Origin of the sequence: Defluviitalea phaphyphila (assembly GCF_001466305.1) — a bacterium.
In the GTDB taxonomy this organism is placed as follows: domain Bacteria; phylum Bacillota; class Clostridia; order Lachnospirales; family Defluviitaleaceae; genus Defluviitalea_A; species Defluviitalea_A phaphyphila.
In genome coordinates, this window is sequence record NZ_JWID01000018.1 from 1 (window position 1) to 57,671 (window position 57,671).

The following is a 57,671-nucleotide window of genomic DNA, read 5'->3' on the forward strand; positions in this document are numbered from 1 at the left end:
GCACCTAAATCATACATGATTTCTCACTATGGTTGTCAATTATTTTTTTATATTTTTTTATCTGTTGCATTTAATTTTACAACGAACCGCTTTTTTTCAATAATATTTATAAATTCTTTGTTATTTTTTGTATGACTAAGGGTGTCCACAATACTTTCTGTTACTTCTAAAGGAGTTAATTTACCCATAGCTTTTCTAATCCTATAAACCACTTCTAATTCATTCTGAGAAAGTAGAAGCTCTTCTTTCCTTGTTCCTGATTTATAAATATCAATAGCTGGGAAAATTCTTTTTTCTGAAAGTCTTCTATCTAAAACTAATTCCATATTACCCGTTCCTTTAAATTCTTCAAATATTACTTCATCCATTTTGCTCCCTGTTTCTACCAAAGCAGTAGCCAATATAGTAAGACTTCCTCCTTCTTTTATATTTCTTGCAGCACCAAAGAATTTTTTAGGCATATGAAGAGCAACTGGGTCTAGTCCTCCTGATAAAGTTCTTCCACTAGGAGGAATTGTAAGATTATATGCTCTTGCCAAACGGGTAATACTATCTAATAAAATAATTAAATCTTTCTTTTGTTCTACTAGTCTTTTAGCTCTTTCTAAGACCATTTCTGCAACTCTTTTGTGATGTTCTGGCTGCTCATCAAATGTTGAATATACTACTTCTACATTTTTACCACTAATAGACTGTTTCATGTCTGTTACTTCTTCTGGTCTTTCATCTATTAAAAGCACAATGAGTCTAGCTTCTGGATAATTTTTAGTTATGGCATTGGCAATCTTTTTTAAAAGAACTGTTTTCCCTGCTTTAGGAGGAGCTACTATCATTCCTCTTTGCCCTTTACCAATTGGTGCTATAAGGTCAATAAGTCTAGTAGATAATTCCAATTGAGTTGATTCTAATTGAAATTTTTCTTTTGGATATATGGGAGTTAAATCTTCAAAATTAGGTCTTTTTGCGGCTATCTCAGGATTATCTCCATTTACTTCTTTTACATATAAAAGAGCACTAAATTTTTCTCCTTCTTTAGGAATACGAATATTCCCTTTAATTAAGTCTCCTGTTTTTAAATTAAACCTTCTTATTTGAGAAGGTGATACATATATATCTTTAGCTCCTGGAAGATAATTTTCAGAGCGTAAAAAGCCATATCCATCTGCTAAAACTTCTAAAACCCCTTCTTCTACTATTCCACTATCTAATTGCTCTATTCCAACAGGGATTTTAGGGTCTTCTATTTTAGACTCTTCTTTAGATTCTTTAGATAAATTATGTTCATTAATTAAATCTATTAATTCTTTTTTCTTATATTTTGTTACGCTTTTTATGCCTAACTTTTTAGCTATTTCTCTTAATTCCACAAGAGTTTTATTATTTAAATCGCTATGCATATTTTACCACCTTTATTGTTTTACAATTTTGGAATTATTAATTTCATACCTTCTTCTAAATCTGTTTCACTTTTTAAATTATTATAATTCATAATAGTTTCATAATACTTTCCTACTCCATAAAATTTTTGGCTTATCTTCCATAAAGTATCGCCTTTTTGAACAGTATAATAAATTATATCTTGTGATAAATTTTCTTCTTGATTTGTTTCTTCTTGAGAAAAATTTTCTTCCTGATTTATTGCTTCTTGGGAGGATTCATCAGATATTTGATTTGATTCTATATAGGACTCTTCAGAGTTTACCGTTAATTTTTCTATTTCTTCTTTAAGCTCCTGATTTTCTAACTTTAGATTTTCATTTTCTTCTTCTAATTTAATAATCTCATTATTTAATTCTTCTATTCTCTGATTAATTTTATCATTTTTTAATATAGAATTAAAGATAATTAATATTATTCCTATAATTATTATAGCTCCTACTCCTAAAATAGTTGCACTTATAATTTTTTCTTTTACTATATATCTTTTATTTTTTCTCCTTCTTGAATTAATAGAATAAAAACTTTCTAACTCTTCTTCTGTCAATTTTTGTTCTTTTTTAAGAGGATTAGTACTTTCTAGGATAACTTTTAACTCTTCTTGTTTTCTTCTTTCTTCTTCTTCTTCAAAATAATCTTTTTCTTCAAAATAATCTTTTTCTTCTTCATTATTAACCAAAGTTTTATTATCCATAAAATACATCTCCTTATTTATTTCGACATATAATATATAGTAAAATATACCATTATTTATACATAATGTCCACTATAAAAACAAATTCATAATTATATTATAATTTAAAATATATTTTTTATTAAGAGCTTTTTATAATTTAATCCTCTTAAAATATAAAATCTTTTTAATATACAACAATAAGGGCGAATTATTCGCCCTTTTTATTAAAAATATATTTAAAATGCTATCACAAGTCCTCCTTCATCAGCATAAGTAGAGCTTAATCCTCCCATCTCTACTATAATTATATCCTTAAATTTATATCTTTTTAATATTTCTTCTTTGAATTTTAAAGCTCTATCTAAACAATTACAGTGTGCTATACCTAATACCTTTTCTTCTAAATTTTTTCCTTCTTCTCCTATAATATCTATAAATTTATTAAAAGCTTTTTTATATCCTCTAACCTTTTGAACTAATCTAATAGTACCTTCATCTGTTGAACCCATAATAGGTTTTATAGATAATACAGATGCTATTTTGGCTATAATAGGATTAAGTCGTCCTGCTTTGGCTAAATGCTCTAAATTTTCTAATAGAAAAAAAGTTTTCATTTCTTTAATATATTTATTAACTTTTTTTATAATTTCTGCTTCTTCTATATTTATTTTTGCAAGTTCATGAATTCTTAAACTAACAAGTGTTTCTCCAATTGAAGCGCTAAATGAATCAAAAACATGAATAAATTTATCCCCTACTTCATCTAAAAACATATTTTTTGCTAATATAGCACTATTATATGTGCCACTTAAAGCAGATGATAAAGTAACAACAAATATATTATCATTTCCTTCATATCTTTTCATAAATTCCTCTGGCGAAGGACATGCACTTTTTGGAGGATTTTTGCATTTTTTCATATCTTTTATATAAGCTTTAACATCTAATTTTTCATCATCTACATACTTTTTGTCTTCTAATTGAAGAGTTAAAGGAGCAATTTCAATATTCATTTCTTCCTTCATTTCTTTCGTTAAATCACAACTACTATCAGCAATAATTTTTATCCCCATTTCAAGCCTCCTGTATTTATTATAATATTATAATATTAATATAGTTATTCTAATTATGCAAGTATACTCATTTTATAAAATTATTATGTACATGATAAAGTTTTTAATACTTCTTATTATAATTTTAATATCTATTATTTAAAAATTTTTCTACTTCCTCAGCCGGTACTGGCTTACTCCAATAATATCCTTGTCCTATATCACATTTAAGTTTTAATAATTCTTCTAGTTGATCTTTATTTTCTATCCCTTCTGCAATTGTTTTTAAATTTAAACTATGAGCCATAGAAATAATAGCATTTACAATAGCCTTATCATCTTCATCTTTAGTAATATCTCTAATAAATGATAAATCTATCTTTAAATAATTTAGCGGAAATTTTTTAAGATAGCTAAGTGAAGAATACCCTGTCCCAAAGTCATCTATAGAAATCGAAAAACCTAAATCTTTCATATTTCTTAAAATTTCATAACTCGAACTAATATCTTCCATAAAAGTGGACTCTGTAATTTCAAATGTAAGCATTTCTGCATTTAAATCATAATCTAAAATAATTCTCATAATTTCTTGAAATAAGCTTTTATCTCTAAATTGAACTGGAGAAAGATTAATAGCAACTGGAACTGTTAAAAATCCTTTATTAATCCATTCTCTAATTTGTTTACATACTATTTTTATAACTTGAATCCCTACTTCTTTTATTAATCCAGTTTCTTCTAAGATAGGTATGAATAAATTTGGAGATATCATTCCTTGTTTTTCGTCATATAATCATATTAATGCTTCAAATCCTTGCAACCTTTTATCTGCCAAATTAAAATAAGGTTGATAAAATACAGTAAATTTATTTTGTTTAAAAGCTTTTAATAACTTATTTTCCATAATTAGAAAATTTTTAGCATCTAAATTCATATGCTTCCCATAAAACATGTATTTAAAAGAAGGATTTCTTTTTGCTTGGGATAAAGCTATTTCTGCATTAGATAAAAGCTGTTTCATATTCATACCATCATTGGGGTAAATAGAGATCCCTATAGACATAGCTAATATAACTTCTTGTTTTTCAATTTTAATAGGTTTTTCCGTTGATTTTAAAATTTTCTCTATATAAATAAATATATCTTCTAACTTTTTAATATCTTTTAATATAATGCCAAATTCATCTCCACCAATACGACTTACTATATTTTCTTCCCCTACTATTTTACATAAACGATTTCCTATAACCTTAAGAACCATATCACCAAATTCTGTACCAAAAGTTTCATTAACAAAAATAAATTTTTTTATATCTATAATAACTAAAGCTAATATCTTTTTTTCTAATTCTGCACTATCTATTTCTTGAGTTATTTTTCTACAAAACTGCGTTCTATTGGGAAGACCTGTCATAATATCATAATGATATAAATAGTTTAACTTATCCTCTAATTTTTTATTCTCTGTAATATCTTTTCCAGTAGAAACAAAATATATAATTTCTCCATTTTCATCTCTTATAGGAGAAATACTTTGATCTAGATAAAATATCTCTCCGTCTTTTTTTCTATTCAAAATAATATTTCTATAGGGTTGTCCACTCGAAATAGTATCCCATAAAACTTTATAAAATTCCTTATTATATTTGTCTGATTTCCAAATAGCAGGGGTTTTCCCTAAAATCTCATCTGTTTTGTATCCTGTTATTCTTTCCACAGATTCATTAGCATATTCAATTATTCCATTTTTATTAGTTATTAAAAACCAATCTACTGCTTGACCTACTGCCATCATAAACTTTTTTATATCTGATGTTATTTTGTTTGTAAAATGACTCATATTTCCCCTCCGTCATGTTAATAAAACAAATAAAACAAATTATATATTATGATTTTAACATGACTTAGATAAAAAACAAACTTTTTTTGTTTTTTATCTATAAAAAATGTGTACCAAAGGTACACTTATTGCGATGCTTTTTCTAAGGCTCTCCTAACTGCTTCTTTCCAATTAGCTGTACTCACAGTTGCTCCTGAAATTGTATCTACATCATAAGTTTGTTCTCTAATCATTTCATTAGCCATATCGATACGATATTGTTTTAAATTAGGATATGTTTTTCCGTCTATTTCTTCTCCTGTCCATTCATCATAATTAACTTCATTCCCTGAACTATCTAATCTTCTTAAAGTAACTTCTACTATTTTTCCTCCTGATATAGTGACAGTTGCATCTTCACTCCCATATTCCCAAGGATCTCCAGTAGCTGTATATGTTCCATCTTCCCAAGGACCCATTGTTTGAGGTTCTTCCACCGTATCCATATTATCTTCATCATCATTATCAGATATAGTACTCCCCTCATTCTGAGTAACATTATCATTTTCTTGATTGCTTTCTTCATTATTATTAGCACATCCAAATAAAGATAATTTCATTATTATTATAGCTATTATAAAACTTATATATTTTTTCATACTATCTTCCTTTCCTATGACTTTTATATATTTATTTTAATCAAATATTAGTATTTTATTCTTCAATATAAATTGTATTTTTTTAACAATATAAAAAATCATCAAAATCTCTAATACTTATTTTAAATTAGGATTTTGATGATTTTCCATTTATAATTCTAAACGTTGTTTATAATCAATTATCAATCTTTCATACTCTTTATTCATCAAACTAGAAGTTAATAAAAAATCAGCTGTTGCTCTATTATTAGCTACTGGAATATCATATAATACAGCAATTCTTAAAAGAGCTTTTACATCTGGGTCATGAGGTTGTGCAGATAATGGATCCCAATAAAAAATCATAAAATCTATTTCTCCCTCTACAATTCTAGCTCCTATTTGTTGGTCTCCTCCTAAAGGCCCACTATTAAATGTAATAACAGAAAGTCCTGTTTCTTTTTCCACCATACTTCCAGTGGTTCCTGTTCCATATAAAATATGTTTACTTAACATTTCTTTATTTTCCTTAACCCAATGTAATAAATCCACTTTTCTATTGTCATGGGCAATCAATGCTATCTTTTTTCGTTTATCCATTTTTATTCTTTTATCAGCCATATTTTCAACTCCTTTAATTTATTTAGTATAATATTATTGCTATATTAATCATTTTACATATAAATCTATTAATATAGCAACAAAATTCTTAAAATTTATTGATTTAAATTTTCTGCAATGTACAAAATTATAAAAGACTATGAAAAATAAATTTTTTATGGTATAATTTATCAAGTAATTTATTTTATAATATATAAAATTTTTAGGAGTGTGATTTATTTTGGAACCTGGTGAGATGTGGCAGGTTTTTGCTCTGCTGATTCTTTTATTCTTTTCTGGCTTTTTTTCTGCTTCTGAAACTGCCTTAACTTCTTTAAGCAAAATAAGATTAAGACATATGATGGAGGAAAAAATTAAAGGAGCAGATACTATTAATAATTTAATAGAAAACCCCAGTAAACTATTAGGTTCTATTTTAGTAGGAAATAATATCGTTAATATTGGAGCTTCTGCCCTAGCAACTTCTCTAGCTATGAGCATTTGGGGAAATGCAGGGGTAGGTATAGCTACAGGAATTATGACTATTCTTGTTTTAATTTTTGGAGAAATAACTCCAAAATCGCTTGCAGTACAGAATGCTGAAAAAATAGCTTTAAAAATATCTAAAATAATAAAAACTATAACTATTATTTTAGGTCCTATAGTCAATATTCTTATGCATATTACTAACTTCATAATTAGATTATTGGGCGGAAATCCTGAAAAACAAACTCATTTTATAACAGAAGAAGAACTAAAAACAATAGTAGATGTAAGCCATGAAGAAGGGGTTTTAGAAGGCGAAGAAAAGAAAATGATTTATAATGTTTTTGAATTTGGTGAATCCCAGGCTAAAGATGTAATGACTCCAAGAACTGATATGGTCGCTATTGATGTTAATTCTTCTTATGATCAAATTATTTCTTTGTTTAAAAAAGAACATTTTTCAAGAATGCCTGTATATGAAGATAATACTGATAATATAATTGGTATTTTATATATTAAAGATTTGTTTTTCTTTGATGGTAATAAAGAAAAATTTAATTTAAAAGAAATACTTAGAGAACCTTTTTTTACTTATGAATTTAAAGGAATAGCTGAATTATTTACAGAAATGAGAAATAATAGAATTCCTATGGCCATTGTTTTAGATGAATATGGAGGAACAGCAGGAATAGTGACAATGGAAGATTTAGTAGAAGAAATAGTAGGCGATATAGAAGATGAATATGATGATGAAGATGAGGAAATAGAACGAATTAATGAAAATGAATTTATTGTTGATGGAAGTGCAAGAATTGACTTAATTAATAAAATACTAAATATTAATATAGAATCTGAAGATTTTGATTCAATAGGTGGTTTCGTAATAGGAAGACTTGGACGGTTTCCTGAAAAAGGTGAAACTGTAGAATATACGAATATAAAATTTATTGTAGAAAGTACTGATAAAAATAGAATTGAAAAATTAAGAATTTTAACTTAAATATAAAAAATATTTTTTATTATAAGTTTTTGCATATATTTTTCTCTATTAGGAAATACTTAAAATGATTAAGTATTTTTAAGGAGGAAAATAAAAATGATTGCAAAAATTGACAGAGATGGATGTATTGCTTGTGGAACTTGCCCTTCAGTATGTCCTGAAGTATTTCGTATGGCTGATGATGGTTTAGCTGAAGTTTATGTGGACAAAGTTCCTGAAAATGCAAAAGACTCAGCAATAGAAGCAATGGAAGAATGTCCTGTTTCTGTTATTACTGTAGAAGAATAAAGATGGATTTTTCCATCTTTATTTTTTTATTTCATACTTAAAGTTTCATTTCTAAACCTCTTATTCTTATTTATTTTGTTCTATAAAAATCCCTAATAAAATAAAATATAAAAGATATAATAAAAAGTCATTAGGGAGGAAAAATATTTTGCGAAAATTAATCTTTAGTATAATCTTTATATTTTTAATCTTATTTATCACCATCCCTAATAATCCTAATATAGCAAGAAAAGAAACTTTTGAAGATACTCCTTTAGTATGCATTTTATCCTCTAAAACAATAGACGTAGGAAATTTCCCTTATTTAAATGTTAAAGGTGGTCTTAAATATACAAGACCCCTATCCCTATGGCAAACTGGAGAAGATGTAATGCAAATAAAAAAATCTCTCAAAAAAATAGGATATAATATTAGAACAACCTCCTACATATTTGATCAAAATATGAAAGATGTAATTTTAAAATTTCAATACGACCAAGGAATAAAAGTAGATGGTGTTATAGGACAAGAAACTATTAATACAATAAATAAAATATTAATAGAAAATGGAATGACTCCTCCTATTATACAAACAATAGTGTCTAACCCCCCTACTAATGGTTACTGGATTACAATTAATAAATCTTCTAACACCTTAACACTTTTAAAAGGTAATCAAATAATAGAAAAATTTCCTGTAGCAACAGGTAAAAATCCCAAACTTACTCCAGAAGGAAAATTAATAATTCAAAATAAAATCATAAATCCTGCTTGGAAAAATATTGAAGGAGGAGTTCCTCAAAATCCTTTAGGATATCGATGGATGGGACTTAATATAGATGATGGATATCTCTATGGAATTCATGGAACAAATAATGAAGGAAGCATTGGATATTTTGTTTCAAATGGCTGTATAAGAATGAAAAATTCCGATGTGGAAAAAATATTTAATATTGTAAAACAAGGGACCCCCGTATGGATTGGAACTCAAGAAAAACTTGCTAACTGGGGATATGTAATCAAGTAAAAAATCTTTTTTAAAATAAAAGTTTTATACTAAACTTATTTTCTAAACTAAATATATTTTTTAATTATTTCTTTTTATGTATTAATTTGTTTTTAATTCAATATTATTATATTGACAATTATTATCATTGATAATATACTACAATCGAACAAGGTTTTTATTTTCAATTGATAATAATTATTATTACAAGGAGGAACCCTTATGTGTCTATCCAATGCCCGTCCTGGTCAATTTATAGAAATTATATCTATCCCGGACCCTGATGTTAAAGCTCAAGCTATTCGTTTTGGTATTTATGAAGGTGCTAAGGTCAAATGTTCTGAGGTTATTAATTCAGGGCCTGTTATTTTACAAAATCGTATGCAAGAAATCGCAGTTGGACATAATTTAGCAAAAAAAATCAAAATTAAACTAGTTTCTTAATCATTATAGGAGGATTACTATGAGCTCTGATCACTCAACTAACATGCCATTTGACCTAAAAAGTCATTCAGATAAAATTAAATTAGTTTTAGTCGGAAACCCTAATGTTGGTAAATCTGTATTTTTCAATGCTTTAACAGGTATATATGTAGATGTATCTAATTTTCCAGGTACAACAGTAGATATAAGTCATGGAATATATAATGAATATATAGTTTTTGATACTCCTGGAGTATATGGGGTGTCATCTTTTAATGATGAAGAAAGAGTAGCTAGAGATGTAATACTTAGTGGAGATATTATTTTAAACGTAGTAGATGCTGTACATATGGAAAGAGATTTATTCCTTACTCAGCAATTAATAGATATGGGTAAAAAAGTAATCGTAGCTCTTAATATGATGGATGATGTAAAACGAAATGGTCTTAAAATAGATATAGAAAAATTATCCGAAATGCTAGGAGTTCCTATTATACCAACTGTAGCAGTACATAAGATAGGTTTAGATGAAGTAAAAAATAAAATAAATACTGCTTGCACAGGTAATCCTATTAGTGGAATTCGGGAAAAACTAAAGGAAGTGATGCCTTTGGTATCAAATCCTTCTGAAGCCTTACTTGTACTAGAAGAAGATGAAAATATAATAGCAAGAAATAATATACAAAAAGATTATAATCTTAGGGAAAAAATTTATCATCAAAGACGTGAAAGAGTTAATGAAATAGTAGATAAAGTAGTAACTCAAACAAGCCAAGGAGCTTCTTTTAAAACTCGTTTAAGTCAAATGATGTTAAAACCCCTTACTGGTATTCCTATATTAATATTCACCCTTTTTATTATGTATGAATTTTTAGGAGTTTTCATAGCTCAGACTGTTGTAGGTTTTACAGAAGAAATTATTATGGGAACTTATTATAATAATTTTATAGTTAGTATATTTGAACCCTTGTTAAAAGGGCATAATTTCTTAGAAAAATTCTTAATAGGAGAATTTGGAATTTTAACTATGGTTCCTATTTATATCTTAGGACTTCTTTTACCTTTAGTTATAGGATTTTATTTTCTGCTATCTATATTAGAAGATTCTGGATATCTTCCTCGAATTGCAACTTTAGTAGATAAATCCTTAACTAAATTAGGTTTAAACGGAAGAGCTATTATTCCTATTATCTTAGGTTTTGGATGCGTCACTATGGCAACCATTACAACCAGACTTTTAGGATCTAAAAGAGAAAGATTTATAGCGACTATGCTTTTAGGACTAGCCATTCCCTGTTCTGCTCAATTAGGAGTAATTGTAGGTATGACCAGCTCTATTGGAATTTCTTATTTCTTAGTTTATGTTTTAACCATAGTTTTAGTATTCATTATTACAGGAACTATTTTAAATAAAATTTTACCTGGAGAATCTACGGACTTACTTATTGATATCCCTCCTCTTAGAATACCAAGAATAAAAAATATTTTATCTAAAACTTACACTAAAACTATAATGTTTTTAAAAGAGGCTTCTCCTCTTTTTGTAATAGGAGCTGTACTTATAACTTTTATGGAGCATTTTAATATATTAGTAGGAATTCAAAATATTATAGCACCATTAACAGAAGGATTTTTACAATTGCCAAAAGAAGTAGCAACAGCCTTTATAATGGGTATTATTAGAAGGGATTTTGGAGCTGCTGGACTTTTTAGTTTAGCAGAACAAGGACTGCTAAATGATGCACAAATTTTAGTTTCTTTAGTTGTAATCACCCTTTTTGTTCCATGTATAGCTGCCATATTAGTTATATTTAAAGAAAGAGATTGGAAAGAATCAGCTCTTATTTGGTTTGGAAGTATATTTATATCATTTTTAGTTGGAGGTATTTTATCGTTTATTCTAATATAGTTAGGGGTGAGTTTATGAAATGCCCTACTTGTGGAAATGAAGTAGATATTAAAATAAATTCTCGTTGTCCTAGGTGCAATACTATAGTTAATTATCCATATAAAAAATGTGAAGATTGTAAAGGTTGTTCTTTTTTCAAAAAATGTCCTAAAGATAATTTAAAATCAAAATAAATAATTGTATTTTTTAATAACCATCTTGAAAAATAGATGGTATTTTTTATTACATTTCACTACAATTTTATTACATTTTTAACATTAATGTATTTTTTTATGTTATAATTGTATCATCTTAAAGATATATTTTAAAAAAGGTTTGGTGAATCTGCTTTGCAATATTTAATTAATTTAATATCATTTAAAGTTTATAGGGAAAAATTAATATCTCATAGTGATATTCGTAAAATGAGATATGCTATGACAGTTATTGCCCATGAATTTACCAAAACATTTCTTCTTTTCATTATTTTTTCTTTACTTGGTTATTTTAAATTGTTTTTATTTTCATTTTGTGTCTTAATATTTATACGACCTTTTTCAGGGGGCTTACATTTTAAAAGTCCTTCTGTTTGCTTTTTAGTATCCTTGATTTTCTTTCTGATGACAGTTATTATACTACCCCATATTTTTATACCAAACTTTTTTATTTCCTTGATAATAGGAGGTATAAGTATATTATTAATCTTCTTAAATTCTCCAAAACCATCGCCCCTACGTCCTATTATCAATCCAAAAAGAAGACAAAATTTTAAATATGTATCTACCGTATTTTCTTTGATTTTGCTAATTATTTTACTTACATTTATACATAATTCCACATTTTTAGCTTGTGGAATATATACTTTGTTTCTTCAATCTTTACAATTATTAGGGAAGGGGGATGTATTATGATAAAGAGAAAAATCTTAACACCTGTTCTACTTTCTCTTGCAAATTTCTTTGTACTCGCTGCTTACACAACTAAATTGTATGTTTGCTTCTACATGTGGGGAGAACCTAAATGCCCAAAAGATTTATTAAAATAATATCTTAAAGGCTATATATGGATTTTCTAAGGAAAGCTCTATGGTTCCATTATATTTATCAACTATGGTCTTAACATTATATAGACCATAACCATAGTGCTTTCCTTCCTTAGTGGAAAAACCCTTTTTAAAAATAGAATTAAGATATTTAGCTGGAATAGGTTTCCCCGTATTTTTCACCTCGATTAAGTTTTGATTACCCAAAGTTCCTAGAGTTACTATAACCTCTTTAGGAACTTTTTCTAAATCTTCTACTGCTTCTATAGCATTATCTAATAAATTTCCTAAAACTTCTACTAACTCATATTTTTCTAACTTATATTCTGGTATTTTATTTACTATATTAAGTTTAAAATCAATTTTTTTATCTTCAGCCAAAATTTTTTTACTATAAATAATAGCACTTAAAACAGGGTCACTAATATTTAAAATTTTATCTAATTTTTTGAAATCTTTAATTAATCCTTGTAAATATTTATTTATTTCTTCCATAGCTTTTTCTGAATTTTCTATTTCTGTAATACCATAAATAGAATTTAAATGATTAGAATAATCATGTTGTTTTCTCCTAGTTTCTTCCATGAGTTTTTTTACATAAGGTATATATTTTTCATTAACAAAAATCTGTTCCTCTTGTGTTCTTAATATAATAGTTTGATAAAAAATATAAACATTTATGGATATCCATAGAAATAATCCTATTAATTTTATAGGATTATTATTAAACTCCACATTATTATTCATATACCAAATATATAAAAAACCCATAATTAAAGAAATACTATTTAAAAATATTATACCTAAAATTCTATATTCTTTATTTAATATTTTTTTTATATTATTTACAATTCTGTACTTTTTTATTATAATACAGCATATAATTATAATACTATTAATAAATAATCCATTAATAAATGTATAATAACTATCTTTTAAAAATATTATTAAAATATATGTAACGATCATTTGAATTCCCATGACAACTCCAAAAGCTATAAGAAATATAAAAAACATCTTTTTAAAAGGAACTTTAAATAATTTATTTCCTAAAATAAATGTTACAAAATATATTATTATAAAACTATTAGATAATTCATATCGATTTAATATAAACACTAAAAAAGATATTATAAAAATCAATATTAATTTTTTTAAAAAATTTTTATTAAATTTTTCATTTAAACTTTCACATATTGTTAAAAAACCTATTATTTCCATTATAGATAGTATAATTGCTTCATACAACTTCATTATTGTTCACCTCTTTTCTATCTATAACATTTATAAATTTATTTTTATATTTATTACTTATATAAGCTGGGATTTTATAATTGTAAAAATATACAGTCCAAGCATTTCGACCCTTTTTTTTAATCTCTTTTATGTACTCAACATTAATAATATAAGACTTATGAGTTTGCATAAATAAATCTTTTGATAGCATATTTAAAACTTTTTTCATACTTAAATTATTTATTTCATAAACTTCATTTTGAGTATGTATTAAACAATTTCGGCCTTGGGATTCTATAAATATTATTTCATCTTCATAAATTGATAAAATAAAACTTTTTAATTTAAATTTTATCTTTTTTCTTTCTGTCTTATTATTTTTTACTTCTTTTTTTATAGCTCTTATTAATTTTTCAGTTACTTCTAATATATCTTTTTTTTCATAGGGTTTTTCTATAAAATCATAACAATGAATTTTTTTAAAAGCTTTTAATTGAAAATATACATGACTAGTAATAAAAACTATATAACTAAATTCATATCTATCAATTTGTCTAATTTTTTCTGCAAGTTCTATTCCAGAAATATCTGGAAGTTCTATATCTAAAAAAAATAAATCAATATCCTGATTTCTTAATATTTCTATAGCTTTTTTCCCAGTTTCTGCTTCATATATATTTATTTCATAAGTAATTTCTTTTAAAATATTTATTACTCTTTTCCTTTCATGGAAGTTATCTTCTACTAATAAAATTTGTATCATAAAATTCCTCCATGACAAATAGTTGTATTTTATATCATTATTTTACCATCAATTCAATATAAATACAAGTTTTTTCAAAAAAATAGTATTTTAATTATAAAAATACCATATAAGATAGTAAATAGAATTCACTATCTTATATGGTATTCATATATTATTTTAATTTATTTTTTCCTTATATGTCTTTAATTTATTATAATGACCTTCTTCTTCTTTTATTAAATTTTGTAAAACTTCTTTTGCTTTGGATTTTGCATGTTCTAAAAGACTTTTGTAATATTCTATAGTAATTTTTTCTGTATTAATACCCATATCAATAGCTTCTTCTAAAGAATTTGGTATTTCTTCTCTCCCATCAAACCCTTTAGTCTTTGCATAACTTTTAAAAAATAAATCCACAGTTTCTTCAAAGAGATAGTCTTCTTTATTATCTGTATTAATATCATCGTACCATTTAGTAAATATTTTTTTATGTTTTACTTCATCTTCTGCTAAAGAAAGAAGTCCTTCTTTAATTTCCCCTTTAGCTTTTTCTGCTAATTTTTTATAAAACTTTTCTCCTTCTTCTTCCATACTAATTGCAAATTTTAATATTTCTTTAGCATCATATTTAGGCTCTCCCATAATATCACTCCTATCTTATTTAATAATAAATATTTTAAAGGGCAGTCAATGGACTGCCCTAAATATTATTGTTCTTCAAATTGGTCTTTACCTACCCCACAAAGAGGACAAACCCAATCATCTGGAATATCTTCAAATGCTGTTCCTGCTGCTATTCCGTTATCTGGGTCTCCTTCTGCTGGGTCATATACATATCCACATACTAAACATACCCATTTACTCATATTAATTTCTCCTTTCATATTCATATATATGTATAATACTATACATATCTCTTATAAATACAATATCATTTTATTTGAATTTTGTCAAATGTCTATTACTTAATAATTATTTTCTTCTTTTCTGGTACTCCATTATATACTAATCCTTTTTTACTATCTACTGTTATTATAGTACCATTCCTAATTAAATCTACTGCATTGCTACATCCTATTATAACTGGAATATCTAAAGCTCTACCAACAATAGCTGCATGATTATTCTCTCCCTCTTCTCCATTTTCGACTATAATAGCTGAGGCTTTTTTCATATAGGGGAGAAACTCATTATCAGTATTATAAGTAACTAATATATTCCCTTTTTTAAAATATTTTTCAGCTTCATCTACTACTTTAATTACACTAGCAGTACCTGATACAGTTTGTTGTCCTATACCTTTTCCCTTTACTAATACATTTCCTACAATATGTACTTTTAAAATATTTGTGGTTCCAGATATCCCTACAGGAACTCCTGCTGTAATTACTATTATATCTCCTTTCTTAGCTATCCCAGTTTCAACTGATTTTTGTATAGCTTGAGCAAAAATCTCATCCGTTGTAGATTTTATATTTGTTTTTACTGGTACACATCCCCAAACTAAACTTAATTTTCTCCATACTTGTTCATCTGGAGTACATCCTAATATAGGAGAAGATGGGCGAAATTTAGATACCATTTTTGCTGTACTGCCTGATCTAGTTACAGTTACAATACATGCTGCATTTAACTGTGTTGCAGTTGTACACGTAGCATGACTTATAGCATTAGTTATATTAGTTTGAATAGAATTTTGAACTTCACTCATATTTTTCATATAATCAATAGAATTTTCTGTTCTTTCAGCAATAGTAGCCATTGTTTTTACACTTTCTATAGGATATGACCCCTTTGCTGTTTCTCCAGAAAGCATTATAGCATCTGTCCCGTCAAAGATTGCATTAGCGACATCATTAGCTTCAGCTCTTGTAGGTCTTGGATTTCTAACCATGGAATCTAGCATCTGTGTAGCTGTTATTACAGGCTTCCCTTTTTGATTAGCTTTTTTAATTAGCATTTTTTGTATAAGAGGGACTTCTTCTGTTGGAATTTCAACTCCTAAATCTCCTCTTGCTACCATTATTCCATCAGACACTTCTAAAATTTCATCTATATTATTTACTCCATCTCTATTTTCTATCTTGGCAATAATATCTATATTACTTCCATCATTTTCTTCCAATATTTTTCTGATTTTAATAATATCATTGGCTGAACGAATAAAAGAAGCTGCTATGTAGTCAAATCCCATTTTTATGCCAAATTTAATGTCTTCTATATCCTTTTCTGTTAAAGAAGGAAGATTTACATATACATCTGGAATATTAACTCCTTTTTTAGAACTTAAAGGTCCACCATTTATTACTTCACATTCAACTTCTGTATCTGTTAAATTTTTCACTCTAAGTTCTATTAGACCATCATCTAAAAGTACCCTGCTTCCCCTATTAAGATCAAAAGGAAGATTCTTATATGTTACACTTACTCTTTTTTCATCTCCTTGTACGTCTTCTGTTGTAAGCACAAAGGTTTGTCCTTGTTTTAAAAAGATTTGTTCTTTACTAAAATCTTTAATGCGAATTTCAGGTCCTTTTGTGTCTAACATTAAAGCTATAGGAATCCCTAACTCTTCTCTAGCTTGGATAAGATTTTTAATAATCTTTCCATGGGATTCATAGGTTCCATGGGAAAAGTTAATTCTAGCTGCATTCATGCCATATTTAATTAATTCTTTTATAGTTTTTATATCTCCAGACGCTGGTCCTAATGTACATACAATCTTTGTCTTTCTCATTTTTACTCTCCTATATTGATAAAATTTTAGATACTGAATACATTTTCTCATCTATTGTTTTAGTCATGTTTAATGCTTCGTTAATATCATAATCTACATATTGACCATTTTTATAAGCTACAATTCGATTACTTTTTCCTTCATAAAGAAGTTCAACTGCCTTAGCTCCCATCATAGATGCATGTAATCTATCAATCGCCGATGGGCTTCCTCCTCTTTGAAGATATCCTAAAATTGTTGCTCTTGTTTCTATTCCTGTTACTTCTTCTATTTTTTTAGCTAATTTTTCTGACCCACCAACTCCTTCTGCTACAATAATGAGATAGTGTCTTTTCCCTTTTTGTTTATTTTCTAATATTTCTCTTATAATTTCTTCATCAGTTGGTCTTTCTTTTTCAGGAATAAGAATTAATTCTGCCCCATTAGTTATTCCACTCCAAAGAGCAATATACCCTGCATTTCTTCCCATAACCTCTACAACACTACATCTTTCATGGGAAGTTGAAGTATCTCTTATTTTATTAATAGCAGTCATAGCTGTATTTACAGCTGTATCAAATCCAATAGTATAATCAGTACAAGCAATATCAAGGTCTATAGTTCCTGGAATTCCTATGGTGTTAATCCCTAAAGCTGCTAATTTTTCTGCTCCTTTAAAGGAACCATCTCCTCCAATAACTACTAAACCATCTATACCAAATACTTTGCACATTTGTGCCCCTCTCTTTTGTCCTTCTTCTTTAATAAATTCAGGGCATCTTGCAGTTTTAAGCATAGTTCCCCCTCTTTGAATTATATCTGATACACTTCTTTCATTCATTTCAAAGATATCACCATGAATAAGACCATTATATCCTTTTCTTATCCCCATTACTTTAATACCCTTTGAAATTGCAGCCCTAACAACAGCACGAATAGCTGCATTCATTCCAGGAGCGTCCCCTCCACTAGTTAATACTCCTATGGTTTTTACTTCTTTGCCCATAGTACTTACCTCCTTAATCATTTTATATATAAATAAATCTATTATATAGATTTTAATATAACAGCCCCTCCATTATAAAATCCTTATTAATTGTAATAAAATTATTTTTGTATTGCAACTAAAAATATATATTTCTATTTATTTTTAATTACAACATTTTTATCTCCTAACATATTTTTTAAATTAGAAATTAACTCTTTTTCTGGATAAATCCATAAATTTTTTGTCGCTTTCATAGTTTTTTTCAAAGCTTCAACATGAATAATTACCGGAATATCTCCTTTATAAATTTCTAAAATAGGTTTTATTTTTTCTACTACTTCTATTCCTCCCTTTGAACTAGGAATTTTTAAATAAAGTTTTGTATTTTGTTTATTTTTAATATATTTCATATTTTCAAATGGAATAATATCTTCACATATTAATTTTCCATCCTCATCTTCTCTTAAAGAAACTCTTCCTTTTATGTATACAACTTCATCTTCTTTTATTAGATTAATATATTTTTCATAAATCTTAGGAAATACTATTACTTCAACACTTCCATATAAATCTTCTAATGTGATAAATGCCATTATTTGATTATTTCTAGTAGATTTTATACTTTTGTGGACTATCATTCCACCTATAATTACTATCTGCCCATCAACTATCTTCTGAATATCTTCTGAATCTGTTTTTATAAAATCTAAACTTTTAGCACTAGTATTTTTATCTAAATCCTCTTTATACTCCTCTAAAGGATGTCCACTCAAATACATTCCAAGAACTTCTTTTTCCATTGATAAAAGTATGTTATTAGGATATTCCTCTATATCAGGAAGTGTATCTTTTTTATTTATACTTTTATCTCCAAAATCAAATAAATCAATCTGACCTTCTACTATTTTCTTCCTTTTACTAATTATATTATCTGAAATCTGTTTATAAACTGAAAGATATTGCTTTCTTTTCCCTCCTAAAGAATCAAATGCTCCTGCTTTAATTAAACTTTCAATACTTCTTTTATTTAAATAAGAACTATCCATTCTTTCAAAAAAATCTGTTAAACTAATAAATTTACCATTTTCATTTCTTTCTTTTACTATAGCTGAAATCATAGTTTTCCCTACATTTTTTATAGCAGCAAGACCATATCGTATTTTACCATTAGAGACAGAAAAAGAAGCAAAACTTTCATTTATATCTGGAGAAATTATGTCTATCCCCATTTTTTTACATGCATGAATATATTCTTTTATCTTATCTGTGTTATCCATTACAGAAGTCATAAGAGCAGCCATAAATTCCACTGGATAATGGGTTTTAAGCCATGCTGTTTGATATGCAACCACTGCATATGCGGCTGCATGGGACTTATTAAATGCATATTTTGCAAAATCCGTCATTTCATCGAATATTTTTTCAGCAATTTTAACTGGGACCCCTCTATTTACACAGCCAGGAATTTCTTTACCATTTCCATATATAAAATTTTTCCTTTCTTCTGCCATTACATCTGCCTTTTTCTTAGACATAGCTCTTCTAACTAAATCACTTCTACCTAAACTATATCCCGCTAACTCTCTTACTATTTGCATAACTTGTTCTTGATATACTATACATCCATAAGTTGTACTTAAAATAGGCTCTAGGGCAGGAAAAGTATATTCTATCTCATTAGGATTTCTTTTTCCTTTTATATATTTAGGAATAAAATCCATAGGACCTGGACGATAAAGAGAAATTCCCGCTATAATATCTTCTATATTTCTAGGTTGAAGTTCTTTTATAAAATTCTTCATTCCAGTACTTTCTAATTGAAATACTCCTTCCGTATTAGCAGAAGAAATTAAATCATATACTTTTGGATCATTAAAATCTATATTATCTATATCTATTTTTATACCATAATTAGCTTCTACTTGTTCTATAGCATTACGAATAACAGTTAAAGTTCTAAGCCCTAAAAAATCCATCTTCAAAAGACCTAATTCTTCTAAAGTAGTCATTGTAAATTGAGTGTTTATATTGCCGTCACTAGCACTTAAAGGAACATATTCTACTACAGGTTCTTTTGATATTACTACTCCTGCGGCATGAGTGGAAGAATGTCTTGGCAACCCTTCTAATCTTTTTGACATATCTATAAGATAATTAACCTTTTCATCATTTTCATATAAATTTCTAAGTTCATGATTGATTTCTAACGCCCTATCAATGGTAATTCCTAATTCTGAAGGTATCATTTTTGCTACTTTATCCACTTCTGCATAAGGCATGTTAAGAGCTCTCCCCACATCTCTTATAACTGCTCGTGCGGACATAGTTCCAAAAGTGATAATTTGTGCTACTCTATCTTCTCCATATTTTCGTATAACATAGTCTATTACTTCTTGCCTTCTTTCATAACAAAAATCAATATCTATATCTGGCATACTAACTCTTTCTGGATTTAAAAATCTCTCAAAAAGTAATTGATATTTAATCGGATCAATATTTGTAATTTGAAGACAATAAGCTACCATACTTCCTGCTGCAGACCCTCTTCCTGGCCCTACCATTATTCCATTGTCCTTAGCATATTTTATAAAGTCCCATACTATAAGAAAATAATCTACATATCCCATTTGTTCAATAATTGATAATTCATATTCAAGTCTTTCTTTAAGTTCATCTTTATAATTAGGATACCTTAATTTTAATCCTTCAAAGCATAACTTTCTTAAATATTCACTAGAAGTATAGCCTTCTGGGACATCATATTTGGGAAGTTTTAAATCATGAAATGTAAATTCTACATTGCATCTTTTAGCTATTTTATATGTATTTTCTAAAGCTTCTTTAGCATAAGGAAATCTATCTAACATTTCTTCTGGAGATTTTAAATAAAACTCTCCTCCTGGATAAATCATTCTATCTTCATCATTTATAGTTTTCCCTGTTTGAATACAAAGTAGTATTTCATGAGCTTTTGCGTCTTCTTTATAAGTATAATGAATATCATTAGTAACAACTAAAGGTATTCCTATTTCTTGACTCATTCTAATTAAATACTGATTTACTTCCCCTTGTTCTCTTATACCATGATCTTGAAGTTCAAGATAAAAATTATTTTTTCCTAATATTTTTTCATATTTAAGAGCAACTTCCACAGCTTTTTCATAAGAAACTTCCATAATTGTTTTAGCTACTGGCCCTGCTAAACAAGCACTAAGTCCAATTAGTCCCTTAGAATATCTTTCTAAAAGTTCTAAATCTATTCTAGGTTTATGATAGAATCCTTCTATAAAGCCATAAGAAACTAATTTAACTAAATTTTTATATCCTTCCATATTTTCTGCTAAAAGTACAAGATGAAAATAATTTGCATCTTCTTTTTCCTTATCAAAACGACTTCTAGGTGCTACATATACTTCACACCCTATAATTGGTTTTATCCCTTGTTTTTTAGCTTCTTTATAAAAATCAATAACCCCATACATTGAACCATGGTCAGTTATTGCTATACTATCCATCCCTAATTCTTTAGTTCTCGCAATTAATTCTTTAATTTTACATGAACCATCTAAAAGACTATATTCCGTATGAACATGAAGATGAGTAAAGGGAATTTTATTTAAGGCGGTTGTATCCATACTATACACCCTTTCATAAACTACATATCATTGTTTTTATTATAACATAATTGATATGTGTTTACCTTACTTATATGGAATAAAGTAAATATAAAAAATCAATAAAAAAAGCCTTTTAAAAAGGCACTTTTTATAATAGATTTAACATAAAACAAAAATGACATATACTTCCTCCTAATACGAATATATGAAATATCTCATGAAATCCAAAAAACTTTAAGTTTATTTTAGGTCTTTTAGTTCCATATATTATTCCACCTATGGTATAAAAAATTCCACCTAATATTAAATAAACTAACCCTCTATAATTAACTGCTTTAACTAAAGGTACAAAAGCTACTATCACAATCCACCCCATTATTATATAAGATAATGTAGATAACCATCTTGGAGCGTTAAACCAAAATATTTTTAAAAATATTCCTATCAAGGCAATAATCCATATAAATATAAATAAACTCCAGCCCAAAATTCCTCTCAAGGCAACTAAACATACTGGCGTATATGTTCCTGCAATTAATACATATATCATCATATGATCTATTTTTTGTAATATTTCTGTTTTTCTTTTTGATAGATTAAGAGCATGATAAAGAGTACTTGCTGTATATAGCAAAATTAAGCTAATCCCAAATATACTAAAGGATACTATATGCCATGTTGTTCCTTTTGACATGGAATAATATAACAAAAATCCTAATCCTATTATAGAAAGAATGTCTCCTATTAGATGAGTTAACACATTTACAGGTTCTTTTATTTTTTTTAACATACAATCACTCCTAACATAGTATTTAATACTACTTATTATATTTGTAATAATTATATTATATATTTTTTAAAAATTCAATATATATTTTTATTATTTTGATATATGAATGTTTTTATTATTATATGAATATATTTATATTATATATTTTTATATTAATAAATATTCTTTGCTACAATGACATATGATATAATAGTATTAAAATTAATAAAATAGGAGAGATGCCAATGAATTTTAATAAAGATATAATAAAAGAACTTATTGAAGAATTTAATAATTTGAATGTTATAGAATTATTAGATATTCCAAAAATTGATTTATATATGGATCAAGTAACTACTTTTTTTGATGATCAACTAGAATCATGGAAAGTAAATAAGAAAGATAAAATTCTTACAAAAACAATGATTAATAACTATACTAAAGCTGGTATCCTTTTTCCTCCTATAAAAAAGAAATATTCTAATAAACATATGATTTTACTTATATTAATTTATCATTTAAAACAAATTTTATCCCTTGATGATATTCATACTTTATTATCTCCTGTTATTGAAGAAAATATGTTAAATGAATCTAAGAATTTTTCTTCTCTTTATTCTATATATGAACAATTTCTTAATATTCAAAAGGAGGAAATTAAAAATTTTGTTGAAAACTTCTCTAATAAAATAGATTCTCTTTATGATAAAAATGATTTTAAAAACGATAATGAATACTATTTACTATTTATTACTATTGTTAATTTAATTATAAGTTCTAATATCCAAAGGATTTTTGCAGAAAAATTAATTGATAAATTTAAAGAATTGCAAATAAATAAGGAATAATAAAAAGATGCCATAAAACTGGCATCTTTTTATTATTCCTCAGGAGAAGTTAAAAACTTTTCTAACACATCAATCGCTTCTTTTTCATCTTCACCTTCTGCCCTGATTGTTAATTCTTGTCCTTTTAATGCTCCTAAAGACATCATTCCCATTATGCTCTTTGCATTCACTTGCTTATCTTCCATTAATACATGAATATTACTTTTATACTGACTAGCTATCTGTACAAATAAAGCTGCTGGCCTTGCCTCTAATCCTGTTTCCATATTTACTTTAACTGTTTTTTCAATCATATTGATCCTCCTTTTTGCTCTCTTAATTGATCTGCAATCCTACTTATTTTTCTAAGTCTATGGTTGACTCCCGATTTTCCAACGGGGGGGTCTAACATAGCTCCTAATTCTTTTAAACTAGCTTCAGCATATTGTACCCTAAATCTAGCTACATCTTCTAAAGCTTTTGGAAGACTACTAAGCCCCATATATTTATCAATAACTTTAATATCTTCTATTTGTTTTATTGCTGCAGAAACAGTCTTTTTTAAATTGGCTGTCTCACAGTTAACTATACGGTTTACATTATTTCGCATTTCTTTTATAATACGAACATTTTCTAAATCCATTAATGCTATATGAGCTCCCATAATATTAAGAAGATCTACTATTTGAGACCCTTCTTTTAAATAAACTACATAATATTTCTTTCTTTTTACAATCTTTGCATCCATTTCAAATAAATTGATTAGTTGTTTTAAATCTTCACTATGATTAATATTTTGATTTACAAATTCTAAGTGATATGTTTTTTCAGGGTCACTTAAAGACCCTGCTCCTAAAAAAGCTCCTCTTATATATGCCCTTTTACAACAAGTGCTTTGTACAATTAAAGGATATATCCCTTGCCTTTTTATAATTTGTCCATTTTTTTCTAAAATAAGACCTGTTGCCTGTAGAACTTTTTTTGCATCTTTGGTTTTATTAATAAAAAGAACATATATTTTATTTTTTTTAAATTTAGTATTCTTTCTTATCAATACTTCTGTATTTATATTAAAAGTTTTCTTAATTAATGTAAAGTATTTTCTTGCAACTGCTGCATTTTCTGTTTGAAATTTTATTGATATTTTATTTTCTTTATTTATAAGAACTTCTCCACACATATTAATTAAAGCGGCAATCTCTGCTATCTTACAATGTCTCGTATTATCTAGGTGCCTAGCTAATTCATTCTTAACTTGTGAAGAAAATGACAACTTATTCACCTCCACAAGAAAACTCTTTATGTTTTATTATTATTTCCATAACAACTTTTGCTAGTTTATATGAATTATGTCTTACTAATTTTTTATCAGAATATATTTTAAGAACTGGAGCTAATACAATAGAAAATCCTTTATTTTTTATAGCTTTTATATCATATTTAACTGCTTCTGCCCCTTCTTCTTTATATATATCTAGTAATTCTTTTGGAATAGTTTCTGTATTTATAATAACATAATCTATAATATTTTCCCCACCATATTTCTCTAATTCTTCAATATGATTTAATAAATCAAAGCCATCGGTTTCTCCTGGCTGTGTCATTACATTCCCTATGTATATTTTTATAGCTTTTGAATTTTGAATTGCTTCTGGAACTTTTTTAACTAAAAGATTTGGTATTATACTAGTATATAAACTACCTGGCCCCAATATAATAGCATCTGCATTTTCTATTGCATCTAATACCTCAAAAAGTGGCTCAGGTTTCTTAGGATATAAATATATTTCCTTAATAGAAGTTTTTACTTTTTTACTTCTTTCTACAATTTCTGTCTCTCCACAAATAATTTCTCCATTTCCTAATTTAGCACAAAGTTGTACATCTTGCTTAGTAACTGGTAAAACTTTTCCTGTTACAGCTAAAACTTCACTCATTTTTTGAACTGCTTCTTCAAAATTTTTAGAAATTCCTGTCATAGCTGCCAAAAATAAATTTCCAAAACTTTGTCCTTTTAAGCTTCCTTCTTTAAATCTATATTGAAGCAATCTTTCCATAACAGGCTCTGTATTAGCTAATGCCAAAATACAATTTCTAATATCTCCCGGCGGAAGTATATTCATTTCTTGTCTTAAAATACCAGACCCCCCTCCATTATCAGATACTGTTACTACAGCTGTTATATTAGATGTGAATTTTTTTAAGCCACTGAGCATAGTAGAAAGCCCTGTTCCTCCTCCTATGGCTACTATTTTAGGCCCTCTATCCAATAAATTCATACTCATTCCTCATTTTCCTAATTTATTATCTTTATCTATATCTCTATGGTCTAAAACTGTTCTATGCCCTTTATTTTTAAGAATATGATGTAATTCATTAGCTAAGGTAACTGATCTATGTTTACCTCCTGTACATCCTATACTAATTACTAGCTGATTTTTGCCTTCTTTAATGTAATTAGGTATTAAAAATTCTACTAAGTCTACCATCTTTTTTAAGAATTCCTTACTTTCATCCCAGCTCATTACATATTCTTGCACTTCTATATCATTTCCCGTTTTTTGACGCATTTCGGGGATATAATAAGGATTAGGTATAAATCTAACATCAAAAACCAAATCTGAATCAGTGGGTATTCCATACTTAAATCCAAAAGATAATACTGTAATTATTAAACTTTCAAATTTTTTCCCTTTAATAAAAATATGAAATAATTCTTCTTTTAATTGTCTTGTTAATATATTACTCGTATCAATAATATAATCTGCTTTTTCTTTTACATCTTTTAATATTTTTCTTTCTTTTTCTATCCCTACATTAATTCTTTCATTTTTTATTAATGGATGCCTTCTTCTTGTTTCTTTAAAACGTTTTACTAAAATATCATCTGAAGCATCTAAAAAAAGAATTTCATATTTATATCCTTTGTTTTTTAGGGATTCTAATCCTTCAAATAATTCAGAGAAAAGTATTCCTCCTCTAGTATCAATCCCTAAAGCTACCTTATCAAATTCATTCCCATGCATTGAACAAATTTCTGCAAATTTAGAAATTAATGAAGGTGGTAAATTATCTACACAAAAAAATCCTATATCCTCTAACATTTTGATCGCAGTACTTTTCCCAGCTCCAGACATTCCTGTTACGATAACAAATCTCATCTTCCTCACCTTTATAATGTTTTTCTTATATTGTACCATATATTAATATAAAATATAAATAATATAAAATTTATTCTTCACCTATTATTCTTATTTCTGGTTCCATAAAAACTCCAAATTTTTCTTTTACTGTATTTTGAATATGCTTTATTAAATTAATAACATCTTTTGCCGTAGCATTTCCTGTATTTACTACAAATCCACAGTGTTTTTCTGAAACTTTGGCTCCTCCAATAGAATATCCTCTAAGACCAGAATCCATTATTAATTTACCTGCATAATATCCTTTAGGCCTTTTAAAAGTACTTCCTGCACTAGGCATATCTAAAGGCTGTTTACTTACTCTTTTATCTGTTAAATATTTTATTTTTTCTTTTATTTTATTAACATCTCCTTTTTTAAGTTTTAGTCTTCCACTTAATGCAATATATCCTTTTTTTTGAAGTATGCTATTTCTATATCCTAATTCTAATTCTTCATTACTTAATGTCATTTGATTCCCATATTCATCTATAACATCAGCAGATACTAATACCTGTTTTATTTCTCCTTCATAAGCTCCTGCATTCATATATATAGCTCCTCCAAAGGTTCCAGGAATCCCACTGGCAAATTCAAAACCTGTAAGCTTTGCTTCAACTATTTTTTTAGATAACGAAGAAAGTAAAATCCCAGCTTCAGCCCATACTTCTTCTCCTTCTATTTTTACATTATTCATATTTTTATAAATTTGAATAATAACTCCTCTAAATCCTTTATCACGTACTAATAAATTACTTCCATTTCCCAGAATATAAAAAGGTATTTCATTTTCTCTACATACCTTAACAGCATACTTTATATGTTCTATATTTTTAGGAACAATAAATATATCAGCAGGACCTCCTATCTTAAAGGAGGTATGATTTTTCATAGGTTCGTCTATTTTAATTGACTCTTTTGGAAGTTTTTCTAACATTTTTTTAATGATTTTATTATTATCCAATTTTTTCACCTCTATAACATATATAGATATTTCTTTAAATTATATGAATATAATTATAGGGAACAGTCTTAAATCGTTTTATAATAAATTATTATTTAACAATTAACGATTATCGACCCTTCCCTATTAATGATTAATATATAACTTTATTTTTCCATTTTACCAAGCATTGCAGCCCCTATAATTCCCGCATCATTACCTAATTCTGCTATACGAACCTCAACTTTAGAGGGTTTTAATCCATAAGCATTTTCTTTTACAAACTTTTTAATAGGATTAAGAAGATAGTCTCCTTGGGCACATACTCCTCCTCCTATTACAACTACTTCTGGCTGTAATATGTTTACCATGCTTGTAATTCCTTCTGCAACATATTTTATATATCTATTTACTACTTCTTGTGCTATTTCATCTCCATTTTGAGCTGCATCAAAAGGAATTTTAGCATTTATTTTATTAAGATCCCCATTTACTAAAGAATATATTTGAGATTCTGGATGTTTTATAGCAGCAATTTTAGCTTCTCTAATAAGAGCTGTAGCAGAACCATAAACTTCCCAACAGCCTTTTCTTCCACAGGTACAAGGTTCTCCATCTACAACTATTACATTATGTCCAATTTCGCCTCCGCCATAAAAACTACCACTAAATATCTTTCCATCTATTACTATTCCTCCACCTATTCCTGTTCCTAAAGTAACTGTAATAGAATTTTTATACTCTTTTGCAGCTCCTGATGTGGCTTCTCCTAAAGCAGCACAATTAGCATCATTTTCTAAATATACCGGTAAGTTAATATATTTTTGAATTTCACTACGAATAGGTACATTTTTAAATCCTAAATTATTAGCATAAATTAATACCCCTTCCTCAGGATCAAAAGTACCTGGACTCCCTACTCCAATAGAATGTATTTCTTTAATTGAAATATTTTCTTCTTCTATAAGAGTTAAGCATAAATTCCCCATATCTTTTAAAATTTCTTTATAATGTCTTTGTCTTAAGGTAGGAATACTCTTTTTTCTTATTATTTCCCCTTTTTCTGTAACAATTCCTGCTGCAATATTTGTTCCTCCAAGATCTACTCCTATATAATACATCTTTCCCCTCCAAAATTTAATTTTCTTCTTCTTGTTTTTTCTTTTTTAAATTTTTGGTTATACGATCATTTAATTCTTCAGCAGCATTATATCCCATCTTCTTTTGCCTGTGGTTAACTGCTGCAGTTTCACAAATAATAGCTAAATTTCTTCCTGGACGAATTGGAATAGAATGACATACTACTTTATTACCTAAAATTTCTATATACTCTTCTGTTAAACCTAATCTATCATATTCTTTTGTATCATCCCATAATTCCATTTTTATAACTAAATCAATTGTATGCACATCTTCTACAGATTCAACTCCATAAAGTTCTTTTACATCAACAACTCCTATTCCTCTTAATTCTATAAAATGTCTTATAACTTCTGGAGAAGAGCCTATTAAAGTCTGATTAGAAACTTTTTTAATTTCCACTACATCATCTGCTACTAGTCTATGCCCTCTTTTTATAAGTTCTAAGGCAGCCTCACTTTTACCAACTCCACTCTCTCCCATTATAAGAACTCCTTCTCCAAATATATCTACTAAAACACCATGAACTGACATTCTAGGAGCTAACTCAACTTTAAGCCATCTAATTAGTTCTGACATAAATTCAGAAGTAGTATCTTTACTTTTTAAAATAGGGACTTTATACTTATTGGCATAAGTCAGCATTTCAGGAAATGGATCTAAGTCTCTACATAATATTAAACACGGAATATGAAATTTAAATAATTTGTCTAAAATTTGTTTTCTTTTATTTTTCTCTATTCTTTTTAAATAGGTATATTCTACTCTTCCAATAATTTGTACCCTTTCTGCATCAAAATAATCAAAATATCCAGCTAACTGAAGAGCCGGTCTATTAACATCTGACTGTGTTATCTTTATATGATTACAATCAATATCGGGAGTTATATTTTCTATATTAAATTTTTTTATTATTTGATTTATAGTTACTGAATACATTCTCGCCCTCTTTTCTTAATACTCTTTTTTTCATTTTATCATAGTTTCAGTTAAAATCAATAAAATAATTCTTCTATAAAAAACTAAAAGATTTTATTTATGAAAAAAATTATATATATTTTCTGCAATATTACTAGGAATGCCTTTAACCTTTTTTATATCCTCAATAGAAGCTTCTTTTATTCTTTGTACACTCTTAAAATGTAAAAGTAAAGCCTTTTTTCTTACAGCTCCTACTCCAGGAATTTCATCTAAAACTGATTGTATCTGTTTTTTACTCCTAAGCCTTCTGTGATATTCTATAGCAAAACGATGAGCTTCATCTTGTATACGGGTTATAAGTTTAAATCCTTCTGTCCCTTTAGGAAGTCTTACTTCTTCTCCTTTATAAAGTAATCCTCTAGTTCTATGTTTGTCGTCTTTTACCATTCCGCAAACAGGAATTGATATATTAAGTTCATCTAAAACTTGTATAACAACTTTAACTTGTCCTTTCCCTCCATCAATTAATATAAGATCTGGAAGTTTGCTAAATTTACCTTCTTCTAAACTTAACCCCTTTTTCTCTAGTTCTTTTAATTCTTCTTTTGCATGGGTAAAACGTCTTCTTATAACTTCTTCCATACTAGCATAATCATTAGGTCCTATAACTGATTTTATCTTAAATTTTCTATAATCACTTCTTTTAGGCTTCCCTTCTTCAAATACTACCATAGACCCAACTGATTCTATTCCTTGAGTATTTGATATGTCATAAGCTTCTATTCTATTAATATTTTTATCTAAACCTAAGGCATTTTGAATTTCTTCTAATGCTCCTTTAGTTCTTTTTTCTTTTCTTTTCATTTCTTCTCCAAACTGATTTAAAGTTAATAAAGCATTTTGAGCAGCCATATTAACCAATTTAGATTTATCACCTTTTCTTGGAACTTTTATATAAACCTTCTTTCCTTTACGGCTACTAAGCCACGACTGAATTATATTTATTTCATCAATTTCTTCTTGTAGTATAACTTCCCTAGGAATAAAAGTTGTTCCAGCATAAAATTGTTTTACAAAAGAAGTCATAATTTCCTTTTGACTTCTTTCATCCACTCCGTCTAATAAAAAATGCTCTCTTCCTATTACCTTCCCTCCTCTTACAAAATAAACCTGCACTAAAGCTTCATTATCTGTTTTAGCAAAAGCAATAACATCTTGATCTTCCATAGCAGAGTTTATCATTTTTTGTTTTTGTGCTATTCTCTTTATGCTATCAATTTGGTTTTTAATTTTAGCTGCTTTTTCAAAATTTAAATTCTCGGAAGCCTCTTTCATTTGTTTTTCTAATTCTTTTATTACTTTTTCATATTTTCCATCTAGAAAAGATATTATTTCTTCGATCATCTTTTTATATTCTTCTTCTGAAATAAAGCCAGCACAAGGAGCTTTGCACTGTCCTATATGATATTGCAAGCAAGGTCTTTCTTTCCCTATATCCCTTGGCAAAACCCTATTACAGGTTCTAATTGGCCAAAGTTTTACAATAAGTTCTAATGTTTCTTTTAAAGCTGTTGCATCAGTATAAGGTCCAAAATATTTAGCCTTATCTTTTAATAATTTTCTAGTCATAAATACTTTTGGATAACTTTCATTTATTGTAATCTTTATATAAGGATAATTTTTATCATCTTTTAAACGAATATTATATTTAGGGCGATATTTTTTAATAAGATTACATTCTAATATAAGAGCTTCTACCTCTGAATCAGTGACTATATATTCAAATTCTTTTATTTGCAGAACCATTCTCTTAACTTTAGGGGAATGATTCCTCGAATTTTGGAAATATTGACGAACTCTATTTCTTAAATTAACCGCTTTTCCAACGTATATAATATTATCATACTGGTCCTTCATAAGATATACTCCTGGCTTTTGAGGCAACTTCTTTAATTCTTCTTGTATATCAAACATATAGTACCTCCAATCATCTTAAATCTTTACTTAAACTTATATATCTTTATTATAACATAAGGGATTAATTTAATGTCTAATAGTATATTGCTTAATTATTACAAAGTTAAATTTACATTACAAATCATCAAATAAGCTTCCCATTCCTTGAAAAAAATATAATATTTCCTTATAATGATTTTAAAATAAATTAAATATACTAAGGAGGATCAAAATGAATATAAATCCTAAAAAACGTTTTATAGCATTAACAACTACTGCATTACTATCTTTATCAACTACTACAGCTATACATGCTGCTCCTGTAACTAAAACTTTAAAAGCAGTATTTAATGATATTAAAGTTAGTTATAACGGAGAAGTAAAAAGCAGTGATAAAGAACCTTTTATTGTAGACGGTACTACATATGTTCCTATTAGAATGGTAGGAGAATTAGTTGGAAAAGTTGTACAATGGGATTCTGCAAACAAACAAATTCTTATTACAGATAGCAGTTCTTCTTCTGATGATTCTGCTAAAGTTTCACAATTAACTGCCCAGTTAGCTCAAAAAGATATTGAAATTATTCGTTTAAAACAAGAAAAAGCTGCTTTAGAAAGTCAGCTTGAAGCCCTTGAAGAAGAATATGAGGAATATGAAAGTTATGATGAAGATTATGATGATATTGATGAAGCTTTAGAAGAATTAGAAGATAAACTTAATGATGAATATGAAGAATATGAAGATATAGAATTTGATATTTACCTTGATGGAGATGAAGATGATATTGAGATAACCATAAAAACTAACTTAGATGATTATTATGATGAATGGTATGATTTAGATGAAGATGATATTGAAGATTTTATAGAAGATATTTGTAATGATATTTGGGATTGGGATATTTTTGAAGATGCAGATATAGAAGGAACCATATACGATAAGGATTCTAAAGAAAATTTAGTGGAATTTGAAAGTGATTCTGACCAAGACCTTGATTTTGATTTTTATAGTATAGTTGATTTATCTGATTTAGAAGATGATTTAGATAAGTATTATGATGATTATTTTGACGATATAACTTTATCTGTTGAAATAGACGGAGATATAGATTCTATAGTATATGAAGTTAGAATTGATTATGATGAGTATGAAAAAGAATGGGAAGATCTTAGTGATTCAGAAATTAAATCTTTTATGGCTGATATATATGATGATATAGAAGATGTACTACCTTATGCAGATATAGAAGGATATGTATATACTTCTTCTAACAAAACAAAACTTGCTGAATATTGGATTTCTAGTTCTGGTTCTAGTAGATTTGAAAGATATGATTATTAATAGTGTCTGTAAATAATTTTGTGTTTTAGACTAAATTTGATTCCTATCTGACAATAATTACTAAAGCTTAAAGCTAATAATTATATATGTTTATTAATATAATTGCCAAAGTTGTAAGATAATATTCATAAAATCTTATAACTTTGGCAATAATTGTTATAATGAAGGAGTATGCCTTTATATTGTAGTAAAAATAAACTTTATTTAATATTTTATAAAATATATAAATTTTTTAAGCTATTTTTATAGGATATATGAGGGCTAATTCTAGCTTCGAAGAAAATCATTAGTTGGTTAAGTACTAAATCCCAATTCCTATATCGAAGAGTCTATTTTTTCATTACATTTTCCTTGATTTGCTGCAATCTTTCATAAGCTTGTTCTTCATTAATAGCTGTATATACTGTTTTAAAGTCCATTTCAGCAGATATTTCTATTCCATATATATCTTTTAATTGCTCATGTATATCCCCTGTAGACATTCCCCTAGCATATAAAGATATAACTTGATCCTCTATACCTGAAATTCTTTGGTACAACTACTGGTTCGAATTCACCATTTCTATCTCTAGGTACATTTATTTCCATATCTCCAAAATTAGTTTTTACTTTCNTTCTTTGGTACAACTACTGGTTCGAATTCACCATTTCTATCTCTAGGTACATTTATTTCCATATCTCCAAAATTAGTTTTTACTTTCTGTTTTTAAATTTCTATCTTTAATCATTGGTCTTAAAAATTCTTTTGGTAATATTGACATAGAAAAGCTCCTTTCTGGTTTTGTTGTTTTCTGTAATTATTGCCAGAAAGGAGTTATTATTTTGTTTAAACACAGATTCTTTTACTAAAATAGCATTATTGCGTTCAACAATTTTATTTAATTCAGATATAATTTTTGTTTTAGAAGTGCTAGATTCAGCTACATTTAAAATAAATTGATTTGTCGTACCAAACATAGTTTTATGTTGAGAATTTGAAATATAGAAAAAAACAAGTAGCTCTATAACTATTGCACAAATAAATGAAGATATGTAAATAGCCCTTTTTATCACATAAACACCTCCAAGAATTAAATAAATAAGTTCAGCAATATCCATTTATTATTATACTTTTTTCACTTTTATTGTCAATAATGTAAAGTTTTTTGTAATGTTTTATGATTTAAGGCTCTTTATATTATAAATATTTCTTTTATTTATAAATAAATTATTTTTATTTAAAATAAAAATTCTGGTATCATTTATTTAAAATACCAGAAATAGCAAATAATCTTTATAAAAAATTTATTTATTATATGGTAGTTATTACTTTAATTAGTATAAGTTATTTTTTCATAATGTTTATATAAAGCATGGAATTTTCCTCTATAATTTTTATTCCATGGTTTTTTCTTTCCACAAAAATGGAGAATTACTGTATTTTTTATTACATAATCCATATCCCATAATCCTCCAGTTTTTAGCTTATAGTATCTATAATATCTTGCATCATAGTTATATAATTTTTCATCTAAACTTTTTATTTTTTTAGAATATAGAGCATTTAAAATATCTTGATCGGGCATAATTAATTTTGAACGATTTTTTTCTACAAATTTATAAATCTCATTTTCATCAATAGTCTTTCTTTGAAGCTCTAAATTCATTAAAAGTACGCCTGAATTATAATATTCTGCAATTTCATAGGGGGTAAGTCTTAATTTATTAATTTCTTTAATGGAAATTTTATCATGATATGCTGCAGCGTATAAATATTCGCTTATATCCTCATGATAAAGTTTTTTTATTGGATTAATTACTAAAATATCTGGGTCTAAATATAATATCTTATCCAAATTTTTAGGTAAAAATTTAAATGCTAAAAGTCGATAATACATTTCCTTTGTATAATGAAGAAGAGTAGGTGCATCATTAAATAAACTATCATCTAAATATATCTCTTCTAATTTATTATTATCTTTATTAATAAAATTTTTTATATCCTCTATTTCTTCATCTGTAAGACTAGAATGCATAAGATATATTGTAAAACTTTCTCCTTGATTATTTATAAAAAGGGATTTTAACATTACTTTTAAAGGTTTAATATAATTAGAATTTAAAGTAACTAATATATTCATTAAAAAACTCCCCCTGTTTTATGTATTAACTATAATATTAGATTTTAATAAAATTAAATTTTTATTATCTTATCCATATTTATTATAAATAATTAAAATAAAAGACACAAATTAAAATGTGTCTTTTATTGTTCTAATATCTTTCTTAAAAACTGTCCTGTATATGATTTTTCTACTTTAGCTACCTCTTCTGGAGTTCCCGTTGCTATAATTTCTCCTCCTCTATCTCCACCTTCTGGTCCTAAATCAATAATATAATCTGCTGTCTTTATTACATCTAAATTATGTTCTATAACTAGTACAGAATTACCACCTTCTGTAAGTTTGTTGAGGATATATATAAGTTTATGAACATCTGCAAAATGTAATCCTGTTGTTGGTTCATCTAAAATATACATTGTTCTTCCTGTACTTCTTTTACTTAATTCTGTTGCTAATTTAACTCTTTGAGCTTCTCCTCCTGAAAGAGTAGTTGAAGGTTGTCCTAGTTTTATATAAGATAATCCAACATCATTTAAAGTTTCTAGCTTTCTTTTTATTTTAGGATGATTTTCAAAAAATTCTAAGGCTTCTTCTACAGTCATATCTAAAACATCTGAAATAGATTTCCCCTTATATTTAACATCTAGGGTTTCCCTATTATATCTTTTTCCATGACAAACTTCACATGGAACATATATATCAGGTAAAAAATGCATCTCTATTTTTAAAATTCCATCTCCCCTACAAGCTTCGCATCTTCCTCCTTTAACATTAAAACTAAAACGTCCTTTTTGATATCCTCTCATTTTAGCTTCTTGAGTTTGTGCAAACACTTCTCTAATATGGTCAAATACTCCTGTATATGTGGCAGGATTAGATCTAGGAGTTCTTCCTATAGGGGATTGATCTATATTAATTACCTTATCTAAATGTTCAATTCCTAAAATATCTTTATGCTGCCCTGGCTTTATTTTAGCTCTATTTAAATCTCTAGCCAAACGTTTTAGTAAAATTTCATTCACTAAGGAACTTTTCCCAGAACCTGAAACTCCTGTAACACAAGTAAAAACTCCTAAAGGAATATCTACATCTATATTTTTTAAATTATTTTCTCTAGCCCCTTTTATAGAAAGCCATTTTCCATTGGGTTTTCTTCTTTTTTTAGGAATCTCTATCTTTTTTCTTCCACTTAAATATGCTCCTGTTTCAGATTCTTTACATTTCATAATTTCATCAACAGTTCCAGCACAAACTACTTCTCCACCATTAGATCCTGCCTTAGGACCTATATCTACAATATAATCAGCTGTAAACATAGTATCTTCATCGTGCTCTACTACAATAAGAGTATTTCCTAGATCTCTTAAATGAGTTAAAGTTTTTAATAATCTTTCATTATCCCTTTGATGAAGTCCTATACTTGGTTCATCTAAAATATATATAACTCCAACTAAACCAGAACCTATTTGAGTTGCTAATCTAATTCTTTGGGCTTCTCCTCCTGATAAAGTTCCTGCCATCCTAGATAAAGTTAAATAATCAAGCCCTACATCTATTAAGAAACCTATTCTAGCATTGATTTCTTTTAAAATCTGTTCTCCAATCATTTTTTGTCTAGGAGTAATATCTAGATTATCAAAAAATTTTTTAGCTTCTATTATGGACATATCAGTTACTTGGGAAATATTTTTCCCTCCTATTTTTACTGCTAAAGCTTCTGGTTTTAATCTTGCCCCAGAACAGCTAGGGCATGGAATATTAGCCATATAGCTTTCATATTCTTGTTTCATATATTCTGAAGAAGTTTCCATATATTTTCTATGAATATTAGGTATTATTCCTTCAAAAGCATACATATAAGAACCTTTTCCACTGGCAGTTTTATATTCTACTTTTATTTTTTCTCCCTTTGAACCATATAAAATAACATCTTTAATTTTATCATCTAAATCTTTAAAAGGAGTATTTAAATCAAATTTATAATGTTTAGATAAAGCTTTAAAAAAGTTATGACTATAACTTTCTGGATTATCTACAGAACTCCATCCAGGAGCATTTATTGCTCCTTCCATAATACTAAGATTAGGATTAGGAATAATTAAATCTGGGTCTATTTTCATTTGAGTTCCCAGTCCCATACAAGTTGGACAAGCTCCAAAGGGATTATTAAAGGAAAACAATCTAGGTTCAATTTCATCAATACTAACGCCACAATCAGGACAAGCAAAATTTTGACTAAAAGTTAATTCTTCTCCATCTATCACATCCACAACAAGAAGTCCGCCAGATAAATTCATAACTGTTTCTATGGAATCACTTAATCTTTTTTCTATTCCTTTTTTTACAATTAATCTATCTATTACTATTTCAATAGAATGCTTTTTATTTTTTTCTAATTTTATATCCTCTGATAAATCATATATAATACCATCAATTCTTACTCTTACATATCCACTTTTTCTAGCACTATCTAATACTTTTATATGTTGTCCTTTTCGGCCTCTAACTATAGGTGCTAATAACTGAATCCTTGTTCTTTCTGGAAGTTCCATAATCTGGTCTACTATTTGATCCACTGTTTGTTTCTTTATTTCTTTTCCACATTTAGGACAATGAGGAATTCCTATTCTAGCAAATAAAAGTCTTAAATAATCATATATTTCTGTAATAGTTCCTACAGTAGATCTAGGATTTCTACTAGTTGTCTTTTGATCTATGGAAATAGCTGGTGATAAGCCTTCTATATACTCTACATCTGGTTTTTCCATCTGTCCTAAGAACTGCCTTGCATAAGCAGAAAGAGATTCTACATATCGCCTTTGTCCTTCTGCATATATGGTATCAAAAGCTAAAGAAGATTTACCTGAACCACTTAAACCAGTAAATACTATAAATTTATCCCTTGGTAGTTCTAAATTTATATTTTTTAAATTATGCTCTTTTGCTCCTCGTATTATGATTTTATTCTGTGACATAATAGTGCTTCCCCTTTATAAATTCTGTAAATATTTTTTTAATTCTATTAATTCGTCTCTAAGCTTAGCGGCTAATTCAAATTGTAAGTCTGAAGCCGCTCTTTTCATTTCCTTTGTAAGTTTTTTGATTCTATCTTGAAGTTCTTTTTTATCCATGGATTCTGGGTCTTTTGTAGCAGTATATTTTTCTTTTTCGTCTGCTACTTTAGTTGCACGAATTACATCTCTAACCTTTTTAACAATGGTTTTGGGAACTATTCCATTAGCTTTATTATATTCATCTTGTATTTGTCGTCTTCTATTAGTTTCTGATATGGCTTTTCTCATAGAATCTGTTATGGTATCAGCATACATAATAACATGTCCTTCTGCATTTCTTGCTGCTCTTCCTATAGTTTGAATAAGAGATGTCTCGGATCTTAAAAATCCTTCCTTATCTGCATCTAGTATAGCTACTAAAGATACCTCTGGTATATCTAATCCTTCTCTTAAAAGATTTATCCCAACTAATACATCGAATACATCCATTCTTAAATCCCTTACTATTTCTATTCTTTCTAAAGTATCAATATCTGAATGAAGATACCTTACCTTAATTCCCATTTCTTTCATATAATCAGTTAAATCTTCCGCCATTTTTTTCGTTAAAGTTGTTATTAATACCTTCTGATTTTTTTCTACTCTTTTTGTAATTTCATTAAATAAATCATCTATTTGTCCTTTAACAGGTCTAACATCTATTATAGGATCTAATAATCCAGTAGGTCTTATAATCTGCTCTGCAACTACACTAGAATTCTCATATTCATACTGAGCTGGAGTAGCAGATACAAATAATATTTGATTTATTTTAGATTCAAATTCTTCAAATTTTAGTGGTCTATTATCAAGAGCTGATGGGAGTCTAAATCCATAATCAACTAGTGTCATTTTCCTTGCCCTGTCTCCATTATACATTCCCCTAATTTGAGGTAAAGTAATATGTGACTCATCTATGATAATTAAAAAATCTTCTGGGAAATAATCAATTAAAGTATGGGGAGTACTTCCTGGTTCTCTTCCTGAAAGATGTCTTGAATAATTTTCAATACCAGAACAATATCCAACTTCCCTCATCATTTCTATATCAAAATTAGTTCTTTGGGCAAGACGTTGAGCTTCTAAAAGTTTGTCCTCTGCTTTTAATTCCTTTACTCTTTCTATTAATTCTTCTTCTATAGATTTAATAGCTCTTTCTAATTTATCGGGTGGAATTGCATAATGGGAAGCAGGGAAAATAGAAACATGTTCTCTAATCCCTAGTACTTCTCCTGTTAGTGTATCTATTTCTGAAATTCTATCTATTTCATCTCCAAAAAATTCTACTCTTATTGATTTTTCTGAAGATGCTGCTGGAATAATCTCTACAACATCTCCTCTTACCCTAAAAGTTCCTCTTGTAAATTCCATATCATTTCTTACATATTGTATATCTACTAATTTTTTTAAAACTTCATCTCTACTCTTTTCCATACCAGGTCTTAGAGAGAGAACTTGAGTATTATAATCAATAGGGTCTCCTAAACCATAAATACATGAGACACTAGCAACTATTATTACATCTCTTCTTTCTGCTAAAGCTGCTGTTGCTGAGTGCCTAAGTTTATCTATCTCTTCATTTATAGAAGAATCCTTTTCAATATAAGTATCTGTCTGGGGAACATAAGCTTCTGGTTGATAATAATCATAATAACTTACAAAATACTCTACTGCATTTTCAGGAAAAAATTCCTTAAACTCACTATATAATTGAGCTGCTAAAGTTTTATTATGTGCTATAATTAACGTGGGTTTTTGTACATTTTGAATAATATTAGCCATTGTAAAAGTTTTTCCTGATCCTGTAACTCCTAAAAGAGTTTGAAATTTATTTCCTTCTTTAATTGCTTTTGATAACTTTTCAATGGCTTGAGGTTGATCTCCCGTTGGTTTATACTCAGAATGAATTCTAAATTCTGGCATGACATACTACACCCACTTTCTCTTTTTGTTAATAATCATTATTAATAACTAAATTATTATAACATAAATATTTAACTTTGAAAACATATGTTTGGTAAATCTTAATATGAAAAAGTTACCTAATAAAAAAGTGTAATATTTTTTAGATTTGACTATACTATAAAAAAGATACATAATAATATTATTAGTGTTAAATTATATTTAATCTATGCCAAACTTTAAAGGAGAATATTTATGAACTGGCTTGATAAATTAGAAAAAAAATTAGGGCGTTTTGCAATTCCTAACTTAATGACTTATATAGTGGGACTAAATGCCATTGTTTTTATTATGAGTTATCTTTATCCCGAAAACATATCTAAACTAATGTTAAACACAAACTTAGTTCTTAAAGGAGAAGTGTGGAGACTTTTTACTTATATTTTTATTCCCCCTACATTTTCTCCTTTATGGTTAGTTTTTGTACTATATTTTTATTATATGATTGGTACTGCCCTAGAACATGAATGGGGAACCTTTAGATTTAATTTATTTTATTTAATGGGAATTATAGGAACTACCATAGCTGCTTTTCTAACTAAAGGCTATGTTTCATCTAGTTATATTAATTTATCCCTCTTTCTTGCTTTTGCTAGAATATTCCCCGATTACGAGATCCTATTATTTTTTATTCTTCCTATAAAAATAAAATATCTTGCTTGGTTTAACTGGGCTTTTTTCATATTTAGTATTATATCTTATCCTATATCTTATAAATTATCAGCTATTGCTTCACTTATAAATTATTTTATATTTTTTGGTAAAGACATTACAACTAGAACTAAATCTCAAAGGAAAATTTATCAAAATAAAAGAAATTTTCATTCTCAGATTCCTAAAGATTTTACAATTCATAAATGTACCGTGTGTGGTATCACAGAAAAAGATGACCCCAATATGGAATTTAGATATTGTTCTACTTGTGAAGGAGATTATGAATATTGTATGAAACATTTAAAAAATCATAAACATATAAAAAAAGATGAGAAATAAAAATTCTCATCTTTTTATTTTTTTGAATATCTTAAGTAATCCTGACTTTTCTATATTTTCTAAATTATAAAAGGATATAGGAGTATCTATTAAAGGAACAATTCCTAGATTCTTAATTCCTTCTTGATAATTCCTATACTCTAGATACTTTGGATTACCTTCTGCTTCTACAATATCTAACCATATAAAATTATAGTAATTATTTAATATTTCTTTCATATGCATATAATCTTCTATTTCTATGCCATTAATTTTTAGTATAACATCTCCTCTTTTTAATCCTATTTTTTCTCCTATTCCTTCTGGTTTTAAGTCTAAAATCCTAACCCCTTTCTCTGGATAATAATATATAGGAGTAGCTAATCTTTCTTTTCTTTGACCACTAACTATAAGTATTTCATGTAAAAGAGGCATAAGTATAACTCCTATCCCTTGAAGCCAAATTCTATTAGGAGAAAAGACAGCTATACTTAAAAGTACTATACTATATATCATTAGAGAGATTGCTGTTTTTTTAGATTTCTTTTCTGGACTAGTTGATACTGCAATATCTCCATATCCTAAAATAGCCGTTATAGGATATATATAATAAATTAACATCTCATTAGGATTATATATTATATTTTTCATAATAGGCCACCAGTTAGGCATTTCTATAACTTCTCTAGGTATTTTAGTAGTAATCTCCATAACTAAAAGTGCAAAAGGAAGGGGCCAATACTTTTGCATCATATAAGCAGCTGCAATTTTCCCTTCTTTTTTAATAACAATTGGAATACTATCATATGCTCCTTCTATAAAAATAAGTCCTGACTCCATTAAATGCATTATACCTACTAAAGCAATAATTCCTGAAATATCTAAATTAATATTTGGAAAAACTAATGCTAATAATCCTAGTATTCCTCCAGAATAAGAAAAACATAAGTATCTAAAATTAATGATTGCAAGTAATATAGAAATTGGTAAAAGAAACATCATATATTCAGATAAATATATAGGGAATCCTACTAAAACCAAAATAATACTAGCTAATATACCAATTAAAATTCCGCTTAAAGTTGCTTGAATCATTCTAACTGATACACTATGTTTTGTAAAAAGTATATTTTGTATCTCTATATTATTATTTCTTTTATATAATACATATATAAAATAAATTACTAGTAAAAACCAAGGATGAAAAATGGCGGTCGCAACCGCCTGTAATGTTATATAAATTACTTTAAATAAAACTTCCATCCCATCACCTATTCTTAAATTATATCTGTTCTTTTATAACTTCTATTGCTTTTTTTAGTTGTATATCTTCATCTTCTTCTAAAATCAGTTGATTTTTCAAATCATCTGGAAGCTCTACTACATAATCTGGTTCGATTCCTATTCCTTGAATGCATACTCCACTAGGGGTATAGTACTTAGAAATAGTAATTTTAACTGCCGAACCATCACCTATAGGGAAAATTGATTGAACTAATCCTTTTCCAAAAGTAGTAGTCCCTACTAATTTACCTTTGCCATGGTCTTTTATAGCCCCAGAAAGAATTTCTGAAGCACTTGCACTATTTTCATTAACAAGAACTACTAAAGGAACTTCTAACTCTTTGGCATCAGATTCATAAATATCCCTTTCTCCATTTTTATTTTCTGTATATACAATCAATCCTTCTGGAAGAATTTCATCTGCAATCTTTGTTACTATTGACAATAATCCTCCTGGGTTATTTCTAAGGTCTATAATAAGTCCCTTTTGGTTTTGTTGTTTCAAATCATTGTATGCAGTCATAAATTGGTCATAAGTTACTTCATCAAAAGCTGATATTTTAATATATCCAATATTATCTTCTAACATTTTATGTGAAACTGTGGGATAATCAATATTTTCTCTAGTAATTTCTACATCAAAAGTTTTTAACTCACTTTTTCTATAAACTGTTAATTTTACTGTCGTACCTGCTGGTCCTCTCATCATAGATACAGCACTTTCTAAATCATCCCCTGTAACTTCAAAATCATTAACTTTTATAATTTTATCCCCAGGAAGAATACCTGCTTTAGCTCCTGGAGACTCCTCAAAAGGAGATACCACTGTTATTAAATTATCTTTTTCATCTACAGATACAACAACTCCTATTCCTGCATATCTCCCTGATGTTTCTGTTTTAAAATCCTCAAATTCTTCTTTATCCATATACACTGTATAAGGGTCTCCTACTCCTTCAACCAATCCTCTATATATTCCTTCTTCTAAAGCTTCCTCATCTATTGTATCAACATAATATTTATTTAAATAAGCCATAATTTTATTTATTTTTTGGTTAGTTTCTATAGTAAAATTTCCTGTCATTCCCATTACAATTCGAAATCCAAAGAAAAAAATATTTACTAAAATAATAATTGACATCCCAACAGCTAATCCTTGAAAAAAAGACTTCTTATCTTTCATTTAACTGGCACTCCTTTAGTTATTATATTTTAATTGTATTAAATTTTATTTATTATTATACCATACATTATGCATTAAAAATATTTTTTATAGTATTTTATAATATCCTTAATATATATTTAAAAATTATTATATCTTTTAAAACTTATTATTTAAATAAAAAATAAAGGACTAAGTCCTTTATTTTGAAAAATAATTCATAGGGTTTGTAGTAGCACCATCTATTCTTACTTCAAAATGACAGTGATTGCCTGTTGAATTCCCTGTACTACCGATTTCTGCAATCTTTTGACCTCTTTGTACTATTTGTCCGACTGAAACAACTAATTTAGAATTATGTCCATATAAAGTAGATATTCCACTTCCATGATTTATTATAACTGTATATCCATATCCATTAATATATCCTGAAGCAATAACTTCTCCATCAGCGGCAGCTACCACACTTTCTCCTCTTGGTGCAGGAATATCTATTCCTTTATGAAATTCGCTTCCTCCATATATTGGATCCGGTCTATATCCATAAGTAGAACTAAGAGTATAATACCCTGGAACTGGCCATTCAAATTGTTCTCCACTATAAACCATAGTGCTTTTCCTAGTAAGTTCTTTTATTTCTTCTTCTAACTGTTTTGATATCTGCTCTTCTTCTTTTATAAGCTCCATATAAGCTAACTCATCTTTATTTAATTCCATAAGCATAGCTTCTCTTTTTTCCATAGTTTCTTCTATACTATATTTAAGAGATAATTGATGTTTTTTTACTAACATAACTTCTTCTTGTTTTTCTTCTAATTCTTTTTTTTGCTTTTCTATTTTTTCTTCATTTTCCTTCATTTTTTCCATTAAATTTTGGTCATATTCTACAATTCTAGATATAATATCTACTCTATTTAACAAATCAGCAAAACTTTTAGAATTTAAAAGTACCTGTATATATCCTACCTTTTTGTTCATATACATATATTTAAATCGTTCTTTAAACTCCTCATACTGAAGTTGCCTATTTTCTTCTGCTATTTTAAGTTCATTTTGCTTTTTACTTACTTCTTGTTCTAATTCTTCAAGTTGTTTATTAATATCTTCAAGATATGCATTAACATTATTTAAATCTTCATCTAATTCAGCTATGGTCTGAGTAATATTTTCCTTTTTTTCTTTTATTTCTTCTAAATTTTTTTTTGCATTTTCTAGACTTTCTTGAACTTCTTTAAGTCTATTTTTTTTATCTGTTAAAGTATCTGCTAAGGATGGAATAATAGATGTACAACCTAACATAAGAATTATAACTAAGATTGCTCCTTTTTTTAAAACCTTCTTCATATTCCCCCCCCTTATTAAAAATTATACCTTAAGATATTTTCTAATAGATATACTACTACCTATTATTCCAATTCCAATACCTATAACTAAAGAAACTGGAACTAATACTTTAAATATTTCCTCTGGAGTTCTAAATGTCAATATGTTTTGAAGAAAAGTATTTTTTTCATATATAAGCTCAGTAACAAAGTTATAAGAAAACCAGATTATAGTAAGAGGTAGAATAGAACCTATAAATCCTATAACTATTCCTTCTACCACAAAAGGCCACCTTATAAACCAATCTGTAGCTCCAATATATTTCATAATATTAATCTCATTTTTCCTTATAAAAACTGTTAACCTAATTGTATTCTCCATAAGCATTATGCCTATAAATCCTAGAATTACAATAAGTACTAAACTTATAATTCTAATCATATTGTTAAATCCTATGAGAATTTTTGTTTCTTCTTCTAAATATCTTATTTCTATATCAGGTATAGTATTTAACTTTGAAACTACATATTCTTGATGTCTTATATCATCTAAAGTAATCTCAAAGGAGGGAGGAAGTGGATTATCATTTTCTAACCCATCTAGTAAAGAAGCATATTCGCCCCATTCCTTTTTCTCCTTTTCTAAAGCTTCCTGCGGAGAAATATAAATAATTTCTTTTATGTATTCTATATCATTTAGTTTATCTTCTACATATTTTATATTTTCTTCAGTATTTTCTCCCATATAAAAAACCGTAATACCTGTAGTTTCCTCTAAAGTCTTTAATATATAATCAACATTAGCTGCTATACAATAAAATATTCCTACAATTATAAGACAAGAAGCAATTGTTCCAATGGACGCTAAGGACATTAAGCCATTTCTCCATACTCCTTTAAACCCTTGACTTGCAAAGTATTTAACAGTTCTAATTTTCATTTCGATATCCACCTTTTTGCAAATCTCTAATAATCTTACCCTCTTTTAACTCAATTACTCTTTTTTTCATTTTATCTACAATATCCTTTTCATGGGTTGCCATTATTATCGTTGTCCCTCTATTATTAATATCCTTTAATAATTTCATTATTTCCCAAGAAGTCCCAGGATCTAAATTACCTGTTGGCTCATCTGCTAAAAGAATAGGAGGATTATTTACAATTGCTCTTGCTAGAGCTGCTCTTTGCTGTTCTCCTCCTGATAATTGATTAGGATATACTCTAGCTTTTTTGGATAATCCTACCATAGAAAGTACCATGGGGACATTCCTTCTTATCTCCTTTGGTGTTGCTTCTACCACTTGCATAGCAAAAGCAACATTTTCATAAACTGTTTTATTAGGAAGTAATCTAAAATCTTGAAATACTACTCCTAATTTTCTTCTTAAATAAGGAATTTCTTTCTTTTTTAAATTAGTTATATTTTGTCCATTAATAATAATATCTCCTTGAGTTGGTTCTACTTCTTTTAATAATAATTTGAGTAAAGTAGATTTTCCTGAACCACTATTCCCTATAATAAAAGCAAATTCGCCTTTTTCTATAAAAAGAGATACATTTTTTAACGCTTTAGTTCCATTATTGTAATTTTTTGTAACATTACATAACTCAATCAAGTTCTTCCCTCCTCATAAGAGGTATAAAATCTATTTTATTTTACAATATTATCTATAAAATAGCAATGAACTTTAGGCAGAATATTTAAAAAAACGCTTTGAAAGGATTTATATAATCCAATCATAGCGTATTTTCAAATTTTTATAATTAATAAGACATTTTTTCCATATAATTCATATATTTGCTAACCATTAATGTTATTTTAAAAGTAATAGCATCTTCAAAATTTCTCAAATCTAAACCTGTCATTTTTTGAAGTTTATCTAAACGATAAACTAAAGTATTTCTATGAATATAAAGTTGTCTGGAAGTTTCTGAAACATTTAAATTATTCTCGAAAAATTTATTAACAGTAGTAAGTATTTCTTCATCAAAATCATCTATTGATTTTCCATGAAGGACTTCTTTTATATACATATTACAAAGAGGTACAGGAAGTTGATAGATTAAACGTCCAATTCCTAATTTATCATAACTTATTATGTGTTTTTCACTATAGAATATTTTTCCTACTTCTAAAGCCATTTTTGCTTCTTTATATGATTTTGATACATCTTTTAAATCTTTAACTGTAGTTCCTATTGCAACTGAAATATTACTCATAGCTTCACTACTTAAAGTATCAAATATCATCTTTGCTATTTTTTCTTTATCTTGTTGATATTCCTTTTCTACCATTTCTTTTACTAAAATTATATTTCTTTCATCTACTGCTGTTACAAAATCTCTGGATTTTAATGGGAAAATACTTCTTACAATTTCTACAAAATTAATATCTTTATCTTCTTGCGTTTCAATTAAATAAACAGTTCTTAAGACATTATTTTCAATATGAAGTTTTTTAGCCCTATTGTAAATATCTACTAAAAGAAGGTTGTCTAAAAGAAGATTTTTAATAAAATTGTCTTTATCATATCTTTCTTTATAAGCAACTAATAAAGTTTGAATTTGGAAAGTTGCCATTTTCCCTATCCTGTATACTTCTTCGTCCACTCCCTTTACAGATAAAACATATTCTACAGTATTATCATCAAAAATTTTAAAGTAATGATATCCTTGGATTGCTTGACTTTCTGCTTGAGAATTAATAAAATCATCTACAATGCTTACATAATTTCCTATTTGATTTTGTTCCGTTGACGCTACTACTTTAGCTTCTATATCAGTGACAAAAAAATCTCGACGAGTAATTGTCTTTAAACCATCAATTGTATTTTGTAATATTTGATTTGAGATCATATTTAACACTCCCAATATTTTTATATAAATTTTTATTATATGCTTTTTATATATATTATATATCATATATTATAGTATAGCAAAAAAAATAAAGAGAAAATACACAAATTTAGTATATTTTCTCTTTTCTTTTTATTTTTTTTATTAATTTGTAATAGCCATTTCTGTTTCTTTATCAAATACATGAATTCTATTTACATCTAATGCAACTTTAATATTATCTCCAGGTTTTGCTTGAGATCTAGGATCTACACGAGCTGTTATGTTTTGTCCTTCACATACCATGTATAAATATACTTCAGCACCTAACATTTCTGTTACTTCTACATTACAATTAATTATACTTTCAGGAGAAGCTTGTAAAAATGCTGGTTCATCATGAATATCTTCTGGGCGAATTCCCATTATAACTTCTTTTCCTACATATCCACCTTCAATTAACTTTTTAGCTTTAACTGCTGGAAGTTTAATTTCTTCTTTTCCAAAAGTTAAAACTACATCTTCTCCTCTTTTAACTACCTTAGTTTCAATAAAATTCATTTGAGGAGAACCTATAAATCCTGCAACAAATAAATTAATAGGTTTTGTATATAAATTATTAGGAGTATCTACTTGTTGAATAATACCATCTTTTAATACAACTATTCTAGTACCAAGAGTCATAGCCTCTGTTTGGTCATGAGTAACATAAATAAAAGTTGTTTGAAGTCTTTGATGAAGTTTAGAAATTTCAGTTCTCATTTGTACCCTTAACTTTGCGTCCAAATTTGATAATGGCTCATCCATTAAAAATACCTTTGGTTCACGAACAATTGCACGTCCCATTGCTACACGTTGTCTTTGTCCTCCTGATAAAGCCTTTGGTTTTCTATCTAATAAATGGTCAATATCAAGAATTTTTGCTGCTTCACGAACTCTTTTATCAATTTCTTCTTTAGGAACCTTACGAAGTTTTAATCCAAATGCCATATTATCATATACAGTCATATGTGGATATAAAGCATAATTTTGGAATACCATTGCAATATCTCTATCCTTTGGAGCAACATCATTACATAATTTATCTCCTATCCATAACTCTCCTGACGTAATTTCTTCTAATCCTGCTATCATACGAAGAGTTGTTGACTTCCCACATCCAGAAGGTCCAACAAAAATAATAAATTCTTTATCTGCTATATCTAAATTAAAATCTTTTACCGCAACAAACCCATTAGGATATTTCTTATAAATATTTTTCAACTTTAACTCAGCCATTACGAATGCCCCCTTAATAATAATTAGTTAGGTGTTAACATCTAGAACTAATATACTATATTTCAATAAGCTGTACTATTGATTTTTTTAACAAATACCTAAAAATAGATTTGGTAATTTTGTATATTGGCAAAAATAAAAAAATTTTTTTAGTTATTATTCCATACTATTTATTCGCAATTTTGACACATTAAACTATATATTGTACAAATATATTATATTTTATTAATATTATCTTATTCTGATTTATATTCTATAAAACCTTCTCCTAGTACTTCTCTTACATCACTTACTATGACAAAAGCTTCATGATCCTTATTTCTAACTATTTCTTTTAATTGAAATATTTCTTTTTTAGAAACAACACAAAATAAAATTTCCTTTTTATCCTTTGTATACATTCCTCTACCATTTAAGCCAGTTACTCCTCTATCCATTTTTCTCATAATCTCATCTGCAATAATATCTCCTTTATCTGAAATAATATAAACTGCCTTTGAAAAATGAATTCCTTCAAGCATATTATCTAAAATTTTACCTGTAATATATACAGCAATAATTGCATACATAGCTTTCACAGGCCCAAATATTAAGGCTCCAGAAAAAATAATTACTGCATCTAAAACTACCATAATTTGGCCTACAGGAAAATGTTTTATATAATGTTGAATAATGCTAGCTGCAAGATCAGTTCCTCCTGTTGTTGATTTAGATATAAATACAAATCCAAGTCCAACTCCTGACAAAACTCCTCCAAATAAACTAGAAAGGAGCATATCCGCAGGAGGAGTAGGTAAAAATTTCGTATAATATAAAGCAAAAGATAAGTAAAATGTAGAAAAGAGGGACTTTACTCCAAATCCTTTGCCTCGTATCATAATACCAATTAAAAATAAAGGAATATTTAATATTATATTAGTAAACCAGAGAGGAATTCCTCCTTTAAAATAAGGTTGGGTAATATGCTTTACTACAATAGCAAGGCCAGTTATTCCTCCTGTTACAAGTCCTTGCTTTTCAAAAAATAAATTAATAGCACAGGCCAAAATAGTCGTTCCTAAAATAATAAGTAAATATTCACGAAATAATTCTCTTCGTATTAATTTTCCCATAATGTTTCCTTCCTAGTTATTTTATATTTTTAATTTTCTATTTATTACTATTTTTTACGGAAATTTTTAGTACATTCCATGCGAATATAGGAAGCTTGAGCATCCTTTTCGCTCTTTTTGGCTGAGTTATCAAACGATAAAACCATTCTAATCCCAATTTTTGAAATCCTTTAGGAGCTCTCTTTATTCTTCCTGCCATGACATCAAAGCTTCCTCCTACTCCTATACAAACTTTCACTGGAAGGATCTTTTTATATTTTTCAATCCATTTTTCTTGCTTTGGAGCTCCTAATCCAACTAACAAAATATCCGGTTTTACATTTTGTATTCTATTTATTATTTCTTGTTCATCTTCTTGTTTAAAATATCCATGATGAGTTCCTACTATTTTTAATCCTTTATATTTACTTTGCATAGCTATAGCAGCTTCTTCTGCAACTGTTGGAGCTCCTCCTAAAAAATATACAGTATAATTAGTATTAGATATTTTCTTAAATATATTCTGTACTAAATCATATCCTGCTACTCTTTGTGGAAGACTTGGCCCTTTTAATAATCTTGAAGCTAAAACTACTCCTATCCCATCTGGAACTATTAAAGATGCATTGTAAAGGACATTCATTAATTCTTTATCTTTTTGAGCTGCCATTATTATTTCTGGATTAGGAGTATATACTGTACTGCATTTATCTTGTCTTAAAAAATCCATAACTTTAGATACGGCTTCATCCATTGTTACTACATCAACTAAGACATTCATTATATTTATTTTATTTCCCATATATTTCCTCCTAATTTATTTATAATTATCCTCGCCCCTATTTATTAATTGTTTTATAAACCTTATAGGTTTATCTTGAAGTTCAAGTAATTTATTTCTATTAACTTCGATTTCTTCTTTAAGCTCATCTAAATTATTAATTACCCATGTTAAATAAGAAATAGTGTCTTCCACATTTATATTATAAATATCGATGGATTTTCCCGTTCCCATAGTGTCTACAAAATTTTTTACCTTAGGGTCATAGGATAAACCTAAAAAAGGAACTCCCACAGCTCCTGCCATTATAAGTCCATGTAATCTCATACTTATCACATAATCCATGGTGGAAGTAATCTTTAAAATATTTTCTGGGAAATAATCTCCTTCAAATACTGTAGCATTATTAATTTCTTTACATATTTCCTTTGAAATTTTTATATCATCTGGATAGTGCATAGGAATAAATATAATTTCCCAATCCTGTTTAGAAAACCATTTTAATATATCCTTTATTTTTTCTAAAAATTTATCTTCTTTTTCCCACTCTCTTAAATACACTCCTAAACGTTTTTTATCATAATTAGTAACTCTTTTACTTACATTTACATTCAATTTTAAAACAGGGTCTGCTACTACATCTATAGACTTTTTAATTCCCATATCTATTAACTCTTGTTTAGATTGTTTATCCCTTACAGAAATATAATCCACTTTATTTACAATAAGTCTCACTAAAATTTTATTTATTTTTTTATAAATAGGCCCTATCCCTTGAGCATAAAAAACTACTTTTTTCCCAAGTAATTTAGCTATTATTACAATGGAAAGATAATAAAATATACTCTTCCAGCTAGTAATATCTTGAAGAAGACTACCTCCTCCGCTAATTAATATATCTGCCTTTTTTAATGCCGAAATTATATCATTATATTTCCATCTATTCACAGCCTCTACATCATATGTAGAGGCTGTTTTTTTAGGATTGTTAGATAATACTGTTATATGAATATCCTCTATTTCTTCCTTTAAAGTTTTTATAATAGAGTACATAACAGCTTCGTCTCCAGTATTATCAAATCCATAATATCCTGATAAAACTATTCTTCCCATAGATTATATCTACTCCCTAAATTTTTAATAAATTTGAACACATAAATAAGTATTACTCCTCCTATTAATCCAATCCAAATTCCATGAAAAGTTCTAATAATAGAAATTATAATAGGAGTATGAATATGGGTATATGTATTTACTATGGATATTTGACCTATAATAGCTCCTAGAAGAAATGGAATATATTTTTCTTTATATCCATAATAAAGCATCATAAGCATTAAAGGGTTTCCTATTAAAAATTCTTTAGTTCTTGGACGAACTCCTAAAATATTATCTAAAGCATTTCTAATTATAATCTCATAATTAGAAGCTAGGCCTGAATTTCCTGTTCTAGTAATATAAATAATAAATACAACCCCAAGTAATCCAATAATTACAAGAGTTAAATATGTAATCGGGCTAAGAAGAAATTTTTTAATCTTTTTTATATTAAATCCTTCTTTTTTATATTGAATTAATATAGGCACAAGTACAAGAGGAACTATATGAGCCACTTTTACTCCCCTAAACATATCTATCTTTAATACAGAAGAAGTTTGAGATAATAAGCCTATAATAGTTAATGCTCCTGCTAGAGATATTAAAGAAATCTTAAAAAATGCAAAGAAGGCTTCCTTTAATGATCTTTTTTCTTGTCTTATGTAAGTTACTACTCCCCAGGTTGGATATATTATAGCAGTTAATAAGGATAATATTTGTTTTGCTAATATAGGTGAAAATCTTAATAATCCTGTCCATATAAAAATTCCTATAAAAGCAAGAATCCATCCCCATTTTTCTTTGTTAATCCATCTAAAATATAAAATAGTAAAAAATATAGGACCAAATCCAATAAACCAAATTATTAATCCATTAGACATAGGAAGATTAATAGGTTGCGGAGTAAATGTCACATTATATCCGGAATTATTTAATTCTTTTTTAAGATTTTCTATTAGTTGAAACCAATCTTCATAATCTTTTTCTGGATTTGAAGTACTAGGGATTTTTACAAGTAAAGATTTAATATTTCTTTCAGTAACAGCTAAAAGATATCTATCTAATACTTGACTAGTACTTAAAGTTTTTGTTTCTCCATCAGTTATTGTATGTAATCTTATAGTGTTAAAATACTTTCCTCCATTACTAGCAGCTTTTATTAGAGAATAAAGCCCTTCTTGTTTTTCTGAGAAAAATTCTATAATCCCTATAGTATTATCTCTAGCAAACTCTTGCATTATAGATAAATTATATCCCGGAACTACAGAATCATTAAAATAAACTACTCCTAAATTAGGAATATTTTTAACATCATTTAAAACATATTCTAAAGATTCTTCTGTTACATTATCCCATGAACGAATTTGGGGAGATATAGATACTCCTTGTTCTGATATAATTTTTAAATCTTCTATTGGATACCCAAATCCTATATTAAAAAGGCAATCACTAAATGCTCCAACATCCAATAATATTTGATTATTTATACTTATTTCATCACATTCCCCTAATTTATATTGTATATACTCTTTTATATAATTTCTAATATTTTCATTAGGTATCCATAAATAATAATTATTGAGTTTAATATCATCTCTTGTTTCTAGTATTTTCAAATCTGCCCCTTTAAATACTGCCACTTCTCCTTGTTCTTCCCAACTAGTCATAGAACCTGCAGTTATAGCTTTTATAGTTTGCTCTTTTGTTAAAACTCCTGTTACTCCTGCTTCTTTTAATTTTGTTGTAATTTCTTCTAAACTCTCATCGTAATATTCTGAAGCTTTTTTTATATCGTTATAACTAACTAATATTTCAACATCTTTATACCTTTGTTCATAAGATAATCTAACAATTCCTTGTATTCCTGATAAAATTAAAGATATTACTATAAAAATAGTAGGAATTAGGGTGAATATTCTTTTCATAATTTGCCTCCTATGAATTTAATAACTTAAATTTATGGCAGGATTTCATAATCTCCTCTAACCATAAATACAGCATCACTTTCTACATAAATTCCTCTACCATCTTCTCTAGGAATAATAATAAGATGATATTTAGGAATCTGCGTCCCACCAGCTATATCTATACCTTCTGTTATATCTTGAAGTCCACCGTAAGAAGAAGCAATAGCTAACCCTTTACCTCCTCTTAGTATAATTTCTGTCCCCTGTCCTCCTACTAACTTTTCTCCTGCTGATACATTAACAACTTCATAACTTATTGTTTTATTAGAATCTGAATCCGAATTTTGATTAGAGACAATAGTCTCTACTAAGTCCATAACTTCTTTTATTTGTGAATCCACATAACTTTTAGATACTAAAGGGTCTTCATAACTTCCTATATCTGTACCCATAACTTTATCCATATTAAAAATCATTGTAAATATTACAAAAATAGATAGTATGAAAAATATATTTTTAAATTTTTTTCTCATTTTTATCCTCCTTTATACATCAATCAACTATAACTTGTGGATATACAGATTGTAAATCGTAGTTTATCTGTGAATCATTAATTCTAAATCTTAATATTGAAAAATCTTTATAAAGATTTATATCATCATTTTTATACCATAGTCCATTTAAATTTATATATCTTATTCCTTCTTTAATTTGAATATCTGTATTATATCCCTCAGTACTAATCACAAATATATTTTTATCTTCTTCTTCTTTTGTTTGTTTGAGTAAGTTATGAAATAATTCTGCTTCCATAGAATCTGTAAAAGTTGAAGAATTCAATGGATTCTTATCCATAACAATAATTATATGTGATTTATCAGTATCTAAATCTCTTTGAAGATACTTCCATTGTGCTGAATCAGTATTTCTAATTCCTCCTTTTGCCGCACTAAGTTGAATAATTCTTAAATTATTAATATCCGTTACTACATATTTATCATTCCATTTTACATAAGGAACTTTTATATCTACTTCATTTATATCCGTTTCTCCAGCATAAATACTAAAATCAGAATTATTCATTTGTGCTATAACTTCTCTTTGAACTACTTCATCAAGCAAAGTATTTTTATTAGCTGTAGTTCCAAAAATTGTTATATCAAAACTATTTTCATCTGCTTCTTTTGATAAAGATTTTTCATATTTATCTTGTAATTTTGTACTTTCTGGTAAATTATTTATATTTTCTTCTAAAGAATATATACCAGAGATATGGTCAACATAAATAGTATTATTACGATCTACATCATTATTTAATGTAACCACATATATCCTCTCAATAGATACTGGGAAATTAACTCCACTAGGAATATCTGCCTGTACATATTTCCATCCATCCCAATTGATATTTTCAGCAAAATTTATAACATATTTTTCTCCCTTAGAATCTATAATTCTACCTCTTAACCAATCCTTTGAGCCATCTCCGTATACCCACATTCCTATAGCCTTAGGAACATCATCTAATTTTAATGGAGATGTAAATTGTATATAGGAGGCTTGTGTTTCATTTAGCTTTGCTTTAAAAGAATAGTTCATCTTTAAAGATTTATTACCTTCATATTTTTTAGAAGTATCTATAGCTATTTCTCCTGTAACATAACTTGGATAGCTAAGCCATTCTACATTATTACTTTCTTCAAATGATTCTATAGGAACAACCTTTTCTCCAATAAGTACTGGAACATATACTTTAATTTCTCCTAAACTTCCCTCTATTACTCCTTGTCCAGTAGTGTTTCCTGCAATAAACACACCATTATCTACTTTACCTAAATTATTAGTTACATTCCAAGTTATTTTACTAGGGTCAATATAAACTTTATATCCTTCTTCATCTAAACCTACTACTTCTAATTCTACTCTTTCTCCTTCTTCTAATTTTATAATATTAGGATTTATTTCTAAAGCTTTAGGCTCCTCCATACTAATTAATGAAACTTCACCTTTTATATCTCCTATTTTTGCAGTAATAATTCCCTCTCCAGAAGACTCAGGGTAAAAAATATTCCCATTCCATTTTCCTGTTATATTTTCAACACTCCATTTTATATCTTCTTCATTAATAGATACCGGATTAAGGTTTTCATCATATCCTATTACTTCTATTTCAACACCGGTATTTTTAAATACTCTATCATACTTTGGTACAAGTTTAATCCCTGCCAATTCTCCTATAGGAGCATCTAAAAATACTCCAAGTCCATTAACAATTTTTCTCTGTGAACCACCAGAAGGATTATTTAACAGAGTCACTTCTTCTTCTCCCATAAGTCTCGCAGCTATGGTTGTAGACCCTCCTCCATCTAAATGAATTGCATCATAAATTCCATATTCTAAAAGAAGAGAAGTCATTTCACTGTGAGTTGCTCCTATACTAGGGCTACGCCCATCAACTGCCACTAAATATAATGTATTACCATCCTTTGAAATTCCTAAAGCTGTTCTTGGATTTCTTGTATTAGGAGCTACTAAATGGCCAGGATTTTGAGGAATAGTTCCTTTATCTACAATCTTTCCTGCTCCTCCTAGAGCTGTTTCTATTTTTTCTAAATCTATTGATGTTTGTAACTCAAAATTTACAGTTTGTCCTACCTTAAATAAATTAATTTTATCTGCAGCTACTGATTCTTCTATAGCAATTACATATCCATCCTCCGGAATAGAAACTGTTTCTCCACTTGCAGAAATATACACAATTTTATCATTTTCCACTACAATCTTATATAAACTATCATTTATCTTATCTATTTGTTCTGTAGTAGTATATGCGTTATTATCTAAATATACTGCCTTTTTAAACGTAGTTACCTTATTAATCCCTGCTACTTGAAAGGATATATTATTTTCATTATAAAAAGCCATGGATACTTTACAATAATCTATAAAAGGATTTCCTTCTTTATCCATAAAAAAAGTAGGCCATTTATTTTCACTCAAGTTAACATAATTAGTAGCTGATATAAGATTTCCATCTCTTATAACCATACCTAAAGAAGCTGTAGGATTTTTTGACATATCAAAAAAATCTCCATTTACTCCTCCTATAGCTCCATTAGATTCAATTAAATCCGTTAATGTTTCTTTTATATTATATTCATTAGTTGACTCCATAACATCTAGTTTTATGTAAGGATTAGTTAAATCTACTTTTAAAATATGAATATCTAGCCATCCATCTTCTGTTAATCTTCTATCCATTAAATATGTAACACCTTTTCTTACTTCTTCTTGTTTTACTTCTTTATAAAGCACATTAGAAGCATTTAATATCTGTGGTGTCACTATATTTATAATCAAACAAATAAATAAGCTTATGTATATTTTATATATTTTTTTCAACTATAATACTCCTCTCTTTAATAAAATAATTTTTATTTATAATTATAATGAAAAACTGTATCCAGCATGAATACAGTTTTCATACATATTAACTCTCTCCTAATCCCAATATTATTTGTATATCTATTTCATCTCGCAGACTATCCTCATCTACTATTACAATACTATTTTCAAAGTACTTTTGTAAATCTTCTCCCATTCCTTCTTCTCGAACAATAATTCTAGTTTTTTCTTCTTTTGCCCCTTCATAATTTCCTATACTTACTACATTATATCCGTCTTCTTTTAGCTTATCTCTAGTCCTACTTGCAAGACCATTAACAGAACCTCCATTTAAAACTTCTATTCTAGCATCTTTACTATCTTTAGTGGTACTATCTTCTTCTTTTTCTTCTGTAAAAAATATTTCATCTACTAATTCTTTTATTCCTTCTTCATCTGGAATAAAATATGATCTCTCTCCTATCGTTCTAGCTTCTCCAGGAATAGTGTACATATCTATATTATTTATATCTATATCATCTAGGTATTTAACATATTTTAAAGCATCATTTAAAGAAATATCAGTTTCTACATAATCAAATAAAATTTTAATTATGGAAGGTGCCTTAGTAATGTTTTTAAGACTTAAAGCCTGCTCTGCAAATGCTTTTAAGAATTTTTGTTGAGTTTTAATTCTTCCTAAATCTCCATCTGCATATCCTTT

The 57,671-nt window shown here is 27.6% G+C and carries 52 protein-coding genes and 2 pseudogenes (1 of these 54 running past the window's edge); 11 read left to right on the forward strand and 43 right to left on the reverse strand.

Translation table 11 applies throughout. The features are described from left to right. Positions 1–47: 47 nt before the first annotated feature. From rho to OM90_RS09795, 7 genes and pseudogenes are all read right to left on the reverse strand, one after another. Positions 48–1,397: a transcription termination factor Rho gene (rho, locus tag OM90_RS09765; RefSeq protein ID WP_058486702.1), complete on the reverse strand. Its 1,350-nt coding sequence runs from the start codon at positions 1,395–1,397 to the stop codon at positions 48–50. Between the two features lie 20 nt (positions 1,398–1,417). Then, positions 1,418–2,131, reverse strand: a complete 714-nt coding sequence (locus OM90_RS09770; protein WP_058486703.1) for a LysM peptidoglycan-binding domain-containing protein — start codon at positions 2,129–2,131, stop codon at positions 1,418–1,420. 218 nt (positions 2,132–2,349) lie between these two features. Continuing rightward, entirely contained in the window at positions 2,350–3,186 is an 837-nt protein-coding gene (locus OM90_RS09775) for a DegV family protein (protein ID WP_058486704.1), read from the reverse strand. 124 nt (positions 3,187–3,310) lie between these two features. Next, positions 3,311–3,940: pseudogene (locus OM90_RS09780) on the reverse strand (putative bifunctional diguanylate cyclase/phosphodiesterase); the annotation flags it as partial. An 18-nt stretch (positions 3,941–3,958) separates the two neighbouring features. Next, complete coding sequence (locus OM90_RS09785) at positions 3,959–5,005, reverse strand: diguanylate cyclase domain-containing protein (RefSeq protein WP_058486706.1); 1,047 nt, start codon at positions 5,003–5,005, stop codon at positions 3,959–3,961. A 125-nt stretch (positions 5,006–5,130) separates the two neighbouring features. Next, the gene (locus OM90_RS09790; protein ID WP_058486707.1) at positions 5,131–5,643 is read right to left on the reverse strand and encodes an FMN-binding protein; all 513 of its coding nucleotides are present in this window, start codon (positions 5,641–5,643) and stop codon (positions 5,131–5,133) included. Between the two features lie 150 nt (positions 5,644–5,793). After that, the gene (locus OM90_RS09795; RefSeq protein ID WP_058486708.1) at positions 5,794–6,243 is read right to left on the reverse strand and encodes a methylglyoxal synthase; all 450 of its coding nucleotides are present in this window, start codon (positions 6,241–6,243) and stop codon (positions 5,794–5,796) included. A 220-nt stretch (positions 6,244–6,463) separates the two neighbouring features. On the opposite strand from OM90_RS09795, the gene OM90_RS09800 reads away from it, so the two are divergent. The 8 genes from OM90_RS09800 (at position 6,464) to OM90_RS12615 (ending at position 12,337) form a co-directional block, all read left to right on the forward strand. Next, positions 6,464–7,708 carry an HlyC/CorC family transporter gene (locus OM90_RS09800; protein ID WP_193391935.1) on the forward strand — a complete coding sequence of 415 codons (1,245 nt, stop codon included), beginning with the start codon at positions 6,464–6,466 and terminating at the stop codon, positions 7,706–7,708. A gap of 96 nt (positions 7,709–7,804) precedes the next feature. Continuing rightward, the gene (locus tag OM90_RS09805) at positions 7,805–7,996 is read left to right on the forward strand and encodes a ferredoxin (RefSeq protein ID WP_058486709.1); all 192 of its coding nucleotides are present in this window, start codon (positions 7,805–7,807) and stop codon (positions 7,994–7,996) included. 148 nt (positions 7,997–8,144) lie between these two features. Continuing rightward, positions 8,145–9,002, forward strand: a complete 858-nt coding sequence (locus OM90_RS09810; protein ID WP_058486710.1) for a L,D-transpeptidase family protein — start codon at positions 8,145–8,147, stop codon at positions 9,000–9,002. Positions 9,003–9,203: 201 nt separating this feature from the next. After that, entirely contained in the window at positions 9,204–9,425 is a 222-nt protein-coding gene (locus OM90_RS09815) for a FeoA family protein (RefSeq protein WP_058486711.1), read from the forward strand. A gap of 19 nt (positions 9,426–9,444) precedes the next feature. Next, positions 9,445–11,313, forward strand: a complete 1,869-nt coding sequence (gene feoB / locus OM90_RS09820) for a ferrous iron transport protein B (protein ID WP_058486712.1) — start codon at positions 9,445–9,447, stop codon at positions 11,311–11,313. Between the two features lie 14 nt (positions 11,314–11,327). Then, entirely contained in the window at positions 11,328–11,486 is a 159-nt protein-coding gene (locus OM90_RS13035; RefSeq protein ID WP_162838871.1) for a hypothetical protein, read from the forward strand. A gap of 231 nt (positions 11,487–11,717) precedes the next feature. After that, positions 11,718–12,203: an accessory gene regulator B family protein gene (locus OM90_RS13535; protein WP_242860888.1), complete on the forward strand. Its 486-nt coding sequence runs from the start codon at positions 11,718–11,720 to the stop codon at positions 12,201–12,203. Next, complete coding sequence (locus OM90_RS12615; protein WP_144428574.1) at positions 12,200–12,337, forward strand: AgrD family cyclic lactone autoinducer peptide; 138 nt, start codon at positions 12,200–12,202, stop codon at positions 12,335–12,337. Before OM90_RS13535 ends, OM90_RS12615 begins: the two co-directional genes overlap by 4 nt. Here OM90_RS12615 and OM90_RS09830 read toward each other — a convergent pair. The 8 genes from OM90_RS09830 to trhA form a co-directional block, all read right to left on the reverse strand. Next, entirely contained in the window at positions 12,329–13,588 is a 1,260-nt protein-coding gene (locus tag OM90_RS09830) for a sensor histidine kinase (RefSeq protein ID WP_058486714.1), read from the reverse strand. The genes OM90_RS12615 and OM90_RS09830 overlap by 9 nt on opposite strands. After that, positions 13,575–14,333 (reverse strand): LytR/AlgR family response regulator transcription factor, encoded by a 759-nt coding sequence (locus tag OM90_RS09835; protein ID WP_058486715.1) that lies wholly within the window; start codon positions 14,331–14,333, stop codon positions 13,575–13,577. Before OM90_RS09835 ends, OM90_RS09830 begins: the two co-directional genes overlap by 14 nt. Positions 14,334–14,492: 159 nt before the next feature. Then, positions 14,493–14,957, reverse strand: a complete 465-nt coding sequence (locus OM90_RS09840; RefSeq protein WP_058486716.1) for a ferritin family protein — start codon at positions 14,955–14,957, stop codon at positions 14,493–14,495. Positions 14,958–15,022: 65 nt separating this feature from the next. Beyond that, entirely contained in the window at positions 15,023–15,181 is a 159-nt protein-coding gene (rd, locus tag OM90_RS12300; RefSeq protein ID WP_064505530.1) for a rubredoxin, read from the reverse strand. 95 nt (positions 15,182–15,276) lie between these two features. Beyond that, complete coding sequence (pyk, locus tag OM90_RS09845; RefSeq protein ID WP_058486717.1) at positions 15,277–17,052, reverse strand: pyruvate kinase; 1,776 nt, start codon at positions 17,050–17,052, stop codon at positions 15,277–15,279. Between the two features lie 10 nt (positions 17,053–17,062). Next, on the reverse strand, positions 17,063–18,037 hold the full coding sequence (gene pfkA, locus OM90_RS09850) for a 6-phosphofructokinase (RefSeq protein ID WP_058486718.1): 975 nt from the start codon (positions 18,035–18,037) through the stop codon (positions 17,063–17,065). Positions 18,038–18,171: 134 nt separating this feature from the next. Continuing rightward, a complete protein-coding gene (locus OM90_RS09855) occupies positions 18,172–21,630 on the reverse strand; it encodes a DNA polymerase III subunit alpha (protein ID WP_202813796.1) in 3,459 nt (1,152 codons plus the stop codon). Between the two features lie 154 nt (positions 21,631–21,784). After that, positions 21,785–22,426, reverse strand: coding sequence for a PAQR family membrane homeostasis protein TrhA (gene trhA / locus OM90_RS09860; RefSeq protein ID WP_058486720.1), 642 nt, complete (start codon positions 22,424–22,426; stop codon positions 21,785–21,787). A gap of 224 nt (positions 22,427–22,650) precedes the next feature. Here trhA and OM90_RS09865 point away from each other — a divergent pair, with 224 nt between their 5' ends. Beyond that, positions 22,651–23,253 (forward strand): DUF1836 domain-containing protein, encoded by a 603-nt coding sequence (locus OM90_RS09865; protein ID WP_058486721.1) that lies wholly within the window; start codon positions 22,651–22,653, stop codon positions 23,251–23,253. A gap of 32 nt (positions 23,254–23,285) precedes the next feature. Here the strand turns inward: OM90_RS09865 and OM90_RS09870 are convergent, their stop codons facing one another. The 8 genes from OM90_RS09870 to uvrC all read right to left on the reverse strand — a co-directional run bounded on the left by OM90_RS09870 (position 23,286) and on the right by uvrC (position 31,392). Next, on the reverse strand, positions 23,286–23,546 hold the full coding sequence (locus OM90_RS09870; protein WP_058486722.1) for an HPr family phosphocarrier protein: 261 nt from the start codon (positions 23,544–23,546) through the stop codon (positions 23,286–23,288). Continuing rightward, positions 23,543–24,505 carry a DNA-binding protein WhiA gene (whiA, locus tag OM90_RS09875; protein ID WP_058486723.1) on the reverse strand — a complete coding sequence of 321 codons (963 nt, stop codon included), beginning with the start codon at positions 24,503–24,505 and terminating at the stop codon, positions 23,543–23,545. Before whiA ends, OM90_RS09870 begins: the two co-directional genes overlap by 4 nt. Before the next feature lies 1 nt (position 24,506). Next, on the reverse strand, positions 24,507–25,511 hold the full coding sequence (locus tag OM90_RS09880; RefSeq protein WP_058486724.1) for a gluconeogenesis factor YvcK family protein: 1,005 nt from the start codon (positions 25,509–25,511) through the stop codon (positions 24,507–24,509). Positions 25,512–25,520: 9 nt separating this feature from the next. Beyond that, entirely contained in the window at positions 25,521–26,393 is an 873-nt protein-coding gene (gene rapZ / locus OM90_RS09885) for an RNase adapter RapZ (RefSeq protein WP_058486725.1), read from the reverse strand. 70 nt (positions 26,394–26,463) lie between these two features. After that, positions 26,464–27,387 carry a UDP-N-acetylmuramate dehydrogenase gene (gene murB, locus OM90_RS09890; protein WP_408605916.1) on the reverse strand — a complete coding sequence of 308 codons (924 nt, stop codon included), beginning with the start codon at positions 27,385–27,387 and terminating at the stop codon, positions 26,464–26,466. A 137-nt stretch (positions 27,388–27,524) separates the two neighbouring features. Continuing rightward, the gene (locus tag OM90_RS09895; RefSeq protein ID WP_058486726.1) at positions 27,525–28,478 is read right to left on the reverse strand and encodes an ROK family protein; all 954 of its coding nucleotides are present in this window, start codon (positions 28,476–28,478) and stop codon (positions 27,525–27,527) included. Positions 28,479–28,494: 16 nt separating this feature from the next. Further along, complete coding sequence (gene hprK, locus OM90_RS09900) at positions 28,495–29,436, reverse strand: HPr(Ser) kinase/phosphatase (RefSeq protein ID WP_058486727.1); 942 nt, start codon at positions 29,434–29,436, stop codon at positions 28,495–28,497. Between the two features lie 93 nt (positions 29,437–29,529). Further along, on the reverse strand, positions 29,530–31,392 hold the full coding sequence (gene uvrC / locus OM90_RS09905) for an excinuclease ABC subunit UvrC (protein ID WP_058486728.1): 1,863 nt from the start codon (positions 31,390–31,392) through the stop codon (positions 29,530–29,532). Between the two features lie 214 nt (positions 31,393–31,606). On the opposite strand from uvrC, the gene OM90_RS09910 reads away from it, so the two are divergent. Then, positions 31,607–32,716, forward strand: coding sequence for a copper amine oxidase N-terminal domain-containing protein (locus OM90_RS09910; protein ID WP_058486729.1), 1,110 nt, complete (start codon positions 31,607–31,609; stop codon positions 32,714–32,716). Between the two features lie 212 nt (positions 32,717–32,928). Here OM90_RS09910 and OM90_RS13540 read toward each other — a convergent pair. The 6 genes and pseudogenes from OM90_RS13540 to uvrB all read right to left on the reverse strand — a co-directional run. Beyond that, positions 32,929–33,289: pseudogene (locus OM90_RS13540) on the reverse strand (transposase); the annotation flags it as partial. A 25-nt stretch (positions 33,290–33,314) separates the two neighbouring features. Further along, positions 33,315–33,392 (reverse strand): hypothetical protein, encoded by a 78-nt coding sequence (locus OM90_RS13545; RefSeq protein WP_144428576.1) that lies wholly within the window; start codon positions 33,390–33,392, stop codon positions 33,315–33,317. A 44-nt stretch (positions 33,393–33,436) separates the two neighbouring features. Next, positions 33,437–33,814, reverse strand: coding sequence for a hypothetical protein (locus OM90_RS09920; RefSeq protein WP_160323659.1), 378 nt, complete (start codon positions 33,812–33,814; stop codon positions 33,437–33,439). Between the two features lie 212 nt (positions 33,815–34,026). Next, positions 34,027–34,836, reverse strand: coding sequence for a glycosyltransferase family 8 protein (locus OM90_RS09925; RefSeq protein WP_058486732.1), 810 nt, complete (start codon positions 34,834–34,836; stop codon positions 34,027–34,029). 125 nt (positions 34,837–34,961) lie between these two features. Beyond that, positions 34,962–37,793: an excinuclease ABC subunit UvrA gene (uvrA, locus tag OM90_RS09930; RefSeq protein ID WP_058486733.1), complete on the reverse strand. Its 2,832-nt coding sequence runs from the start codon at positions 37,791–37,793 to the stop codon at positions 34,962–34,964. Positions 37,794–37,808: 15 nt separating this feature from the next. Beyond that, complete coding sequence (gene uvrB / locus OM90_RS09935) at positions 37,809–39,794, reverse strand: excinuclease ABC subunit UvrB (protein ID WP_058486734.1); 1,986 nt, start codon at positions 39,792–39,794, stop codon at positions 37,809–37,811. Positions 39,795–40,028: 234 nt separating this feature from the next. Here uvrB and OM90_RS09940 point away from each other — a divergent pair, with 234 nt between their 5' ends. Continuing rightward, the gene (locus tag OM90_RS09940) at positions 40,029–40,826 is read left to right on the forward strand and encodes a rhomboid family intramembrane serine protease (RefSeq protein ID WP_058486735.1); all 798 of its coding nucleotides are present in this window, start codon (positions 40,029–40,031) and stop codon (positions 40,824–40,826) included. 6 nt (positions 40,827–40,832) lie between these two features. On the opposite strand, the gene OM90_RS09945 is transcribed toward OM90_RS09940, so the two are convergent. From OM90_RS09945 to OM90_RS10010, 14 genes are all read right to left on the reverse strand, one after another. Then, a complete protein-coding gene (locus OM90_RS09945) occupies positions 40,833–42,068 on the reverse strand; it encodes a PDZ domain-containing protein (protein ID WP_058486736.1) in 1,236 nt (411 codons plus the stop codon). Positions 42,069–42,087: 19 nt separating this feature from the next. Further along, positions 42,088–43,272 carry a S41 family peptidase gene (locus OM90_RS09950; protein ID WP_058486737.1) on the reverse strand — a complete coding sequence of 395 codons (1,185 nt, stop codon included), beginning with the start codon at positions 43,270–43,272 and terminating at the stop codon, positions 42,088–42,090. A gap of 180 nt (positions 43,273–43,452) precedes the next feature. Continuing rightward, positions 43,453–44,595: a murein hydrolase activator EnvC family protein gene (locus OM90_RS09955; protein WP_058486738.1), complete on the reverse strand. Its 1,143-nt coding sequence runs from the start codon at positions 44,593–44,595 to the stop codon at positions 43,453–43,455. A 21-nt stretch (positions 44,596–44,616) separates the two neighbouring features. Further along, on the reverse strand, positions 44,617–45,513 hold the full coding sequence (ftsX, locus tag OM90_RS09960; RefSeq protein WP_058486739.1) for a permease-like cell division protein FtsX: 897 nt from the start codon (positions 45,511–45,513) through the stop codon (positions 44,617–44,619). Next, positions 45,503–46,189 carry a cell division ATP-binding protein FtsE gene (ftsE, locus tag OM90_RS09965; RefSeq protein WP_058486740.1) on the reverse strand — a complete coding sequence of 229 codons (687 nt, stop codon included), beginning with the start codon at positions 46,187–46,189 and terminating at the stop codon, positions 45,503–45,505. The genes ftsX and ftsE overlap by 11 nt, the downstream gene beginning before the upstream one ends. Before the next feature lie 148 nt (positions 46,190–46,337). Then, positions 46,338–47,429: a PucR family transcriptional regulator gene (locus OM90_RS09970; RefSeq protein ID WP_058486741.1), complete on the reverse strand. Its 1,092-nt coding sequence runs from the start codon at positions 47,427–47,429 to the stop codon at positions 46,338–46,340. Positions 47,430–47,573: 144 nt separating this feature from the next. Further along, positions 47,574–48,686 carry an ABC transporter ATP-binding protein gene (locus OM90_RS09975; RefSeq protein ID WP_058486742.1) on the reverse strand — a complete coding sequence of 371 codons (1,113 nt, stop codon included), beginning with the start codon at positions 48,684–48,686 and terminating at the stop codon, positions 47,574–47,576. A 236-nt stretch (positions 48,687–48,922) separates the two neighbouring features. After that, positions 48,923–49,798: a YitT family protein gene (locus OM90_RS09980; protein ID WP_058486743.1), complete on the reverse strand. Its 876-nt coding sequence runs from the start codon at positions 49,796–49,798 to the stop codon at positions 48,923–48,925. 37 nt (positions 49,799–49,835) lie between these two features. Then, complete coding sequence (locus OM90_RS09985) at positions 49,836–50,579, reverse strand: WecB/TagA/CpsF family glycosyltransferase (protein ID WP_058486744.1); 744 nt, start codon at positions 50,577–50,579, stop codon at positions 49,836–49,838. 15 nt (positions 50,580–50,594) lie between these two features. Next, positions 50,595–51,671, reverse strand: a complete 1,077-nt coding sequence (gene csaB, locus OM90_RS09990) for a polysaccharide pyruvyl transferase CsaB (RefSeq protein WP_058486745.1) — start codon at positions 51,669–51,671, stop codon at positions 50,595–50,597. Continuing rightward, positions 51,659–53,581, reverse strand: a complete 1,923-nt coding sequence (locus tag OM90_RS09995; RefSeq protein WP_058486746.1) for a DUF5693 family protein — start codon at positions 53,579–53,581, stop codon at positions 51,659–51,661. The genes csaB and OM90_RS09995 overlap by 13 nt, the downstream gene beginning before the upstream one ends. Positions 53,582–53,613: 32 nt before the next feature. Beyond that, on the reverse strand, positions 53,614–54,096 hold the full coding sequence (locus OM90_RS10000; protein WP_058486747.1) for a hypothetical protein: 483 nt from the start codon (positions 54,094–54,096) through the stop codon (positions 53,614–53,616). Positions 54,097–54,115: 19 nt separating this feature from the next. Continuing rightward, on the reverse strand, positions 54,116–56,965 hold the full coding sequence (locus tag OM90_RS10005) for a phosphodiester glycosidase family protein (protein WP_058486748.1): 2,850 nt from the start codon (positions 56,963–56,965) through the stop codon (positions 54,116–54,118). Between the two features lie 88 nt (positions 56,966–57,053). Next, on the reverse strand, positions 57,054–57,671 hold the final stretch of the coding sequence (locus tag OM90_RS10010) for an LCP family protein (protein WP_058486749.1). Its footprint extends 702 nt past the window's final position; 618 of the gene's 1,320 nt are visible here — the last part of the coding sequence; its start codon lies off the right edge, out of view; its stop codon occupies positions 57,054–57,056.

What these genes read in the sequence shown, in the direction of transcription:
- OM90_RS09975 (WP_058486742.1), bottom strand. Translation starts at nt 48,686, where the DNA reads ATGGCTGAGTTAAAGTTGAAAAATATTTATAAGAAATATCCTAATGGG.
- OM90_RS09880 (WP_058486724.1), bottom strand. Translation starts at nt 25,511, where the DNA reads ATGAATTTATTGGATAGAGGGCCTAAAATAGTAGCCATAGGAGGAGGA.
- OM90_RS09805 (WP_058486709.1), top strand. Translation starts at nt 7,805, where the DNA reads ATGATTGCAAAAATTGACAGAGATGGATGTATTGCTTGTGGAACTTGC.
- OM90_RS09815 (WP_058486711.1), top strand. Translation starts at nt 9,204, where the DNA reads ATGTGTCTATCCAATGCCCGTCCTGGTCAATTTATAGAAATTATATCT.
- OM90_RS09920 (WP_160323659.1), bottom strand. Translation starts at nt 33,814, where the DNA reads ATGGATATTGCTGAACTTATTTATTTAATTCTTGGAGGTGTTTATGTG.
- OM90_RS09940 (WP_058486735.1), top strand. Translation starts at nt 40,029, where the DNA reads ATGAACTGGCTTGATAAATTAGAAAAAAAATTAGGGCGTTTTGCAATT.
- rd (WP_064505530.1), bottom strand. Translation starts at nt 15,181, where the DNA reads ATGAGTAAATGGGTATGTTTAGTATGTGGATATGTATATGACCCAGCA.
- OM90_RS09835 (WP_058486715.1), bottom strand. Translation starts at nt 14,333, where the DNA reads ATGATACAAATTTTATTAGTAGAAGATAACTTCCATGAAAGGAAAAGA.
- OM90_RS09945 (WP_058486736.1), bottom strand. Translation starts at nt 42,068, where the DNA reads ATGGAAGTTTTATTTAAAGTAATTTATATAACATTACAGGCGGTTGCG.
- OM90_RS09955 (WP_058486738.1), bottom strand. Translation starts at nt 44,595, where the DNA reads ATGAAGAAGGTTTTAAAAAAAGGAGCAATCTTAGTTATAATTCTTATG.
- rho (WP_058486702.1), bottom strand. Translation starts at nt 1,397, where the DNA reads ATGCATAGCGATTTAAATAATAAAACTCTTGTGGAATTAAGAGAAATA.
- OM90_RS13035 (WP_162838871.1), top strand. Translation starts at nt 11,328, where the DNA reads ATGAAATGCCCTACTTGTGGAAATGAAGTAGATATTAAAATAAATTCT.
- OM90_RS09985 (WP_058486744.1), bottom strand. Translation starts at nt 50,579, where the DNA reads ATGGGAAATAAAATAAATATAATGAATGTCTTAGTTGATGTAGTAACA.
- pyk (WP_058486717.1), bottom strand. Translation starts at nt 17,052, where the DNA reads ATGAGAAAGACAAAGATTGTATGTACATTAGGACCAGCGTCTGGAGAT.
- rapZ (WP_058486725.1), bottom strand. Translation starts at nt 26,393, where the DNA reads ATGAGATTTGTTATCGTAACAGGAATGTCTGGAGCTGGGAAAAGTACT.
- OM90_RS09995 (WP_058486746.1), bottom strand. Translation starts at nt 53,581, where the DNA reads ATGAAAAGAATATTCACCCTAATTCCTACTATTTTTATAGTAATATCT.
- ftsX (WP_058486739.1), bottom strand. Translation starts at nt 45,513, where the DNA reads ATGAAAATTAGAACTGTTAAATACTTTGCAAGTCAAGGGTTTAAAGGA.
- hprK (WP_058486727.1), bottom strand. Translation starts at nt 29,436, where the DNA reads ATGTATTCAGTAACTATAAATCAAATAATAAAAAAATTTAATATAGAA.
- csaB (WP_058486745.1), bottom strand. Translation starts at nt 51,671, where the DNA reads ATGGGAAGAATAGTTTTATCAGGATATTATGGATTTGATAATACTGGA.
- feoB (WP_058486712.1), top strand. Translation starts at nt 9,445, where the DNA reads ATGAGCTCTGATCACTCAACTAACATGCCATTTGACCTAAAAAGTCAT.
- OM90_RS09925 (WP_058486732.1), bottom strand. Translation starts at nt 34,836, where the DNA reads ATGAATATATTAGTTACTTTAAATTCTAATTATATTAAACCTTTAAAA.
- OM90_RS09865 (WP_058486721.1), top strand. Translation starts at nt 22,651, where the DNA reads ATGAATTTTAATAAAGATATAATAAAAGAACTTATTGAAGAATTTAAT.
- OM90_RS12615 (WP_144428574.1), top strand. Translation starts at nt 12,200, where the DNA reads ATGATAAAGAGAAAAATCTTAACACCTGTTCTACTTTCTCTTGCAAAT.
- OM90_RS09840 (WP_058486716.1), bottom strand. Translation starts at nt 14,957, where the DNA reads ATGGGAGAGCCTAAATATGATGCTAAAGAAATATTAAAATTTGCAATT.
- OM90_RS09970 (WP_058486741.1), bottom strand. Translation starts at nt 47,429, where the DNA reads ATGATCTCAAATCAAATATTACAAAATACAATTGATGGTTTAAAGACA.
- OM90_RS09790 (WP_058486707.1), bottom strand. Translation starts at nt 5,643, where the DNA reads ATGAAAAAATATATAAGTTTTATAATAGCTATAATAATAATGAAATTA.
- uvrC (WP_058486728.1), bottom strand. Translation starts at nt 31,392, where the DNA reads ATGTTTGATATACAAGAAGAATTAAAGAAGTTGCCTCAAAAGCCAGGA.
- OM90_RS10000 (WP_058486747.1), bottom strand. Translation starts at nt 54,096, where the DNA reads ATGAGAAAAAAATTTAAAAATATATTTTTCATACTATCTATTTTTGTA.
- OM90_RS09910 (WP_058486729.1), top strand. Translation starts at nt 31,607, where the DNA reads ATGAATATAAATCCTAAAAAACGTTTTATAGCATTAACAACTACTGCA.
- uvrA (WP_058486733.1), bottom strand. Translation starts at nt 37,793, where the DNA reads ATGTCACAGAATAAAATCATAATACGAGGAGCAAAAGAGCATAATTTA.
- OM90_RS09770 (WP_058486703.1), bottom strand. Translation starts at nt 2,131, where the DNA reads ATGGATAATAAAACTTTGGTTAATAATGAAGAAGAAAAAGATTATTTT.
- OM90_RS09980 (WP_058486743.1), bottom strand. Translation starts at nt 49,798, where the DNA reads ATGGGAAAATTAATACGAAGAGAATTATTTCGTGAATATTTACTTATT.
- pfkA (WP_058486718.1), bottom strand. Translation starts at nt 18,037, where the DNA reads ATGGGCAAAGAAGTAAAAACCATAGGAGTATTAACTAGTGGAGGGGAC.
- OM90_RS09895 (WP_058486726.1), bottom strand. Translation starts at nt 28,478, where the DNA reads ATGTATTATATAGGAGTAGATCTTGGAGGAACAAATATTGCAGCAGGA.
- OM90_RS09830 (WP_058486714.1), bottom strand. Translation starts at nt 13,588, where the DNA reads ATGAAGTTGTATGAAGCAATTATACTATCTATAATGGAAATAATAGGT.
- OM90_RS09795 (WP_058486708.1), bottom strand. Translation starts at nt 6,243, where the DNA reads ATGGCTGATAAAAGAATAAAAATGGATAAACGAAAAAAGATAGCATTG.
- uvrB (WP_058486734.1), bottom strand. Translation starts at nt 39,794, where the DNA reads ATGCCAGAATTTAGAATTCATTCTGAGTATAAACCAACGGGAGATCAA.
- OM90_RS09775 (WP_058486704.1), bottom strand. Translation starts at nt 3,186, where the DNA reads ATGGGGATAAAAATTATTGCTGATAGTAGTTGTGATTTAACGAAAGAA.
- OM90_RS09950 (WP_058486737.1), bottom strand. Translation starts at nt 43,272, where the DNA reads ATGAAAGATAAGAAGTCTTTTTTTCAAGGATTAGCTGTTGGGATGTCA.
- OM90_RS13535 (WP_242860888.1), top strand. Translation starts at nt 11,718, where the DNA reads ATGAGATATGCTATGACAGTTATTGCCCATGAATTTACCAAAACATTT.
- OM90_RS09785 (WP_058486706.1), bottom strand. Translation starts at nt 5,005, where the DNA reads ATGAGTCATTTTACAAACAAAATAACATCAGATATAAAAAAGTTTATG.
- OM90_RS09870 (WP_058486722.1), bottom strand. Translation starts at nt 23,546, where the DNA reads ATGATTGAAAAAACAGTTAAAGTAAATATGGAAACAGGATTAGAGGCA.
- trhA (WP_058486720.1), bottom strand. Translation starts at nt 22,426, where the DNA reads ATGTTAAAAAAAATAAAAGAACCTGTAAATGTGTTAACTCATCTAATA.